This is a genomic window from Jannaschia sp. Os4 (assembly GCF_016820245.1).
GTDB lineage: Bacteria > Pseudomonadota > Alphaproteobacteria > Rhodobacterales > Rhodobacteraceae > Jannaschia.
The window spans coordinates 1-54951 of the sequence record NZ_JAFCAR010000004.1 but is presented as its reverse complement, the minus strand read 5'-3'; the positions used below and the strand labels follow the sequence as shown (position 1 = coordinate 54951).

The 54951-nt window shown below is 73.1% G+C and carries 56 protein-coding genes and 2 pseudogenes (1 of these 58 only partly in view); 38 read left to right on the top strand and 20 right to left on the bottom strand.

Annotation, left to right across the window (positions count from 1 at the left end):
- A protein-coding gene (locus JQC91_RS09170; protein WP_203286540.1) for a superoxide dismutase crosses the window boundary here: on the bottom strand, positions 1-100 show its start. Its footprint begins 500 nt before the window's first position; only the first 100 of its 600 coding nucleotides appear in the window; it begins with the start codon at positions 98-100; the stop codon falls past the left edge of the window.
- 81 nt (positions 101-181) lie between these two features.
- On the bottom strand, positions 182-1519 hold the full coding sequence (locus tag JQC91_RS09165; RefSeq protein WP_203286539.1) for a GSCFA domain-containing protein: 1338 nt from the start codon (positions 1517-1519) through the stop codon (positions 182-184).
- Between the two features lie 155 nt (positions 1520-1674).
- Between JQC91_RS09165 and JQC91_RS09160 the strand changes: the two genes are divergently transcribed.
- Positions 1675-2772 carry a glycosyltransferase 61 family protein gene (locus JQC91_RS09160; protein ID WP_203286538.1) on the top strand — a complete coding sequence of 366 codons (1098 nt, stop codon included), beginning with the start codon at positions 1675-1677 and terminating at the stop codon, positions 2770-2772.
- A gap of 4 nt (positions 2773-2776) precedes the next feature.
- Here the strand turns inward: JQC91_RS09160 and JQC91_RS09155 are convergent, their stop codons facing one another.
- The 6 genes from JQC91_RS09155 to JQC91_RS09130 form a co-directional block, all read right to left on the bottom strand.
- The gene (locus JQC91_RS09155) at positions 2777-3283 is read right to left on the bottom strand and encodes a sarcosine oxidase subunit gamma family protein (RefSeq protein WP_203286537.1); all 507 of its coding nucleotides are present in this window, start codon (positions 3281-3283) and stop codon (positions 2777-2779) included.
- Positions 3276-6254, bottom strand: a complete 2979-nt coding sequence (locus tag JQC91_RS09150) for a sarcosine oxidase subunit alpha family protein (RefSeq protein ID WP_203286536.1) — start codon at positions 6252-6254, stop codon at positions 3276-3278. Before JQC91_RS09150 ends, JQC91_RS09155 begins: the two co-directional genes overlap by 8 nt.
- Positions 6251-6556 (bottom strand): sarcosine oxidase subunit delta, encoded by a 306-nt coding sequence (locus JQC91_RS09145; RefSeq protein WP_203286535.1) that lies wholly within the window; start codon positions 6554-6556, stop codon positions 6251-6253. The genes JQC91_RS09150 and JQC91_RS09145 overlap by 4 nt, the downstream gene beginning before the upstream one ends.
- Positions 6557-6577: 21 nt before the next feature.
- Positions 6578-6724: a hypothetical protein gene (locus tag JQC91_RS09140; protein WP_203286534.1), complete on the bottom strand. Its 147-nt coding sequence runs from the start codon at positions 6722-6724 to the stop codon at positions 6578-6580.
- A gap of 126 nt (positions 6725-6850) precedes the next feature.
- Positions 6851-7003, bottom strand: a complete 153-nt coding sequence (locus tag JQC91_RS09135; protein ID WP_203286533.1) for a hypothetical protein — start codon at positions 7001-7003, stop codon at positions 6851-6853.
- A 157-nt stretch (positions 7004-7160) separates the two neighbouring features.
- Positions 7161-8408, bottom strand: coding sequence for a sarcosine oxidase subunit beta family protein (locus JQC91_RS09130; protein ID WP_203286532.1), 1248 nt, complete (start codon positions 8406-8408; stop codon positions 7161-7163).
- 134 nt (positions 8409-8542) lie between these two features.
- On the opposite strand from JQC91_RS09130, the gene ccmI reads away from it, so the two are divergent.
- From ccmI to JQC91_RS09115, 3 genes are read left to right on the top strand one after another with little or no spacing between them, the layout of a single operon-like run.
- Positions 8543-9727: a c-type cytochrome biogenesis protein CcmI gene (ccmI, locus tag JQC91_RS09125; RefSeq protein ID WP_203286531.1), complete on the top strand. Its 1185-nt coding sequence runs from the start codon at positions 8543-8545 to the stop codon at positions 9725-9727.
- Positions 9724-10194, top strand: a complete 471-nt coding sequence (gene ruvX, locus JQC91_RS09120) for a Holliday junction resolvase RuvX (protein WP_203286530.1) — start codon at positions 9724-9726, stop codon at positions 10192-10194. The genes ccmI and ruvX overlap by 4 nt, the downstream gene beginning before the upstream one ends.
- The gene (locus JQC91_RS09115) at positions 10191-10448 is read left to right on the top strand and encodes a DUF1289 domain-containing protein (RefSeq protein ID WP_203286529.1); all 258 of its coding nucleotides are present in this window, start codon (positions 10191-10193) and stop codon (positions 10446-10448) included. Before ruvX ends, JQC91_RS09115 begins: the two co-directional genes overlap by 4 nt.
- On the opposite strand, the gene JQC91_RS09110 is transcribed toward JQC91_RS09115, so the two are convergent.
- Both JQC91_RS09110 and dusA read right to left on the bottom strand, forming a co-directional pair.
- Positions 10404-11225: a sulfite exporter TauE/SafE family protein gene (locus tag JQC91_RS09110; protein ID WP_203286528.1), complete on the bottom strand. Its 822-nt coding sequence runs from the start codon at positions 11223-11225 to the stop codon at positions 10404-10406. The genes JQC91_RS09115 and JQC91_RS09110 overlap by 45 nt on opposite strands.
- Complete coding sequence (gene dusA / locus JQC91_RS09105) at positions 11222-12220, bottom strand: tRNA dihydrouridine(20/20a) synthase DusA (protein ID WP_343069978.1); 999 nt, start codon at positions 12218-12220, stop codon at positions 11222-11224. The genes JQC91_RS09110 and dusA overlap by 4 nt, the downstream gene beginning before the upstream one ends.
- Positions 12221-12436: 216 nt before the next feature.
- Between dusA and JQC91_RS09100 the strand changes: the two genes are divergently transcribed.
- A complete protein-coding gene (locus JQC91_RS09100) occupies positions 12437-13972 on the top strand; it encodes an ATP-binding protein (protein WP_203286526.1) in 1536 nt (511 codons plus the stop codon).
- Here the strand turns inward: JQC91_RS09100 and JQC91_RS09095 are convergent.
- Complete coding sequence (locus JQC91_RS09095; RefSeq protein ID WP_203286525.1) at positions 13969-14697, bottom strand: response regulator; 729 nt, start codon at positions 14695-14697, stop codon at positions 13969-13971. The genes JQC91_RS09100 and JQC91_RS09095 overlap by 4 nt on opposite strands.
- Positions 14698-14909: 212 nt before the next feature.
- Between JQC91_RS09095 and JQC91_RS09090 the strand changes: the two genes are divergently transcribed.
- The 11 genes from JQC91_RS09090 (at position 14910) to JQC91_RS09040 (ending at position 25041) form a co-directional block, all read left to right on the top strand.
- Positions 14910-15284, top strand: a complete 375-nt coding sequence (locus tag JQC91_RS09090; protein WP_203286524.1) for a cytochrome c — start codon at positions 14910-14912, stop codon at positions 15282-15284.
- 73 nt (positions 15285-15357) lie between these two features.
- Entirely contained in the window at positions 15358-16698 is a 1341-nt protein-coding gene (gene hemN / locus JQC91_RS09085; protein ID WP_203286523.1) for an oxygen-independent coproporphyrinogen III oxidase, read from the top strand.
- Positions 16699-16766: 68 nt separating this feature from the next.
- Positions 16767-18377: a cytochrome-c oxidase, cbb3-type subunit I gene (gene ccoN / locus JQC91_RS09080; protein WP_203286522.1), complete on the top strand. Its 1611-nt coding sequence runs from the start codon at positions 16767-16769 to the stop codon at positions 18375-18377.
- A gap of 5 nt (positions 18378-18382) precedes the next feature.
- Complete coding sequence (ccoO, locus tag JQC91_RS09075; RefSeq protein ID WP_203286521.1) at positions 18383-19225, top strand: cytochrome-c oxidase, cbb3-type subunit II; 843 nt, start codon at positions 18383-18385, stop codon at positions 19223-19225.
- A gap of 10 nt (positions 19226-19235) precedes the next feature.
- Positions 19236-19406 carry a cbb3-type cytochrome c oxidase subunit 3 gene (locus JQC91_RS09070; RefSeq protein ID WP_203286520.1) on the top strand — a complete coding sequence of 57 codons (171 nt, stop codon included), beginning with the start codon at positions 19236-19238 and terminating at the stop codon, positions 19404-19406.
- A gap of 131 nt (positions 19407-19537) precedes the next feature.
- Positions 19538-20422, top strand: coding sequence for a cytochrome-c oxidase, cbb3-type subunit III (gene ccoP / locus JQC91_RS09065; RefSeq protein WP_203286519.1), 885 nt, complete (start codon positions 19538-19540; stop codon positions 20420-20422).
- Between the two features lie 175 nt (positions 20423-20597).
- A complete protein-coding gene (ccoG, locus tag JQC91_RS09060) occupies positions 20598-22166 on the top strand; it encodes a cytochrome c oxidase accessory protein CcoG (RefSeq protein WP_203286518.1) in 1569 nt (522 codons plus the stop codon).
- Entirely contained in the window at positions 22141-22605 is a 465-nt protein-coding gene (locus tag JQC91_RS09055; protein WP_203286517.1) for a FixH family protein, read from the top strand. The genes ccoG and JQC91_RS09055 overlap by 26 nt, the downstream gene beginning before the upstream one ends.
- Complete coding sequence (locus JQC91_RS09050) at positions 22602-24704, top strand: heavy metal translocating P-type ATPase (protein ID WP_203287614.1); 2103 nt, start codon at positions 22602-22604, stop codon at positions 24702-24704. The genes JQC91_RS09055 and JQC91_RS09050 overlap by 4 nt, the downstream gene beginning before the upstream one ends.
- Positions 24701-24868 (top strand): cbb3-type cytochrome oxidase assembly protein CcoS, encoded by a 168-nt coding sequence (gene ccoS / locus JQC91_RS09045; RefSeq protein ID WP_203286516.1) that lies wholly within the window; start codon positions 24701-24703, stop codon positions 24866-24868. Before JQC91_RS09050 ends, ccoS begins: the two co-directional genes overlap by 4 nt.
- Positions 24850-25041 carry a hypothetical protein gene (locus tag JQC91_RS09040; RefSeq protein ID WP_203286515.1) on the top strand — a complete coding sequence of 64 codons (192 nt, stop codon included), beginning with the start codon at positions 24850-24852 and terminating at the stop codon, positions 25039-25041. Before ccoS ends, JQC91_RS09040 begins: the two co-directional genes overlap by 19 nt.
- A gap of 291 nt (positions 25042-25332) precedes the next feature.
- Here the strand turns inward: JQC91_RS09040 and JQC91_RS09035 are convergent, their stop codons facing one another.
- Entirely contained in the window at positions 25333-28056 is a 2724-nt protein-coding gene (locus tag JQC91_RS09035; protein ID WP_203286514.1) for a methyl-accepting chemotaxis protein, read from the bottom strand.
- 94 nt (positions 28057-28150) lie between these two features.
- Here JQC91_RS09035 and JQC91_RS09030 point away from each other — a divergent pair, with 94 nt between their 5' ends.
- Together JQC91_RS09030 and JQC91_RS09025 are read left to right on the top strand one after the other, a co-directional pair.
- Positions 28151-28600 (top strand): rhodanese-like domain-containing protein, encoded by a 450-nt coding sequence (locus JQC91_RS09030; protein WP_203286513.1) that lies wholly within the window; start codon positions 28151-28153, stop codon positions 28598-28600.
- Positions 28597-29406: a polyhydroxybutyrate depolymerase gene (locus JQC91_RS09025; protein ID WP_203286512.1), complete on the top strand. Its 810-nt coding sequence runs from the start codon at positions 28597-28599 to the stop codon at positions 29404-29406. The genes JQC91_RS09030 and JQC91_RS09025 overlap by 4 nt, the downstream gene beginning before the upstream one ends.
- 1 nt (position 29407) lies before the next feature.
- Here JQC91_RS09025 and JQC91_RS09020 read toward each other — a convergent pair whose 3' ends face one another.
- Positions 29408-29953 carry a lytic transglycosylase domain-containing protein gene (locus JQC91_RS09020; RefSeq protein ID WP_238941459.1) on the bottom strand — a complete coding sequence of 182 codons (546 nt, stop codon included), beginning with the start codon at positions 29951-29953 and terminating at the stop codon, positions 29408-29410.
- 263 nt (positions 29954-30216) lie between these two features.
- Here JQC91_RS09020 and ssb point away from each other — a divergent pair, with 263 nt between their 5' ends.
- From ssb to gluQRS, 6 genes are all read left to right on the top strand, one after another.
- Positions 30217-30726 (top strand): single-stranded DNA-binding protein, encoded by a 510-nt coding sequence (gene ssb, locus JQC91_RS09015; protein WP_203286510.1) that lies wholly within the window; start codon positions 30217-30219, stop codon positions 30724-30726.
- Between the two features lie 154 nt (positions 30727-30880).
- On the top strand, positions 30881-33646 hold the full coding sequence (gene gyrA, locus JQC91_RS09010) for a DNA gyrase subunit A (protein WP_203286509.1): 2766 nt from the start codon (positions 30881-30883) through the stop codon (positions 33644-33646).
- Between the two features lie 162 nt (positions 33647-33808).
- Positions 33809-34669 (top strand): LysR family transcriptional regulator, encoded by an 861-nt coding sequence (locus JQC91_RS09005; protein ID WP_203286508.1) that lies wholly within the window; start codon positions 33809-33811, stop codon positions 34667-34669.
- Between the two features lie 48 nt (positions 34670-34717).
- Entirely contained in the window at positions 34718-36082 is a 1365-nt protein-coding gene (trmFO, locus tag JQC91_RS09000; RefSeq protein WP_203286507.1) for a methylenetetrahydrofolate--tRNA-(uracil(54)-C(5))-methyltransferase (FADH(2)-oxidizing) TrmFO, read from the top strand.
- A gap of 46 nt (positions 36083-36128) precedes the next feature.
- The gene (locus JQC91_RS08995; RefSeq protein ID WP_203286506.1) at positions 36129-36737 is read left to right on the top strand and encodes a methyltransferase domain-containing protein; all 609 of its coding nucleotides are present in this window, start codon (positions 36129-36131) and stop codon (positions 36735-36737) included.
- Between the two features lie 10 nt (positions 36738-36747).
- Entirely contained in the window at positions 36748-37620 is an 873-nt protein-coding gene (gene gluQRS / locus JQC91_RS08990) for a tRNA glutamyl-Q(34) synthetase GluQRS (protein ID WP_203286505.1), read from the top strand.
- On the opposite strand, the gene JQC91_RS08985 is transcribed toward gluQRS, so the two are convergent.
- Positions 37586-38749 (bottom strand): M20 aminoacylase family protein, encoded by a 1164-nt coding sequence (locus tag JQC91_RS08985; protein ID WP_203286504.1) that lies wholly within the window; start codon positions 38747-38749, stop codon positions 37586-37588. The genes gluQRS and JQC91_RS08985 overlap by 35 nt on opposite strands.
- 49 nt (positions 38750-38798) lie before the next feature.
- Between JQC91_RS08985 and mazG the strand changes: the two genes are divergently transcribed.
- The 12 genes from mazG (at position 38799) to JQC91_RS18130 (ending at position 48703) form a co-directional block, all read left to right on the top strand.
- A complete protein-coding gene (gene mazG, locus JQC91_RS08980; protein ID WP_203286503.1) occupies positions 38799-39593 on the top strand; it encodes a nucleoside triphosphate pyrophosphohydrolase in 795 nt (264 codons plus the stop codon).
- Positions 39590-40516: a nucleoside hydrolase gene (locus JQC91_RS08975; protein ID WP_203286502.1), complete on the top strand. Its 927-nt coding sequence runs from the start codon at positions 39590-39592 to the stop codon at positions 40514-40516. Before mazG ends, JQC91_RS08975 begins: the two co-directional genes overlap by 4 nt.
- Before the next feature lie 43 nt (positions 40517-40559).
- On the top strand, positions 40560-41936 hold the full coding sequence (locus JQC91_RS08970) for a YdiU family protein (protein WP_203286501.1): 1377 nt from the start codon (positions 40560-40562) through the stop codon (positions 41934-41936).
- A 35-nt stretch (positions 41937-41971) separates the two neighbouring features.
- Positions 41972-42391, top strand: a complete 420-nt coding sequence (locus JQC91_RS08965; protein WP_203286500.1) for a Fur family transcriptional regulator — start codon at positions 41972-41974, stop codon at positions 42389-42391.
- 66 nt (positions 42392-42457) lie between these two features.
- Positions 42458-42784 carry a PilZ domain-containing protein gene (locus tag JQC91_RS08960; RefSeq protein WP_203286499.1) on the top strand — a complete coding sequence of 109 codons (327 nt, stop codon included), beginning with the start codon at positions 42458-42460 and terminating at the stop codon, positions 42782-42784.
- A gap of 7 nt (positions 42785-42791) precedes the next feature.
- A complete protein-coding gene (locus JQC91_RS08955) occupies positions 42792-43733 on the top strand; it encodes a DMT family transporter (protein ID WP_203286498.1) in 942 nt (313 codons plus the stop codon).
- Between the two features lie 46 nt (positions 43734-43779).
- Positions 43780-45051: a phosphopyruvate hydratase gene (eno, locus tag JQC91_RS08950; RefSeq protein WP_203286497.1), complete on the top strand. Its 1272-nt coding sequence runs from the start codon at positions 43780-43782 to the stop codon at positions 45049-45051.
- A gap of 61 nt (positions 45052-45112) precedes the next feature.
- Entirely contained in the window at positions 45113-45691 is a 579-nt protein-coding gene (locus JQC91_RS08945) for a GNAT family N-acetyltransferase (protein WP_203286496.1), read from the top strand.
- Positions 45688-46596 (top strand): DMT family transporter, encoded by a 909-nt coding sequence (locus tag JQC91_RS08940; RefSeq protein WP_343069936.1) that lies wholly within the window; start codon positions 45688-45690, stop codon positions 46594-46596. Before JQC91_RS08945 ends, JQC91_RS08940 begins: the two co-directional genes overlap by 4 nt.
- Positions 46593-47003 (top strand): cupin domain-containing protein, encoded by a 411-nt coding sequence (locus JQC91_RS08935; protein ID WP_203286495.1) that lies wholly within the window; start codon positions 46593-46595, stop codon positions 47001-47003. Before JQC91_RS08940 ends, JQC91_RS08935 begins: the two co-directional genes overlap by 4 nt.
- A gap of 1 nt (position 47004) precedes the next feature.
- Entirely contained in the window at positions 47005-48258 is a 1254-nt protein-coding gene (locus tag JQC91_RS08930) for a sodium:proton antiporter (RefSeq protein ID WP_203286494.1), read from the top strand.
- Positions 48259-48325: 67 nt separating this feature from the next.
- Complete coding sequence (locus tag JQC91_RS18130; RefSeq protein ID WP_203286493.1) at positions 48326-48703, top strand: STAS/SEC14 domain-containing protein; 378 nt, start codon at positions 48326-48328, stop codon at positions 48701-48703.
- On the opposite strand, the gene JQC91_RS08920 is transcribed toward JQC91_RS18130, so the two are convergent.
- The 6 genes from JQC91_RS08920 to JQC91_RS08895 form a co-directional block, all read right to left on the bottom strand.
- The gene (locus JQC91_RS08920) at positions 48700-49653 is read right to left on the bottom strand and encodes an agmatinase (RefSeq protein WP_203286492.1); all 954 of its coding nucleotides are present in this window, start codon (positions 49651-49653) and stop codon (positions 48700-48702) included. The two genes, JQC91_RS18130 and JQC91_RS08920, sit on opposite strands and share 4 nt — an antisense overlap.
- Positions 49654-49885: 232 nt before the next feature.
- Positions 49886-50497: an HNH endonuclease gene (locus tag JQC91_RS08915; protein WP_203286491.1), complete on the bottom strand. Its 612-nt coding sequence runs from the start codon at positions 50495-50497 to the stop codon at positions 49886-49888.
- A gap of 133 nt (positions 50498-50630) precedes the next feature.
- Positions 50631-51293 (bottom strand): prolyl oligopeptidase family serine peptidase, encoded by a 663-nt coding sequence (locus JQC91_RS08910; protein ID WP_203286490.1) that lies wholly within the window; start codon positions 51291-51293, stop codon positions 50631-50633.
- Positions 51290-51925, bottom strand: a complete 636-nt coding sequence (locus JQC91_RS08905) for a DNA-3-methyladenine glycosylase 2 family protein (protein ID WP_203286489.1) — start codon at positions 51923-51925, stop codon at positions 51290-51292. The genes JQC91_RS08910 and JQC91_RS08905 overlap by 4 nt, the downstream gene beginning before the upstream one ends.
- Positions 51909-52631 carry a precorrin-6A/cobalt-precorrin-6A reductase gene (locus JQC91_RS08900; protein WP_203286488.1) on the bottom strand — a complete coding sequence of 241 codons (723 nt, stop codon included), beginning with the start codon at positions 52629-52631 and terminating at the stop codon, positions 51909-51911. The genes JQC91_RS08905 and JQC91_RS08900 overlap by 17 nt, the downstream gene beginning before the upstream one ends.
- Positions 52632-52930: 299 nt before the next feature.
- Positions 52931-53953, bottom strand: a complete 1023-nt coding sequence (locus JQC91_RS08895) for a cobalt-precorrin-5B (C(1))-methyltransferase (protein ID WP_203286487.1) — start codon at positions 53951-53953, stop codon at positions 52931-52933.
- Positions 53954-54030: 77 nt separating this feature from the next.
- Between JQC91_RS08895 and cobA the strand changes: the two are divergent.
- Positions 54031-54825 (top strand): annotated as a pseudogene (gene cobA, locus JQC91_RS08890) (uroporphyrinogen-III C-methyltransferase); the annotation flags it as partial.
- Positions 54826-54827: 2 nt separating this feature from the next.
- A pseudogene (locus JQC91_RS17995) lies at positions 54828-54951 on the top strand (hypothetical protein); the annotation flags it as partial.

The following is a 54951-nucleotide window of genomic DNA, read 5'->3' as shown; positions in this document are numbered from 1 at the left end:
TGTGGTGGATGTCGTGGTGATACTCGAGCGTCTCCTGCGACATGCCCGCATCCGAGAGGGCGTCGTGGGCGTAGGGCAGGTCCGGCAGTTCGAAGGCCATGGGGCGGCTCCTGTGGTTGGGTCCGCCTTCCCATGTCGCCCCCCTCCCCTTCGGGTCAAGGGCGAGCGGCACAAGCGCGGGTCACGCGGCCCACGTGACCTTGTCGCGGAACTCGCCGCGGTCGGGGAAGCGGTTCGCGTGGGCCGAGAGGAGGTCGCGCGCGGCGTCGCGGCGCCGGAGCGGGCGGCACAGCATGATCATCCGCTCCAGGGCGTCCGGGCGCGCGGGCGCGATCTCGGTCACCTTGGACAGGATCTCGAAGCTGTCCTCCAGCCGCTCCAGCTTGCGGGCCGCAGTCGACTCGAGGATGAGCACCTCCGGGCTCGCGTCGGCGAGATCGCGGTTGGCCTCGCAGGTGGCCAACGCCTCCTCGTAGTCCTCCAGCTTCAGCAGCATCCGCACGGAGGCGAGCAGCCCGTCCGCCGTCATCTCCTCCGCCGCGTCGCCGTCGACGTACTTCGTCAGCACCTCGGACATGATGCGCTGCACGATCTCGCCCGAGACGTGACGGTAGTCGTTGCGCGCCCACGCGACGGTCGGGTTCGACAGCGTGACGAACTCGTAGGAGGGGAAGTAGTCGACCCCCTCGAGGCCAAGCGTGAACTCGTCGAGCGCGGCGCGCTGCACCGACTTGGAGTAGGCGTTGGCGACCAGCACGTCCATGTCGCGGAACGTGGCCAGCAGCGGGACGGGCGAGACCGTGATGAGCATCTTCAGCGGCTTGCTGCGGTGCTTCGTCAGCAGCGCGTGCAGCTCGCGCAGCCCCTCCATCACGTCGGCGTAGGAGAGGACGCGGAACTCGAACCGCTCGGGCTCGGCCCGGATGGCCTGCATCGGCGGCGAGACGTTGAGGTAGAGACCGAGCTTCGTGTCGTACCACGTCTCGACGTAGCCCAGCGTCACGATCACCACGTCCGCCTCGGCGACCTGAGCCATCGCGTCGAGGTAGCGGTGGCGGAACGCCATGATCGTATCGACGTCGAAGTCGAGCCGCGCCATCCCCAGCTGCGCGTCCATGTAGCGGTCCTCGCCCATGCGGTAGAGGACGTCCGCGCCGGGGAACGTGTCGCGCTCCAGCGCCCAACGCAGCTCGTTCACGACCGAGTGGATGGAGTACTTGTTGTAGAAGTTGGCGGCGTCGCCGATGCTCTCGCCGATCTCGCCTAGGTCGAACTCTTGGCTAAGCACGCGCTTGCCCGCCGAGGCCAGCGCCTTCTCCACGTTGCGCGCGAAGCAGGAGCCGATGGCGAAGATCGTGTCGTCGGGGCCGATGGCGAAGGTCGGCGACGCGACCGGCGAGGCGAGGGGATAGAGGCGGTCGCCGTCCCGGTCCGGGGCCGGGTACCGCCGCTGCCCGTTGCCCTTGGCCCGCACGAAGGCGTCGGCCGCGCTGATCCGCTCGATATGTCCGTCGCTCATCGGTCGCTCTCCGGGGTCGGGATGCGGGCCGATTCAAGCCCGTCTTCGACGATCCATCAAGCGGGCGGATTCGGACAAGGAAATGTCCGAATGGGCATGTTATCGGGGCGGGACCCCCGAGAGGGCTCCCACCGTCTCCCGCCGAAGGCCAATCCATGACCGACCTCGCCCCGCCCGACCTGTCGAAGCCGCTGCGGATCGCGGAGGTCGAGGGCGGATACGTCGTGCCTCCCGCCAAGGGGCTGGGAAACCAGTCGGTTCAGAAGTCGGGCGTGCTGGACGCGGATGGGAGGCTCGTGCCGGAATCGGTGACGTGGCGCGGGCGCACGCAGGTCACCACCGCCCCGGCGCTGCCCGACGAGGCGGAGGCGCTGGAGGGCACGTGGCTCTTCCTTGGACCGCTCTTCGGGCATTTCGGGCATTTCCTGGTCGAGAGCATCGCGCGCATCTGGGCGCTCGATGCCGTGCGCGATCGGATCGCGGGGGCCCTCTACGTCCCGAAGTTCCAGAACCGGCCGCAATACGTGATGGACACCTACCGTCCGTTCCTGAGGGCGCTCGGCGTCGACGTGGAGGTGCGCAACGTCGAGGATCCGACGCGGGTCGAGCGCGTCCTCGTCCCCGAGCAGGGATTCGGCATGTTCCAGATGATCGAGGGCTCGCGCGAGTTCCGGGACTTCATCGGCAGGCATGCGGGCAAGGACGTGGAGCCGGCGGGCGACGAGCGCATCTACGTCAGCCGCTCGGCCCTGCCACCGCAGCGCGGCTCGGTGGTGGGCGAGGACGTCCTCGAAGCGCGGCTGCGGGCCGAGGGCTACACGGTCTATCATCCGCAGCAGCACGACCATCTCGAGCAGATCGCGGCCTACAAGGCGGCGAAGGACGTCATCGGGGTGGACTGCTCGCCGCTTCACCTCCTCGCGCTCGTGGGGAACGCGGAGCAGAACGTCGGCATCATCGCCCGCCGCGCGGGCGAGCTGGACAAGATCTTCGAGCGGCAGATCGCCGCCTTCACCGGAGCCAAGGCCACGGGCATCGACCACCTCCGGCGCAACTGGATCGAGGAGAGCGGGAACCGCCCCTCGCGCACCAGCCGGGGCGAGGTGGACTTCGCCGCGCTGGGACGCTCGCTTTCCGAGGCGGGGCTGATCTCGGACGGCGACTGGGACGACCTCACCCCCGAGGAGATCGAGGCCGACATCGCCCGCACCGCCGAGGCGGCGGGACAGGGATACAAGCCCTACGAGGGCTGACCCGTCAGGCCGGGGCCAGCGGCCCGCCCGCGACGGCGTTATCCAGAAGGTCGTGGACGTAGGTTCCGACCGAGCGGAAGCACACGATCCGCCAGCCCCCCTCCTCGCGCCAGAACGCGCCGGCCACCTGGGCGAGCCGGGAGCGGCGCATCTCGTCCTCCTCGACCGCCGCGAGGTCGGCCGGCGTGAGCTTGGCCAGCGCCTCGTCCGCCCACGGGCCGCGCAGGTCGAACACCGCCCGCGCGTCCGACACGTCGGCCACGGTCACGAACGCATCACCCGCCGCCTCGGTCATCCGCGCGGCGACGTCCCGCGCCTCATCCGCCGGGCAGAGCACCAGCGCCTCGTCCGGCGACATCCACGCCACCGCACGGCCGCCGCCCCGCCCGATCCGCCGCGGCTCCGGCACCGGCAGGCCGACCGCGCCGAGGACGCCGTCCAGCGCCGTGATCTCGCCCCGGAGGAGGACCATCCCCTGGTCCCCGACCCGCGCCACCGTCACCTCAGACATCCTGCCGCTCCCCCTCCGGGTCGTAGAAGACCGGGCTGACGACCCGCGCCTCGACCGGCTCCTTGCCGATCCGCGTCAGCTTCACCACCTCGCCCATCCGCTTCGGCCCGTGGCGGAGCAACCCCATGGCGATCCCCTTGCCCAAGGTCGGCGAATGGTAGGTCGACGTGACCCGCCCCTGCACGTTCCACTGCCCGTTGGCGTTGCGGCCCGCGTCGGGGATGTAGGCGCCGTCCTCGATGACCGAGCCGTCGAGCGTCTCGAGCCCCACCAGCTTCCAGCGATCCGGGTCCGACAGATGCGTCCTCTCCTGCCCCCGCTTCCCGAGGAAGTCGTCCTTCTTCTTCGAGATCGCCCAGTCGAGGCCGAGGTCCTGCGGCACGACCGTGCCGTCGGTCTCGTCCCCGATCATGATGAACCCCTTCTCGGCGCGCATCACGTGCAGGCATTCCGTCCCGTAGGCCGTGGCCCCGAGGTCCGCGCCCTCCCGGTGCAGCGCCTCCCACAGCTCCAGCCCCCGCGATGCGGGCACCGCCACCTCGTAGGACAGCTCGCCCGAGAAGGAGATGCGGAACACGCGCGCGGGGATGCCCGCGATCTCGCCCTCGGCCCACCGCATGAACGGCAGCGCCTCCTTCGAGACGTCCATCTCGCCCAGCCGCTCCAGCACGGTGCGGGCGTGGGGGCCGACCACGGCGATCTGCGCGAATTGCTCCGTCAGGTTCACCGCGTGGACCTTCCAGTCCCACCACTCGCATTGCAGCCAGTCCTCCATCCACCCGTGGATGCGGTCGGCGCCGCCGGTGGTCGTGTGGCAGAGGAAGGTCTGCTCGTCGATCCGCGCGGCCACGCCGTCGTCGATTAGGAAGCCGTTCTCGTCGCACATCAGCCCGTAGCGGCAGGCGCCCGGCTTCAGCGTCGACACCTTGTTCGTGTAGAGCATGTCGACGAACCGCTCCGCGTCCGGCCCGCGCACGAGGATCTTGCCCAGCGTCGACGCGTCCAGCAGCCCGAGCCCGTTCCGCGTCGCCAGCACCTCGCGGTGGACCGCCTGCTCCGGCGTCTCGCCGTCGCGGAGGTAGCAGTACGGGCGGCGCCACTGGCCCACGGGCTCCCAATGCGCGCCGTGCGCCTCGTGCCAGTCGTGCAGCGGCGTGCGGCGCAGCGGCTGGAACAGGTCGCCCCGCGCCTCCCCGGCCAGCGTTCCGATGGTCACGGGGGTCCACGGCGGGCGGAAGGTGGTGGTGCCGACCTGCGGGATCGGCTCGCCCAAGCTGTCCGCTAGGATCGCCAGACCGTTGATGTTGCTGAGCTTCCCTTGGTCGGTCGCCATGCCGAGCGTGGTGTAGCGCTTGGTGTGCTCGACGCTCTCGAACCCCTCCTGCGCGGCAAGGCGGACGTCCGACACCTTCACGTCGTTCTGGTAGTCGAGCCACGCCTTCGACCGCAGCTTGTGCGGCGCGCCGCGCGGCATCTGCCACACCGGCTCGAGGTCGAACGCCTCGTCCTCGGCCTGCGGCGCCTCGCCCTCCCCGCCCGCGGCGGCATGCGCGTCCCGCAGCGCCGCGCCGGTGGTCATCGCGCCCGACGCGGCCCCCGCGCAGGCCACGAAGCCCACGCCGTCGGCCCCGAGCGGCGGACGATCGAGGTCCGGCACGAACATCGCGCGGTCCGCGTCCCACGTGAGCTTGCCCCCGCAATGGGACCAGAGATGCACGACCGGCGACCAGCCGCCCGACATCGCCACGCAGTCGCACTTGATCTCCTGCAGGACCGCGCCCTCGCCGTCGATCAGGCAGATGGCCACGCCCGCCACCTTGTCCCGGCCCAGAACCTTGGCGATCCCGCGTCCCGCGTGAACCGCGACCCCCAGAGCCTTCACCTCCCTGACGACCGCGGAGTCGGGTGCTGGGCGCGCGTCGATGATCGCGGGCACCGACAGCCCCGCCCGCACCAGCACCTTGGCGGTGAGGTAGGCGTCGTCGTTGTTCGTCACGATCACGGTCCGGTCGCCCGGCGACACGCCCCAGAGATCGACGTAGTCCCGCACGGCCGAGGCCAGCATCACGCCCGGCACGTCGTTGCCCGCGAAGGACAGAGGCCGCTCAAGCGCGCCCGTGGCGGCGACGACCTTCTTCGTCCGGATGCGCCAAAGACGCTCCCGCGGTCCCGCCTTGTCCGCCCTGTGATCCGTCAGGCCCTCGTTCGCGAGCACGTAGCCGTGGTCGTAAACGCCCGCGACCTGGCACCGGAGGCGGAGAGTGACGGAGTCCATGCCCCCGAGCCGCGCGACCGCGTCCTCGACCCAAGCGTCGGGCGCCATCCCGTCGATCTCGCCGGCATCCGTGGGCGCCCGGCCGCCCCAGTGGGCCGACTGCTCCATGACGATCACGCGCTCGCCCCGCGCCCCCGCCGCCAGCGCGGCGGCGAGCCCGGCGATCCCGCCGCCCGCGACCAGCAGGTCGCAATGCGCGTAGGCCTGCTCGTACCGGTCGCCGTCCGCGCCCTCGGGCGCGGCGCCGAGGCCGGCGGCCTTGCGGATCACCGGCTCGAACAGGTGCTTCCACGCCACCCGGGGCGCGAGGAAGGTCTTGTAGTAGAAGCCGGCGGGGAAGAGCGGCGACACCCAGTCGTTCACCCGGCCCACGTCGAACCCGAGCGACGGCCACGCGTTCTGCGACCGCGCCTCCAGCCCGTCGTAGAGTTCCTGCACCGTGGCGCGGCGGTTCGGCTCGAACCGCGCGCCCGTGCCGATCCCCATCAGCGCGTTCGGCTCCTCCGGCCCGGCGGCGACGACCGAGCGGGGGCGGTGATACTTGAACGACCGTCCCATCACCTGCTGGCCCCGTCCGAGCAGCGCAGAGGCGAGCGTATCGCCCACGAAGCCGCGCATCGGCTTGCCGTCGAACGAGAACTCGACGCTGCGCGAGCGGTCGATGCGGCGTCCGCCGCGCGGAAGGCGGGCGGTCATCGGGACGCCTCCTCGATCTTCGACTGGATGTCGGCGGGCGGCGCCTCGGTCTGGGCGCCGTAGGTCCCGAGCACCTCCATCGTCGCGGTGTCGCGCGCGGCGAGGAACCACTTCCCGCAGCCCATCGCGTGGCGCCACCGTTCGAGATGGACGCCCTTCGGGTTGGCGCGGACGAACAGGTAGCCCTCGAACGCCTCGTCGGACGAGCCGGGGCCGAAGCGCTCCAGATGGGCCTCGCCGCCCGGGGCCAGCTCGGTCTCGCAGGCATCGACGCCGCAGACGGGGCACCGCAGGATCAGCATGGCGCGCCTCCCGTCGGGCGGTCAGCGCATGTCGATCCGGACCGTCGGCGCGGTGGTCCCGAACGCGCTCTCGCTGGCGAACACGCCGCCGAGGACGAGGAGCGCGAGGATCGCGCCGGCGGTGACGAAGTCGCGGGCCGTGCGGGGCCGACGGGGCTGATGGTCCATAGCGTAGACCCTTTTGAGACGGTCGTCCCTGACGAGATCTCAACTCGCATTCCCGCGCGGGGTTGCGAACTGCGGAATCCCGCAGGGCGTGCACCCGCCCTTGCACGGGCGGGCGCCCCGCGTCCGTCAGCCCATGGAAGCCATGAGGACCACGACCGGGGAGCCAGGCCCGCCGACGCCGAGGTCGGCAGCATGGATCCCCCCGAGGAGGAGGACGGAGAGGACGGCGCCGAGGCCGAGGCCGAGCGCGTAGGTCGGAAGATGATCGTGACGGGACATGACGGTCTCCTGTTCGGGTTGCTTGCCCCCGACCTGCGGCCTGCCGCCGCACCCGTCCAGCCGCCTCGCGGCCCCGTGTCCCCCCGTGACCGGCCCCGTGCCGTCCCCGTGATCATCGCTCGCGCCCCCGTGTTGCGACGCCCCGTTCCTGTCACCATCAGTGCGCCACCCCCGCGGCGACCGACTCGTCGATGAAGCGCCCCTCCCGGAACCGCTCCATCCCGAACGCCTCCGTCAGGGGCGAATGCCCCTTGGCCATCAGCTCCGCCATGCCCCAGCCCGAGCCGGGGATCGCCTTGAACCCGCCGGTCCCCCAGCCGCAGTTCACGAACACGCCGTCGACCGGGGTCTTGGACAGGATGGGCGAGCGGTCGCCCGTCACGTCCACGATCCCACCCCACTGCCGCAGCATCTTGAGGCGGGAAATCATCGGGAACGTCTCGACCAAGGCGCGCAGCGTCTCCTCGATGTGCTGGAAGCTGCCCCTCTGGGTGTAGCCGTTGTAGCCGTCCGTGCCGCCACCGATCACCATCTCGCCCTTGTCGGACTGGCTCATGTAGCCGTGCACGGTGTTCGCCATCACGACGACGTCCATGCAGGGCTTGATCGGCTCGGACACGAGCGCCTGCAGCGGCACCGACTCCAGCGGCAGCCGGAAGCCCGCCTGCTCGGCCAGCACGGACGAATGCCCCGCGACCACGATCCCGAGCCTGTCGCAGCCGATCGCCCCCTGCGTGGTATCGACGCCCACGACCTTGCCGCCCTCGGTCCGGACCCCCGTGACCTCGCACTTCTGCACGATGTCCATGCCCATCTCGGTGCAGGCCCGCGCGTAGCCCCACGCCACCGCGTCGTGCCGCGCCGTGCCGCCGCGCGCCTGCCACAGCGCGCCCAGCACCGGATAGCGCGGCCCGTGGATGTTCATGATCGGACAGAGTTCCTTGACCCGTTCCGGCCCGATCCACTCGGTCCGTACGCCCTGCAGGGCGTTCGCATGCGCCGTCCGCTGGTAGCCGCGCACCTCGTGATGGGTCTGCGCCAGCATCATCACGCCGCGCGGCGAGAACATGACGTTGTAGTTCAGGTCCTGCGACAGCGTCTCGTAGAGGCTCCGCGCCTTCTCGTAGATCGCCGCCGACGGGTCCTGGAGGTAGTTCGAGCGGATGATCGTCGTGTTCCGGCCCGTGTTGCCCCCGCCGAGCCACCCCTTCTCGACGATCGCGACGTTCGTGATGCCGAAATTCTTGCCGAGGTAGTAGGCCGTCGCCAGACCATGCCCGCCCGCGCCCACGATTACCACGTCGTAGCGGTCCTTCGGCGGACGCTTCGCCCACGCCCGGCCCCAGCCCGTGTGCTCGCGCAGCGCCTCGCGCGCGATGGCGAAGGCGGAATAGCGGCGTGTCATCGGCGGTCCCTCCTGCGCCCGCCCTTGCCATGGGTGCCCAGCCCCGGACGGCGCGGTTGCGACGCTTCGCGCGCCGCTCACGTCCGCGCAAGGGGGGGTGTCGAATCCGCGCGCCCCGTGCCTATGTGCCGCGCATGATCTGGATCGCCGCCGCCGCGCTGGTCGCCGTCGTGGTGGCCGCCTTCGTCCCCGCCGCCCTGCGCGCCGCGCGCGTCGACGCCACGCCGGAGGCGGACGTGTACCGCGCGCAGCTGCGCGAGCTCGAACGCGACCGAGACCGCGGCACCGTCGCGCCCGAGGACTACGACGCCGCCCGCGCCGAGATCGCCCGGCGGCTGCTCGCGGTGGCGCCCGACGAGACTCCCGCCACCCGTGGCCCCGGGCGGGTCGCGATCGCGCTCGCCGCAGCCGTGGTCGCTGCGGTGGGGCTGGGCACCTATGCCCGGATCGGGGCACCCGGCTACGCCGACCTCCCCCTTGCCGCGCGGATCGACGCCGTCGAGGCCGCCCGGGCCGCCCGCCCCCGGCAGGCGGAGGCGGAGGCGGGCGTCCAAGACCGCATCGACGCCGGGGCCGAGACGGCCCCCTTGGTCGAGCAGCTGAAGGACGTGCTCCGCGCCCGCCCCGACGACGAGCGCGGGCACGAGCTGCTCGCCCGTCACGCCGCCGCCATCGGCGACTTCGAGGCCGCGTGGCGCGCGCAGGACCGCCTCCTCGCCATCCGCGACGGGGGATCGGCGCAGGACTTCGCCACCTTGGCCGAGATGATGATCCTCGCGGCGGGCGGCTACGTCTCGCCCGAGGCCGAGCGCGCCTTGGTCGAGGCGGGGCGCCTCGACCGCTCGAACGGGCTCGCGCGCTACTATGCGGGGCTGATGTACGCGCAGCAGGGGCGCCCGGACCTCGCGTGGCCCATCTGGCGCCGCCTCCTCGCCGAGAGCCCGCCCGGCGCCCCGTGGTCCGAGCCGATCCGCCTCCAGATCGAGGACGTCTCCGCGCGCGCGGGCGATCCGACCCCCTTGTCGGAACTGGTCGTCGGCGTCGGACCCACCGACGCGCAGATCGCCGACGCCGCCGGGATGTCGCCCGAGGCGCGGATGGAGATGATCGCGGGGATGGTGGACGGGCTGGCCTCGCGCCTCGCGACCGATGGCGGCCCGCCCTCGGACTGGGCGCGGCTCATCACGGCGTTCGGCGTCCTCGGGCGCTCCGACGCGGCGGCATCGGTCTATGCCGAGGCGCGCGGCGTCTTCGGCGACGACCCGGCCGCCTTGGACGCGCTGGCGCGCGCGGCGGAGACGGCGGGGCTGGCCCCGTGACCGACGTCCACGCCGACTTCGCGGCCTTCGCCGCCGCCCTGCCCGCCTTCGGCGCCCTCGCCGGGCTCGACGTGGGCGACAAGACCGTGGGCGTCGCGGTCTCCGACGGGATGCGCACCGTCGCGACGCCCCTCCAGACGGTGCGCCGCAGGAAGTTCACGCTCGACGCCGAGGCGATCGAGGCGATGCTCGCCGACCGCGCCGTCTGCGGCGTGGTCATCGGGCTGCCGCTCAACATGGACGGCAGCGACGGCCCCCGCGTGCAGTCCACCCGCGCGTTCGCCCGCAACCTCGCGCGCCGGGGCGGCCCGCCGATCGGGTTCTGGGACGAGCGCCTGTCGACGGTGGCCGCCGAGCGCGCGCTCTTGGAGGCGGATACGTCGCGCAAGCGTCGCGCGGAGGTCATCGATTCCGTGGCGGCCGGCTACATCCTGCAGGGCGCGCTCGACCGGCTGAGGAACATATGACCGTCTGGACCCGCGACGAGATCGACAGCCCCTGCATCCGCGTGTGCGTCGTGCACCCGGCGTCGCGCCTGTGCACCGGCTGCCTGCGGACCATGGACGAGATCGCGGCATGGACCCGGATGACGCCCGACGCGCGGCGCGCGGTGATGGCCCAGCTGCCGGGCCGCGGCGCCGCGCACAAGGTCCGGCGCGGGGGGCGGGCCGCCCGGCTAGAGCAGCGCGCGGCGCAGCATGTTGAGGGCGACCAGGAGTAGGAAGACGGCGAAGGCCTTCTTCAACGGCCCGGGATCCATCGCGTGGGCCAGCTTGGCCCCCAGCGGCGCGGTCAGGACCGTCATCGCCACGATGATCCCGAAGGCGGGCAGGTTCACGAGGCCCACGGTCCCCGGCGGTCGCCCGTCCCCCGCCGGCAGGAGCAGGAACATCACCACCGACGGAACGGCGATCAGCAGGCCGAACCCCGCCGCCGTCGCCACGGCGCGGTGTATCGGCATCCCGTGCAGCGTCATCAGCGGCACGCCGAAGCTGCCGCCTCCGATGCCCATCAGGACCGACAGGAACCCGACCGACGGGGCGTAGGCCTGCCGCCGGAGGCCCGTCGGCATCTCGTCCGCGACGCGCCACGTGGCCTTGGAGACCAGCATGTAGAGCGCGACCGTCAGCGCCAGCCCCGCGAAGATGGCCGTCAGCACGTCCGAGCGCAGCCGCGTCGCCACGAGCGCGCCGACGAGGGCGCCCGCCGCGATCCCCGGCGCGAAGCCGCGCAGCACGTCGCGGTCGACCGCGCCCCGCTTCGCGTGCGCGGCGACCGAGCGCCACGACGTCACGACGATCGTCGCCAGCGAGGTCGCCACGCAGACCTGCATGATCGACGGCCCGTCATACCCGAGGGCCGCGAAGACGTAGTAGAACGCGGGCACCAGCACGATGCCGCCGCCCACGCCGAGCAGCCCCGCGAGGACGCCCGCGAAGGCCCCCACCGCCAGCATGAAGCCGACGAGCGGGACGAGCGACCCCCAGTCGAGGCTCATGCCGCCGCCCGCGTGACGTGGGCCAGCGCGGCCTCCAGCACGCCGATGCCCGCGTCCGGGTCCGTCGCCCGCTCGGACAGGTAGCGCCGCCACGCCCGCGCGCCGGGCCGCCCGGCGAAGAGGCCCAGCATGTGCCGCGTCACTTGGTGGAGGCGACCGCCGCCGGCTAGGTGCTGCTCGATGTGGGGGATCATCGCCACCGCCGCGTCCTCCGGGGCCGCGCAGGGGTTCGCGGCCCCGTGCATCCGCCGGTCGGCGTCCAGCAGCACGGCCGCCGGGTCGTGATAGGCCGCCCGCCCCACCATCGCGCCGTCGAGCCCCCGCTCCACCTCGGCCGCCGCGGCGTCGAGCGTGGCGAGGCCGCCGTTTATCGAGACGTGGAGGTCCGGGAAGGCCGCCTTCATCTCGTGGACGAGGCCGTAGTCGAGCGGCGGGATGTCGCGGTTCTCCTTCGGGCTGAGCCCGTCGAGCCAAGCCTTGCGCGCGTGGATCGTCACCCTCTCGACCCCGACGGCGCGCACGGCCTCCAGCAGCGTGGGAAGCGCCTCGCGCGGCTCCTGCTCGTCCACGCCGATCCGGCACTTCACCGTGACCGGCACGTCCACGGCCTCGCGCATCGCCGCGCAGAGGCGGGCGACGTGCGCGGGCTCGCGCATGAGGACGGCGCCGAAGCGTCCCGACTGCACCCGGTCGGAGGGACAGCCGACGTTGAGGTTGACCTCGTCGTAGCCCCGCTCGGCCCCCATCCGCGCCGCCACCGCGAGATCCTCCGCCTCCGAGCCGCCAAGTTGCAGGGCGACCGGGTGCTCGACGGCGTCGAACGCGAGCAGGTGCACCGCGCCGCCCCGCGCCAAGGCGGCGGCCGCCACCATCTCCGTGTAGAGCAAGGTGGTGAGCGACACGCACCGGTGGAACGCGCGGCAGTGGCGGTCCGTCCAGTCCATCATGGGGGCTACGGACAGGCGGGCGGACCGCGTCAAGTCGAGGGGCGGCACGTCGGTCACGCCGGCCTCACGCGCGTCGCGGGTGCATCGATCGGAGAATGAGTGCGGGGCATGGGCGCGGCGGGGGGTCTCGGGCGGTGTCCTGAAGGTCCGCCATGTAGTCCGGAACGGCGGGCGACGGAAGCGGCCCCGTCCCGCTCGAAGACGATGCGCGCCGCTCGCGCCTCCGCTCTGGCGGGCGGGCCGCCGCGCGGCCATGATGGCGGCATGGACGGCATCCCCGCGACCTCCTCGGACGGCCTGCTGCTCGACGCGCTGCTCGACGCGGCCGTGGACGCCATCGTCGTGTCCGACGCGAAGGGTCGGATCCTGCGGGTGAACGCGGCGGCGGCGCGCCTCTTCCGCCGCCCCGAGGCCGAGATGGTCGGGGCCGACCTCGGGCTGCTCATGGACGAGGACATGGCCGCCCGGCACGGCGGCTTCATGGATCATCACCTGACCACCGGGGAGAGGCGTATCATTGGGATCGGGCGCGACCTCACAGGGCGACGGGGCGACGGGACGACGTTCCCGCTGCACCTGTCCGTGGGCCGCGCGGAGGCGGGCGACGAGACGATCTTCGTCGGCATCCTCCACGACCAGACCCGCCGCCGGGAGGCCGAGGCCGCGCTGACCCGCGCCCAGCGCATGGACGCGATCGGCCAGATGACCGGGGGCATCGCGCACGACTTCAACAACCTGCTGACGATCATCGTGGGCAACCTCGAGCTGCTCGAGATGGGCGGCCCCGCGCCGCGCGACCGCGAGCTGATCGCCGATGCCCTGCAGGCGGCCGAGATGGGGGCGGACCTCACCTCGCGCCTCCTCCTGTTCTCCCGCAAGGGCGAGCTGCGGCCGGAGGCGCTCGACCTCGGGGCGGCCATCGACGACGCGATGCGGATGCTGCGGCGGACGCTGTCCGCCCGCGTGCGGATCGAGCGGGTCGAGGGCGACGCCCCGTGGCCGGTCCGCCTCGATCCGACGCAGTTGCAGACGGCGATCATCAACCTCGCCCTCAACGCGCAGGACGCGATGCCGGACGGAGGGCGGCTGCGGTTCGAGACGGAGAACGTGGTCGTGGACGACGACTACCTCGCGCAGGACGTCGACATCGCGCCCGGGCGCTACGTGCGCCTGTCGGTTATGGACGACGGCGTCGGCATGTCCGCCGAGCAGCGCGCCCGCGCGCTGGAGCCGTTCTTCACGACGAAGCCGCCCGGCAAGGGCACCGGTCTCGGCCTGTCAATGGTCTACGGCTACGTGCGCCAGTCAGGGGGCCACGTCGCGATCTACTCCGAGCCGGGGCGGGGCACCAACGTCGCGCTCTACTTCCCGGTCACGGGGGGCGGCGCGGCGGCGGAGGAGGACGCCCCGCGGCGGACGGACGCGGTCGGACGGGGCGAGGTGGCGCTCGTGGTCGAGGACGACCCGTCGGTGCGCAGGCTCTCGGAAGGGCGCGTCGCCGCGCTCGGCTTCGCCGTGATCGGGGCCGGCGACGCGCAGGAGGCGTGGGAGGTGCTGGAGGCGCGGGACGACGTCGCGCTGGTGTTCTCGGACCTCGTCATGCCGGGCGCGATGACCGGCGAGGACCTCGCGCGACGCATCCGCGACGAACGGCCCGGCGTGGCGGTCCTCCTGACCTCGGGTTTCTCGGGCGGGATGGCGAACCTCGAGGGCGTGGACGGGCACCCCCGGCTCCTGCGCAAGCCCTACCGGCAGGCCGACCTCGCGGACGCGATCCGAGAGGTGCTGGCCCGGCGCTAGCGCTCCGGGCGGGCGGGACGCTCCGTGAGCATGTAGCCCACCCCGCGCACGGTACGGATCAGCTGCGGATCGGCGGGATCGCGCTCGATCTTCTTGCGCAGTCGCGCGACCTGGTTGTCGATGGCGCGGTCGAGGGGCGACCAGCCCGCCCCCTGCGTCAGGTCCATCAGACGGTCGCGCGACAGGGCCCGCAGCGGGTTCTCGGCGAAGGCGCGGAGCAGGCGGACGTCCGCGGTGGTCACCTCGCAGGGCGTCCCGTCACGCGCCGTCACCTCCATCCTGTCGAGATCGAGGCGGAGCCCGTCGAGGTGCAGCACGTCCCCTCCCGTCGGCGTGGCGCCAGGCGCGGGGGAGGCGTTGCGCCGCAGCACCGTCTTCACCCGCGCCAGCACCTCCCGCACGTGGAACGGCTTCGCGATGTAGTCGTCCGCGCCGAGCTCCAGCCCCACCACCCGGTCGATCACGTCGCCCTTGCCGGTGATCATGATGATCGGAACCGCGCTCTCGGCCCGCACCGCGCGCGCCACGTCCAGCCCGTCCGTGTCGCCGAGGTCGAGATCCAGCGTCACGAGGTCGGCGCCCCGCTCGCGCAGGAGCCGGAGCGCCGCGCCCCCGTCGCCCGCCTCCAGCACGGAGGCCCCCTCGGTCTCCAAGGTGCGCCGGAGGAGCGTCCGGATCTTCGGATCGTCGTCGATGACGAGGATCGTGCTGGTGTTGAGCGGCATCGGACCCCTTCCCTCGCGCTCGCGCTTACCGCGACCGCGCGGGACGGTCGAGGGAGCGCGGGCTTCGCCTTCCCGGCCATGCACCGTGTCCCGCGCGTGGCGAGTGACGCCTCCGCTGCCGAGGCCGCCACCCGCGGTGCCGTTGACATGGCTCAAGTACGGGGCGCCCGCCCCCGGCTACGTCATCACTAGCCACGCATGGAGGACATAGCTTGCCCCGCACCGCATACGCCGCGCCCGCCGCGCTTCTCGGAACCCTCGCCGCCTGCGTCGCCGGCTCGGAGCAGAGCGCGTCCCAGGCGGGCGCGCGGCTCTTCGCGGACAACTGCGCGGGGTGCCACGGGACGGACGCGCGCGGTCGTGGCGACGCGCCGGACCTGACGCGCCTCGCCGCGGGGGCGGGCGGCACGTTCCCCACGGTGGACGTGCTGAACCAGATCCACGGGGGCGGCGGACGGATGCCCGCCTTCGACGGGCTCGATGCGGGCGACACCGTCGTTGTCGAGATCGAGGAGGGGGTCGGCACGCCGGTGCCCGCCGACCTGCTGGCGCTCTGGACCTATCTCGAGGCCGTGCAACGCCGGTGAGGATCGCGCCGGCCTCGGTGCGCGGCTTGACGCGGGTCAAGGACGGCCGCCGTCCCGCGCCATAGCTGGAGCCATGGACATCGACACGCTCACCCGACGCGCGCTTTCGGCCCGCGCCCCCCGCTACACCTCCTACCCCCCCGCGACGCAGTTCACGGACGCGGTGCAGGCGCCCGACGCGGCCTGCTGGCTGGCCGGGATACGCGAAGGCGCGCGGGTGTCCCTCTACGTCCACATCCCCTTCTGTCGCCGCCTGTGCCACTTCTGCGCGTGCCGCACCCAAGGCACGACCACGGGCGCGCCGCTCGCCGCCTACGTCGAGGACCTCGAGCGCGAGATGGACCTCGTGGCGGCGGCCCTGCCGCCGGGCGTGCGGATCGGGCACCTGCACCTCGGAGGGGGGACGCCGACGATCCTGCCGCCGGACCTGCTGCGGCGGGTCTTCGCGGCCGTCGACGCCCGGTGGCCCCGCGCCGAGCATGCCGAGATCTCCGCCGAGCTCGACCCGACGGAGATCGACGAGGCCCGGCTCGACGCGCTCGCGGGCGCGGGGCTGACGCGGGCGAGCCTCGGCGTCCAAGACTTCGCGCCCTTGGTGCAGGCCGCCATCGGGCGCGCGCAGTCGTACGAGCAGACCCGCGCCGCCGTGGTCGGGCTGCGCGCGCGGGGGGTGGCCGGGATCAACTTCGACCTCCTCTACGGGCTCCCGCTCCAGACGCAGGCGTCCCTCCGCCGGACGCTGCTCCGGATGGCCCGGCTGTCCCCCGACCGGATCGCCCTCTACGGCTATGCCCACGTCCCGTGGGTCGCGCGCCGCCAGCGCCTCATCCGAGAGGCCGACCTTCCCATCCCCGCGGAAAGGCTGGTCCTCCAGCGGATGGCCTCGCGCTGGCTCCGGACGCAGGGATGGCGCGCGGTGGGGATCGACCACTTCGCCAAGCCGGACGACGCGATGGCGCGCACGGCGGAAGACGGGGCGCTGCGCCGCAACTTCCAAGGCTACACCTGCGACCCGGAGGAGGTGCTGATCGGGATCGGCGCCTCGTCCGTGTCGCGCCTGCCGGGCGGCTACACGCAGAACGCGGCGCATACGGGCCAGTGGGCCGCGCGCGTGCGCGGGGGCCTCCTCCCGACCGTGCGCGGCCACGCGTTCCGCGGCGAGGACGCCCTGCGGGGCGCGCTGATCGAGCGCCTTCTCTGCGACTTCGCGCTGGACCCCGCCCGGAGCGCCGACCCCGTGCGGGCCCGCGCCCTGATCGCGCCGCTGCGGGCGGCGTGGGCCGAGGCGCTGGAGCCCGATGCGCCCGAGGGCGGCCTCCGGCTGCGGCGGGGGTTCGGCCACCTCGCCCGGCTGATGGCCCAGGACCTCGATGCCTACGCCACCCCGGAGGGGCGCCACAGCGCCGCCGTTTGACCCCGATCAAAGCGTCCGGGCCGCTCCGCTGGCACCCGGATCGCGGAGACCGACCGGAAGGACCGCCGATGACCGACATCCTGAAGCTCGTGGCGCTCGCCCTCGTGGCGATCTTCGCCGCCATCGCCGCGAACTGGGCGCGGGACGCCGCATACATGATCCACGCGCTCCTGATCATGGGGATCGCCGGGGGGCTCTTCCTGTGGCAGCTGCGCACGATGCCCGTTCCGGGCGACCCCGTCCCCGCCCCCGCCGCCCCCAGCGGCTACATGGACGGCCCGATCCGTGCGGGCGTCATCGCCACCGCCTTCTGGGGCCTCGCCGGCTTCGTCGTGGGCACCTACATCGCCTTCCAGCTGGCCTTCCCCGCCCTGAACTTCGAATGGGGCCAGCCCTTCACCAACTTCGGGCGCCTGCGCCCCCTGCACACCAGCGCGGTGATCTTCGCCTTCGGCGGCAACGCCCTGATCGCCACGTCCTTCTACATCGTGCAGCGCACCACCGGCGCGCGCCTCTGGGGGGGCAACGCCGCGTGGTACGTGTTCTGGGGCTACAACCTCTTCATCGTGATCGCGGCCACGGGCTACCTGCTCGGGGTCACGCAGTCGAAGGAGTACGCCGAGCCCGAATGGTATGCCGACATCTGGCTGACGATCGTCTGGGTGACCTACCTCGCGGTGTTCCTCGGCACGCTCCTGAACCGGCGCGAGAAGCACATCTACGTCGCCAACTGGTTCCTCCTGGCCTTCATCGTCACGGTCGCGATGCTGCACGTCGTCAACAACCTCGCCGTCCCCGTCTCCCTCTTCGGATCCCGCTCCGTCCACGTCTTCGCGGGCGTGCAGGACGCGATGGTCCAATGGTGGTACGGCCACAACGCCGTGGGGTTCTTCCTCACCGCCGGCTTCCTTGGGATGATGTATTACTTCGTCCCGAAGCAGGCGGGGCGCCCGGTTTACAGCTATAAGCTGAGTATCATCCACTTCTGGGCGCTCATTTTTCTCTACATCTGGGCGGGCCCGCACCACCTGCACTACACCGCGCTCCCCGACTGGGCCGCGACGCTGGGCATGGTGTTCTCGGTGATCCTCTGGATGCCGTCGTGGGGCGGCATGATCAACGGCCTGATGACGCTGCAAGGCGCGTGGGACAAGATCCGCACCGACCCGATCATCCGGATGTTCGTGGCCTCGCTCGCCTTCTACGGCATGTCGACCTTCGAGGGCCCGATGATGTCGATCCGCGCGGTGAACTCCCTGTCGCACTACACCGACTGGACCATCGGTCACGTCCATTCCGGGGCGCTCGGCTGGAACGGCCTCATCACCTTCGGCTGCCTCTACTTCCTGACCCCGAAGCTCTGGGGCCGCGCGCAGATGCACTCCGTGCCGGCGATCAACCTCCACTTCTGGCTCGCGACGGTGGGGATCGTCCTCTACGCGGCGTCCATGTGGGTCACGGGGATCATGGAAGGTCTCATGTGGCGCGAGGTCGACGCCAACGGCTTCCTCGTCAACTCCTTCGCCGACACCGTCGACGCCAAGTTCCCGATGTATGTGGTCCGCGCCGTGGGCGGCGTCCTCTACGCGGCGGGCGCGGTGGTGATGGCGTGGAACATGTGGATGACGATCCGCGCCCCCGAGGCCCGCCCCGTCACCGTCGCCATCCCCGCGGAGTGAACCCGATGACCAAGAACCCGCAAGCCCCGGGCTACGACCCCGCCGACGACCCCAAGGTCGTCACCGCCACCGAGGCCGCCGCCACCGGCGACATCCCCAACGAGCTGCCCCCCGAGACCCGGACCATCACGTTCCACCAGCGGCTCGAGCGGAACGCGACCCTCCTGCTGGTGGCCTCGCTCGCGGTGGTCACCGTCGGCGGCGCAGTCGAGATCGCGCCCCTCTTCTGGCTCGAGAATACGATCGAGGAGGTGGAGGGCATGCGCCCCTACTCGCCGCTCGAGCTCGCGGGGCGCGACATCTACATCCGGGAGGGCTGCCACGTCTGCCACTCCCAGATGATCCGCCCGATGCGGGACGAGGTCGAGCGCTACGGCCACTACAGCCTCGCGGCCGAATCCATGTACGACCACCCCTTCCAATGGGGCTCGAAGCGGACGGGCCCCGACCTCGCGCGGGTCGGCGGGCGATACTCCGACGAATGGCACGTCGACCACCTCGTCGATCCCCAGTCCGTCGTCCCCGAGAGCGTGATGCCGCCCTACGCCTTCCTCGCGGACGCGAGGGTCGACCCCAACCACGTCGCCGACCTCGTGGCGACCCACGCCTTCGTCGGCGTGCCCTACACCGACGAGATGATCGACGTGGCCGCCGCCGACGTGCGGGCGCAGGTCGACCCGTGGGGCGAGGGCGTCGAGGACCTGCTCGCCCGCTACCCCGGCGCGCAGGTCCGGGACTTCGACGGACGGGGATCCGTCGTCACCGAGATGGATGCCCTCATCGCCTATCTCCAGATGCTCGGCACGCTCGTCGACTTCTCCACCTTCACCCCCGACGCCAGCCGCTGAGGAGACGCCCATGGACACCTATTCCTTCCTTCGCGAACTCGCCGACAGCTGGGTCCTCCTGATGCTCTTCGCGTTCTTCGTCGGCGCGGCGGCGTGGGCATTCCGGCCGGGCGCGCGCGGGATGCACGACGAGGCCGCGCGCGTCCCCTTCCGCCACGACGACCCCGACGGGGAGGCGTGAGATGACGGAGCGCACCTCCCCCCGTCCGCCGGCCGCCGCGACGCGCCCGCCCCCGCCGCGGCCGGGCTGCGCGAACGCCTGCCCCGGCTGCGCCTGCCGGGCCGCGCCGGATTTCATCACGGAGGCCCGAGATGGCTGACAAGCGACCGATCGACGACGTCACCGGGATCGAGACGACCGGCCATGCGTGGGACGGCATCGAGGAGCTGAACACGCCCCTGCCCCGCTGGTGGCTCTGGACGTTCTACGCGACCTGCGTGTGGGGCTTGGTCTACGTGGTGCTCTACCCGGCATGGCCCATGGTGTCCGGCGCGACGGCCGGCGTGCTCGGCTACTCGACCCGTGCCGAGGTCGCCGCCGAGATCGAGCGCGTCGACCTGTCCAACGCGGCCCTGACCGAGAGCCTCGCCACCGTGGACCTCGCGGTGCTCGATCGCAACGAGGAGCTCCACCGCTTCGCCGTGCAGGCGGGCCGGTCCGTCTTCGCCGCGAACTGCTCGCAGTGCCACGGCGCGGGCGCGGCGGGCGTGCGCCAGTCGGGCTATCCGAACCTCCTCGACGACGACTGGCTCTGGGGCGGCACGATGGAGGAGATCGCCCACACCGTCCGCCACGGCGTCCGCAACGAGGACGACCCCGACGCGCGCTACTCCGAGATGCCCCCCTTCGACTGGCTGGAGGAGCAGGATCTCGTCGCCACCGCCGAATACGTTCGCAGCCTGTCGGGCCTTGATCACGACGCGGCCGCCGCGGCCGAGGGCGCGGGCCTGTTCGCGGAGAACTGCACCTCCTGCCACGGCGAGGCGGGGCTGGGGATGCGCGAGGTCGGCGCGCCCAACCTCGCCGACGCGATCTGGCTGCGCGGGGGCTCGTCGGAGGAGATCGTGGCCCAGCTCGTCGCCCCGCGGCACGGCGTGATGCCCCCTTGGGGCGGACGCCTCGGCGAGGCGGAGGTGCGCGCCGTCTCCGCCTACGTGCACGGCCTCGGCGGCGGCGAGCGCCAGGTGGGCGAGTAAGACCCGCGCGCCGACCGCCCGCCGCCCCCGCGCGCCCGGGAGGGGATGCGCGCGGGGGGGGCCGCCCCGCGCCGGACGGGCGCGGGGCGGCGACCATTCCCGGACGCCGCCCTCGACGACCGCGTTTGATCCCCGTCAAGGCGCGCCCGGCGCCCACGCGCGATGAGCCGAACAGATGACCGACGCCCCCGCCCTCTTCGCCGCGCGCGAGCCGATCTTCCCCCGCCGCGTGGCGGGCCGCTTCCGCACGCTCAAGTGGGCGATCCTGTGGGTGACGCTCGGGATATACTACGTCACGCCGTGGCTGCGCTGGGACCGCGGGCCGAACCTGCCGGACCAAGCCGTGCTCGTGGACCTCGCCCGCCGGCGCTTCTACTTCTTCTGGATCGAGATCTGGCCGCACGAGTTCTGGCTCGTGGCGGGCCTCCTCATCATGGCCGGCCTCGGGCTGTTCCTCTTCACCTCCGCCCTCGGTCGCGTCTGGTGCGGCTACGCCTGCCCGCAGACCGTGTGGACCGACCTCTTCCTCTGGGTGGAGCGCCGGGTCGAAGGCGACCGCAACGCCCAGATCCGGCTCCACCACGCCCCGTGGAACGCGCGCAAGGCGCGCCTGCGGGCGACCAAGTGGACCCTCTGGCTGCTGATCTCCGCCGCGACCGGCGGTGCGTGGGTGTTCTACTTCGCCGACGCCCCCACGCTGCTCCGCGACCTCGCCACCGGCCGGGCCGCCCCCGTGGCCTACGCCACCATCGCGCTGCTGACCGCCACGACCTTCGTCCTCGGCGGGTTCATGCGGGAGCAGGTCTGCATCTACATGTGCCCGTGGCCGCGCATCCAAGGCGCGATGATGGACCCCGGCACCCTGACGGTGGGCTACCGCGATTGGCGCGGCGAGCCCCGCGGGCGGGGCGGCGTCCGCCGCCAAGCCGTGGCCGAGGACGTGGGAAGCGCCGCGACCGCGCGCTACGGGGCGGCCGCCTCGAAGGAGGTCGCCGCCCCCCGCACGGCCCGCGACGGCGCCGTCCTCGGCGACTGCGTCGACTGCAACGCCTGCGTCGCGGTCTGCCCGATGGGCATCGACATCCGCGAGGGCCAGCAGATGGAGTGCATCACCTGCGCGCTCTGCATCGACGCCTGCGACGACGTGATGGCCAAGCTGGATCGTCCGCGCGGTCTGATCGACTACCTCGCCCTCGACGACCGGCCGCCGGTGGAGCCGGGCGAGACCGCCGACGTGCGCCCCTACGCGGGCGGATGGTCCCCCGCCCCCGCGTGGCGCCACGTGCTGCGCCCGCGCACGCTGATCTACACCGCCGCTTGGGCGGCCATCGGGGTCGCGCTGCTCGTCGCGCTGTTCGTCCGGCCCGAGATCGCGATGACCGTCTCGCCGGTCCGCAACCCCACCTTCGTCACGCTGTCGGACGGCTCGGTGCGCAACGCCTACGACATCCGCCTGCGCAACAAGCACGGCGAGGCGCGGACCTTCCACCTCGCCCTCACGGCCCCGGACACGTTGCGCATCGCCTTGGAGGGCACCGACGCGCTCACGGTCGAGGTTCCTCCGACGGCGACCCATCTCCAGCGCGTCTACGTCACCGCGCGCCCGCAGGATCCCGCCGCGGGCCGGGAGCGGACGGGCTTCCGCTTCTGGGTCGAGGATCTCGCCGACGGCGAGCGAGCCCACCGCGACACCATCTTCAACGGACGGGAGAGCTTCGATGAGCGAACCGGCAACGCAGGCTAGACTGACGGGCCGCCACGTCGCGGCGATGTTCGTCGGCGGGTTCACCGTCATCGTCGGTGTCAACGTGGCGCTGGCGGTCAACGCGGTCCGCACCTTCCCCGGCACCGAGGTCGCGAGCAGCTACGTCGCCTCGCAGACTTTCGACGCCGACCGCGCCGCACAGGACGCGCTCGGCTGGGAGGTGGGCCTGACCCATGCGGACGGCACCCTCCGCCTCTCCGTCCTCGGCCCCGACGGCCCCGTCCGCCCCACCGTCGTCGCCGCCACGCTGGGCCGCGCGACCACCGTCGCCGACGACACGTCGCCCGCTCTCGGATGGGACGGCGCGGCCCTCGCCGCGCCCGTCGCCCTCGGGCCGGGCAACTGGAACCTGCGGGTGGAGCTGGAGGCGCCCGACGGCACGCCCTTCCGCCGCCGCATTCCTCTGAGGATCCCGTGACCGCCGCCTGCCCCGCCTGCCCCCCGGGGCTCGAGGCCGTGGCGGCGCGACCGGCCGAGGGCGAGACGGTCCACCTCTCGCTCCCCGGCATCCACTGCGCGGGCTGCATCTCGGGCGTCGAGCGGACCCTCCGCGCCGTCCCCGGCATCCGCGCCGCGCGGGTCAACCTCGGACGCCGCCGCGTGCGCGTGACGAGCGTGCCCGGCCTCGGCGCCGCGCCCGCCCTCGCCGCCCTGCGCGACGCGGGCTACGAGGCGCACGAGCTCGACGAGGCGGCCCTCGCCCCCGCCGACGCGACAGGCCGCCTGCTGCTCGCCCGCGTGGCCGTCGCCGGCTTCGCGATGATGAACGTCATGGTCCTCTCGGTCGCGGTCTGGTCGGGCGCCACGGAGGTCACGCGGGCCCTCTTCCACTGGGTGTCCGCCGCCGTCGCGCTGCCCGCCCTCGCCTTCGCCGCCCAGCCGTTCTTCACCGACGCGTGGGCCGGGCTCCGGCACGGCCGCATGACGATGGACCTCCCCATCGCCGTGGCCATCGCGCTCGCGGCGGGCTCGTCCCTCCACGAGACGCTGACCCGCGCGGGGACGCATGCGTGGTTCGATGCCGCGCTCTCGTTGACCTTCTTCCTGCTCGCCGGACGCTACCTCGACCACCGCGCGCGCGCCGCCGCCCGCTCCGCGGCCGCCGCACTCGCGGCGCTGGAGCTGCCGCGGGCGGTCCTGATCGACGGGGACGCGCGTCGCCCGGTCGCCGTGGCCGACCTGCGCCCCGGCGACCGCATCGCGCTGACGCCCGGCGCCCGCGCGCCCGTCGACGGGGTGGCCGAGGACGCCGCCACGCTCGACCGCTCCGCCCTGACCGGGGAGGCCGTGCCCGCGACCGTGCCCGCCGGGGCCGCCGTCGCTGCTGGCGAGGTCGTGCTCGCCGCGCCCCTGACGCTGCGGGTCACCGCGCGCGCCGAGGACAGCGCCCTGCGCCGCCTCGCCGCGCTGGTCGAGGTTGCCGAGACCGCGCGCCATCGCCATTCCGGCATGGCCGAGCGGGCCGCCCGCGCCTACGCGCCCCTCGTCCACGGCCTCGCCGCCGCCGCCTTCCTCGGCTGGTGGCTCGCCACGGGCTCGGCGGCGCAGGGCATCGCGGTCGCGACCGCGACGCTCATCATCTCCTGCCCCTGCGCACTCGGCCTCGCCGTGCCCGCCGTGACGGCCGCCGTGACCGGCCGCCTCTTCCGGGCCGGGCTCCTGCTGAAGTCCGCGACCGCCTTGGAGCGGCTGGCCGAGATCGACACGGTGCTGCTCGACAAGACCGGCACGCTCACCGAGGGGACCGCGACCCTGCCGGACCTGCCGCCCGCGGCGGCGGGCGTGGCGCTCTCGCTCGCCCGCGCCTCCGCCCACCCCGCGGCGCAGGCTGTGGCGGCGGCGCTGGAGGGGGCGGTGCCCGCGCCGCTCGCCGACCTGCGCGAGGTGCCGGGCGAAGGCGTGTCCGGCCTCTGGGACGGCGCCCCCGTGTTCCTCGGTCGGGGCGGCGGGGGGACGGAACTGCGCCTGCCCGGCGCGACGCATCCGCTCCCTCTAGAAGAGCGCCTGCGCCCCGGTGCCGCGGCCGCCGTCCGCGCCCTCCGGGACGCCGGCCACGACGTCCGCCTCGTGACGGGCGACGCGCCCGCCCGCGCCCACGCCCTGGCCCGGCGCCTCGGCATCGACGCCGTGCATGCCGGGGTCCGCCCCGAGGCCAAGGCGGCCTTGGTCACGGACCTCGCGCGCGCGGGGCGCCGCGTCCTCATGGTCGGGGACGGGCTGAACGACACGGGCGCGCTGGCGGCCGCCCACGCCTCCATGGCGCCCGCCACGGCGCTGGACGCCGCGCGGGTGGCCTCGGACGCCGTGATCCTCCGCCCGGACCTGACGCTGATCCCTAAGACGCTCGCGGCGGCCCGGAGCGCGATGCGGCGCGTCGCCCAGAACCTCTGGATCGCCACCGCCTACAACGCCGTCGCGATCCCCGTCGCCCTCGCCGGCCTCGCCACGCCGCTCGCGGCGGCCATCGCCATGTCGACCTCGTCCGTCACGGTCGTGCTGAACGCGGTGCGCCGATGAACGTGCTCGTCCTCCTGATCCCCGTGTCGCTGACGCTCGGCGGGCTGGGGCTGTGGGCCTGCATCTGGACCCTGCGCGCGGGGCAGTACGACGACCTCGAAGGCGACGCCGCCCGCATCCTGATCGACGACCCGGAGGACGACCCATGCGACCCAGCTACCTGACCCGCTCCCGCCTCGCGTGGGCCGGCATCGCCCTCATCGCGGCGGGCTTCGCCCTGAAGGCGGTGGCCGGGGCGCTCGGCCTCGCGGCATGGACCGTGCCGGTCGCCTACTTCGTCGCGCTCGCGGGGGCGGGCGTGCTCTTCGTCGGCTGGGTCCGCTGGCGATCCGTCTAGCGATGCGGGCCGCGGTTGAGGCACCCGCGGCGGCTGCGTCCTCCGGCCGGGCAACGCCGTGGTCCGTGCCGCCCTCGTCCCGCCCGATGAGGCCAAAGGGCGGCGCGAGGCGCGTCTCGTGCCTTCGCCGGGTTCGGCCGTCGAGCTGCCGGGCCGTGGCTGGCCCGGCGCCGGAGAAGGCGTCCTGGCCTCGCGCGGGCGACCGGTGCGTCGGGACACTGCACCGCGATCCCTCGGCACCCTATGCGACCCGAATGCCGGGACGGAGTGCGGACGGGTGGGGACCGCGGCCTAGGCGGCCGCCTCGTCCGGCCCGGCGCGGTGGGACAGGGCGAAGCGGTCCACCTCGGACAGCAGCGCCGCCGCCTCCTGCGCGAGCATGGTGCTGTCCTGCACGCCGTCCTCGAGGAGGCCGGTGGTGACGCGGGTCGCGCGGTCGAGGGTGCTCATCGTCTCGCTCAGCGCCCCGACCGACGCGCTCTGCGCCCGGGCCGTGTCCACGAAGGACGCCATCGCCGAGGCGATGCTCTCGACCTGCCCGCCCACCTCCGTCAGGGCCGCGCCGGCCTCCGCGACGGCATCCACGCCGCCCGCAACGTGCGCGCCGGCCTCGCTGACGACGTCGCCGATCTCGCCCGCGGCGGTCGCCGCGCGCCGCGCGAGCGCGCGGATCTCGTCCGCGACCGCGGCGAAGCCCCGGCCCGCCGGCCCGGCGCGCGCCGCCGCGATGCCAGCGTTGAGGGCGAGGAGATCGGTCTGGAGGGCGATCTCGCCGAGGACGTCGAGGACGGAGGAGATGCGGGTCGAGGATCCGGAGATCTGGTCCATCGCGACGGCGGTGCGCGCCACGACCTCGCGGGTGCGGCGCGCGGCGGCGCGGGCGCGCTCGACGCTCCCGTCCGTGCGCTCCGCCAGCAGCGCGACGTTCCGGAGGTCCCGCGCGAGCCGTTCCAGCGACGCGGCGCTGCCCTCGAGGTCATCCGTCTGGTGCGCGGTGCGCCGCGCCAGCTCGCGTCCCTCCTCCGCGACGTCGCCGACGGCCGAGCGGATGCCGTCCGCCTTGTGCCGGATCGTGGAGAGCGCGTCGCGCAGGTTGGAGCGCGCGTGCTCGAAGTCGTGGTGGAGATCCGCGTGGCGCGCCCCCGCGAGGGGGCGGAGCGGGCGCGACAGGTCGCCCCGCGCGAGGGCCGAGAGCGCCGCACGCAGGCGCTCGACCACCTCGGCCTGCTCGGTCTGCAGCGCTTCGCGGTCTGCCTCGGCCCGCTCCGCGGCGAGGGTCTGCACGGTGACGTCGACGAACAGGCCCAGCACCCGATAGGCGGACCCGTCCGTGCCGCGCAGGGAGGCGAAGCTGCCCACGAGGCGCAGCGGATCGCCCCCGGCGTCCGCGAGGGCGACGCGCGCGGAGGAATGCCCGGCCTCGCCGGCGCGCTGGATCGGCGCCGCGACCGCGTCGAGGAGGACCGCCGGCGCCTGCAGGCGCGCCAGCATGTCCCGCGCGAGCGCGTTCACCGGGACGATGCCGCCGTCGCGGTCGAACTCCATCATCGGCATCGCGGTGTCGATCGCCCCCACGGTGGCGGCGAGGCGGCGGGTCTCGGTGACGTCGGTGAACTCGACCACCGTGCCGCGCCGCAGCATTCCGGCGTCGAGCACAGGAGAGGCCCGGACCTGGAGGCGGCCGGTCGCGGTGGGGACGTCCGTCGCGACGGGGGCCGCGCTGCGGGCGAGGTCGGACTGATCCGCGATGGCGAGGCGGCGCCCCTCCTCCACCCCCGCGCCGATCGGGGGGTTCTGGGCGAGGAGAGCCTCGGCGGCGGGCGAGACGTAGCGCACGATCCCCTCGCCATCGGCGATGGCGATGGCGGCCGAGCCGGCGTCGAGCGCGGCGCTCCGCATCAGCGCGGTCTCCGTCGCCGCGCGCCCGTCCCGGAGATGCGACGCGAGCAGCGCGAGGGCGCGCGCGATCTCGCCGACCTCGTCGCGCTGGCCCACGGGGAGGTCGAGCCCCTCGAGATCGCCCTCGCCCATCCGGCGCGCCGCGGCGAGGAGCCGGACGGCGGAGCGCGACGCGAGGTAGCCCGCCCCGACGAGGACCGCGACGATCAGGGCGAGCAGGACGGCCGCGTCGCGGATCATCCCGCCGCGCACGGAGGCCAAGGGCGCCTCGACGAAGGAGGCGGGGGCGCGGGCGCGCACCGCGAGATCGAGCCCGGCGAAGTCGACGGGCACGACCGCGCCTAGCCCATCCGCGATTCGCGCGTCCCGACCCGTCGGGACGAGGTCCAGCCTGATCCCGTCGCCGATGTCGGAAAGGTTCAGCGCCCCCGTGCCCAAAGTCGCGACGACATGGGGCCGGGGCCCGCCGCGACCGTCGCCGAGGGGCGCGGCGGCGACGACCATCCATTCCTCCGCCCCGCCATGCGCCGCGTGGGTGCCCCCGCCGTCATGGTGGTGGTGGCCATGCGCGTCCTCGACCGCGACCCTGGCCATGCTCAGGCCGGGCGAGCCGGTGGCCACGAGCGTCCTTGCCGCGGCGAGGTGCGACGGGGTCAGCCACGCATCGGGATCGGGACCGACCCGGAGCGGGCGCCCGTCGGGATCGAGGACGTCGATAGCCGCGAGGTGGAGGGCCACCCGGAGCAGTGCCAGCCCCTCCGCCGCGGTGTCCGCCGCCGACGCGCGGAGCGCCGCGGCGACCGGCCCGCCCAGCGCGGGCCCGACCCGGTGCGCGGTCACGAGGTCGCGGACCGCCGCGCGTGTCGCCGGACGGGCGGCGTGATCGGCCAGCGCATCGCGCATCTCGGCGAGCCGATTCTCGATCAGTCCCGCTTGGAGGGTGGCGAGGTCGCGCAGCCGACCCTCCTGCTGGCGGGTCAGCCCCTCCTCCATCCCGGTGAGCGCGTCGCGCGCGACGACGGCGCCCAACGCGAGGACGCAGGCCAGCGCGAGGACGGGGATCCACACCCGCAGGGGAAGCTTCAGTCGGGGCTCTGGATGGATCGACTCGGCCATCCGCCCCTCCTCGCCCATCGTTCGTGAAGATCGCCCTAACGGGATCGCGCCTTCGTGAGTTTCCGTCCGCCCCCGCGGGACGTTAGGCGGGGGCATGGACAGACGGACCCTCCTTCGCGGATTCCTCGGCGGCTCGGTCGCGCTGGCGGCGGGCGGGCTCGCGGCGGGCTACGCCCTCACGCGGGACCGGTTCGAAGGGGACGCGGCGACGCCGCCCGAGGCCTTGGCGGCCGCGACGTCCGGGGATCTGGTCCTCGTCGACATCCGGCGGCCCGACGAGTGGGCCCGGACGGGCCTGCCGGCGCCGGCGCACGGGATCGACATGCGGCGCGACGACTTCGTGGACGCGCTGCTGGAGCTGACGGGCGGCGCGCGCGACCGGCCCGTCGCGCTGATCTGCGCGCGGGGCGTGCGGTCGGACCGGATGAGCGCGCGCTTGGCGGAGGCGGGGTTCACGCGGATCGTGGACGTGCCGGAAGGAATGCTCGGATCGCGGGCCGGTCCGGGCTGGCTCGAGCGCGGGCTTCCGGTGCGGCGGCCGTGAACCGCCTCCGCGCCGCCCTTATCCTCGCGCTGTCGATCGCGGGGGTCGCTCCCGGCGCCGCCTGCGACGCGGACGCGCCCTGTACGATCGGAGAGCGGACCTACCAGGTCGCCCTGCCGGAGGGCGAGGGCCCGCACCCGGCGGTGATGCTGCTGCACGGGTTCGGGGGGTCGGGGGCGGGCATCCTGCGGATGCGCGGGACCGTCGAGGCGTTCCGGGCCGCCGGCTGGGCCGTGGTCGCGCCGGACGGGCTGCCCCGCGAAGGCGGCAATGGGCGGCGCTGGTCCTTCCGGGACGAGGCGGGGCTCGCGGACGACGACTTCCTGCGCGCGGTGCGCGACGATCTCGGGCGGCATGGGATCGACGAGGCGCGCATCGTCCTGTCGGGCTTCTCCAACGGCGCGTTCCAAGTAGCCTACCTCGCGTGCCGCGACCCGGGCGCCTTCGCCTTCTACGCGCCCGTCGCCGGCGGGTTCTGGCGCCCCCATCCCGACGCGTGCGCGGGGCCCGTCCGCCTGCTGCAGACCCATGGGTGGGCCGATTCCACCGTGCCGCTGGAAGGGCGCCCGCTGCGGGGCGGCACGTGGGTGCAGGGCGACGTCTTCGAGGGGCTCGCGCTGTTCCGCCGCGCCAACGGCTGCACGTGGGACGCGCCCAGCAGCTACGGCACCGAAGGGCGGTATCAGCTCCGGCGCTGGGACTGCGACGAGGGCGCGGCGCTGGAGATGGCGCTGCATCCCGGCGGGCACGGCATCCCCGCGGGCTGGGCGGACCTGCTCCTCGGGTGGGTCGCGCGGACCGAGTAGGTCAGCCCGTGCCGAGGATGCGGCGAACGTAGTTTCGCGTCTCGCGGTAGGGCGGGACGCCGCCGTGCCGCTCCACCGCGCCGGGCCCGGCGTTGTAGGCCGCCAGCGCGAGGCGCCAGTTGCCGAACTTTCGGAACTGCTGCGCGAGGTAGCGGGCGCCGCCGTCGAGGTTCTGGGACGGGTCGCGGGGATTCACGCCGAGCAATCGGGCCGTCCCCGGCATCAGCTGCGCCAGCCCGATGGCACCTTTGTTGGACCGCGCGTTCGGGTTCCAGCCCGATTCCTGCCGCACGAGCCGGAGGAAGAGATCCTCGGGGACGCCGTGCCGTCGGGCCGCGGCGCGGGCCTCCGGGATCCACGGGGAGTTGCGGCCCGAGTAGCTGGGGATGACGGCGCGGGTGGACAGGCTGCGCGGCGCGCTCTCGGGCTGCAGGCGGGCGCTCGACGCGTACTGGCCCGCGAGCTTGCCGTCGAGGAGGCGGGCCTTGCGGTCGAACCCGTCGCCCCCGCCGAAGAGCTGCGCGGTGGCCGGCGTGGCGATGAGCATGGCGAGAATCGCAAGGCGCGCGCGCATGATGTCCGTCCCGATCTGTCCCTGCGGCCTCTGCTGGGCCGTCGCGCAAGGGTCTAGCGCGAAACGGCCGGCGGACCAACCTGCCGGTCGCCCAGAGCCTTGTTCCTCTTTCGTTCACCCTGTAGTAACGCCTGCCGGGCAGGACCGGGCGGCGACACCCCGCGCCATTCGCGGCCGGGGGCGTTTCACACGATCCCCCGGTCGGATAGGCCGGGGCAAACGACTCGGAGGGGCAGATGGCCGGCAGCGTGAACAAGGTGATCCTGATCGGGAACCTCGGGCGGGACCCCGAAACCCGGAACTTCTCGAACGGGGGCAAGGTCTGCAACCTGCGGATCGCGACCTCCGAGACGTGGCGGGACAAGAACTCCGGCGAGCGCAAGGAGCGGACCGAGTGGCACTCGGTCGCGATCTTCTCCGAGCCGCTGGTGCGTGTGGCGGAGCAGTACCTGCGCAAGGGGTCCAAGGTCTACATCGAGGGCCAGCTCGAGACCCGGAAGTGGCAGGACCAGTCTGGTCAGGACCGCTACTCGACGGAGGTCGTCCTCCGGCCCTACCGCTCGGAGCTGACGATGCTCGACGGGCGCAACTCCGAGGGTGGTGGCGGCGGCGGCGGCTCCTACGGCGGCGGTGGCGGCGGCTACGGCGACGACCGGGGCGGCGGCGGCATGGGCGGCGGCGGCGGGTCGAACCAGGGCGGCGGCTACGGCGGCGGCTCGGACCTCGACGACGAGATCCCGTTCTGACCCCTGCGCGCGCCCTGCCCCGGCGGCCCAGAAGGGCGCGGAAAGACGCGGACGGGCGCTCGATTCCGGGCGCCCGTTTCCCTATATGTAGCGGTGACGGCGCGACTCCCCCGCGAGGGGTAGCAGGATGCGCGGCTGTGACAGGACTAAGAGCATGAGCGACGACACGACGCCCCCCGAGGACCAGGAGATCGAGCGCATGCCCCACGAGGGGCCGCAGGTCTCGATCGTGGACGAGATGCGGACCTCGTTCATCGACTACGCGATGTCGGTCATCATCTCCCGCGCGATCCCCGACCTGCGCGACGGGCTGAAGCCGGTGCACCGCCGCATCCTCTACGCGATGCACGAGACGGGGAACACGTTCGACAAGGCCTACCGCAAGTCGGCGCGCCCCGTGGGCGACGTGATGGGCAAGTACCACCCGCACGGCGACTCCGCGATCTACGACGCGCTCGTGCGGATGGCGCAGGACTTCTCGATGTCGCTGCCGCTGCTCGACGGGCAGGGCAACTTCGGCTCGATGGACGGGGACAACCCCGCGGCCATGCGCTACACCGAGGTGCGGATGGACAAGCCCGCCGGCTCGCTGCTGGCGGACATCGACAAGGACACAGTCGACTTCGTCCCCAACTACGACGGCAAGGACCTCGAGCCCTCGGTCCTGCCCGCGCGCTTCCCCAACATGCTGGTCAACGGCGCGGGCGGGATCGCGGTGGGCATGGCGACCAACATCCCGCCCCACAACCTCGGCGAGGTGATCGACGCGACGCTCGCGCTGATCGAGCAGCCGGACCTGTCGTCGGAGGAGCTGAACGAGCACATCCTCGGCCCGGACTTCCCGACGGGTGGAATCATCCTCGGGCGGACGGGCATCCGCAAGGCCTACACCGAAGGGCGCGGCTCCGTGATCGTGCGGGCGAGGACCCGCGTCGAGGAGGCCGGGGGCCGCGCGTCCATCATCGTCGACGAGGTGCCCTACCAGGTGAACAAGGCGATGATGGTCGAGAAGATCGCCGAGCTGTCCAAGGAGAAGAAGATCGAGGGCATCGCGGGCGTGTCGGACCAGTCCGACCGCACGGGCGTGCGCGTGGTCATCGACCTCAAGCGCGACGCCACGGCGGAGGTGGTGCTGAACCAGCTGTTCCGCTTCACCACGATGCAGACGTCCTTCCCCTGCAACATGCTCGCGCTGAACGGCGGGCGGCCCGAGCAGCTGACCCTGCGCGCGATGCTGACGGCGTTCGTCGCGTTCCGCGAGGAGGTCGTCGCGCGGCGCACGGCCTTCGAGCTGGGCAAGGCGCGGGAGCGGGCGCACATCCTCTGCGGCTACGCCGTGGCCGTCTCGAACGTGGACGAGGTGGTCGCCACCATCCGCGCGTCGGCCGACGCGGCCGCCGCGCGCGAGGCGCTCATGGCGCGGCGCTGGCCCGCCGGGGAGATCGCCGACTACATCCGCCTGATCGACGACCCGACCCACACGGTGAACGAGGACGGCACCTACTCGCTGTCCGAGGTGCAGGTGCGCGCGATCCTCGACCTCCGGCTCCAGCGCTTGACCCAGCTGGGCGTGCGCGAGGTGACGGACGAGCTGGAGGAGCTCGCGGCCAAGATCACCGACTACCTCGACATCCTCGGCTCCCGCGCGCGGATCATGTCGATCATCTCCGACGAGCTGCGCGAGGTGCGCGGCCAGTTCGCCGTCGAGCGCCGCACCGAGATCACCGAGTGGTCCGGCGACATGGACGACGAGGACCTGATCGAGCGCGAGGACATGGTCGTGACGATCACGGCCTCGGGCTACGCGAAACGCACGCCACTGTCGGAGTTCCGCACCCAGCGGCGCGGCGGCAAGGGATTGTCGGGCATGGCGACCAAGGACGAGGACGCGGTGACGACGCTGTTCGTGGCGAACACGCACACGCCGCTCCTGTTCTTCACGGTCACGGGCATGGTCTACAAGCTCAAGACGTGGCGACTGCCCTCCGGCGGGCGCACTGCGCGGGGCAAGCCGCTCACGCAACTGCTGCCGATCGACCACGGGACGGGCATCGCCGCCGTGATGCCGGTGGACCGCGACGAGGAGGAGTGGGCCGACCTGCAGGTCGTCTTCGCCACCTCGGCGGGCGACGTGCGGCGCAACCGGCTGTCGGACTTCGCCAACGTCATGCGCAACGGCAAGATCGCCATGCGCCTGCCCGAGGACGGGAGCGTCCGCCTCATCAACGCGCGCATCGCCTCGGAGGAGGACGACGTCCTTCTCGTGACCGCCAAGGGCCGCGCGATCCGGTTCCGGACGACGGACGTGCGGGTGTTCAACTCGCGGGAGTCCACCGGCGTGCGCGGCATCCGCCTGGCCGAGGGCGACGAGGTCGTCTCGATGGCCGTGATCCGCCACTTCGAGGCCGATCCGGCCGAACGCGCCGCCTACCTCAAGATGCGGCGCGCGATGGCGGGCGTGGCGGACGAGGACGGGGCCGAGGACGACGAGGAGCCGGTCGAGGCGAGCGGCGACTTCACGACCGAGCGCTACGCCGAGATGTCGGCGGCCGAGGACCTGATCGTGACATTGACCAAGATGGGCGCGGGCAAGCTGTCGTCGTCCCACGACTACCCCGTGCGCGGGCGCGGCGGCATGGGCGTGACGGCCATCAAGAAGGGCCTCGCGACCGGAGAGATCGTCGCGGCCTTCCCCGTGGAGGGAGGCGACCAGATCATGCTCGCCACCTCGCGCGGCCAGTCGATCCGGGTTCCAATCGACGGCATCTCGTTCCGCTCCCGCGGCGCGGGCGGCGTCCGGGTGATCCAGCCGCGGGACGGCGAGGTCGTCGTTTCGGTGGCGCGAGTCGCGGACGACGGGTCGGAGGTGGACGAAGACGTGGCGATCGACACGGAGGGCGGTCCGGCACCTGAGGCGTGACCGCGAACACGTTGCCGCGACGCGGAACTTTTTCTTGACGTCGCGGAACTGGAACCTAGCGCGGGACTTTGCGTTAATGTGAATAGCGGGGTTGCATGGGCGGCTGCTTCCGCGCCTGCGCGCCCCGGCGCGGCTTCGCATGAACGAGACTGGATCCCCGCGATGGATAATTGGGACGACCTCAAATACGTGCTGGCGATGATCCGGCACGGGACGATGTCGGCGGCGGCCCGCTACCTCGGCTCGAACGTCGCGACCGTGTCGCGCCGGATCGAGCGTCTCAGCCAGGATCTCGACTCCGCCCTGTTCGAGAAGCGGGGCCAGCAATGGGTCGCCACGGACGCGGCGCTGAGCCTCGCGCGGCTCGCGGAAGGGTTCGACCAGTCGCTCCGCACGACCCTGTCGGACCTCCACGCCGACGACGGCGCCCAGCCGGTCGCCTTCGAGATCGCCGCCCCGCCGGCGGTCCACACGCATTTCATCGCGCCTCGGATCGCGGAGATCACCGCGCTGCATCCGCATCTGAGGCTGAACCTGACCGACAAGGTCTACGCGCAGGGTCTGGGCGAGGCCGACCTCCAGATCCGCCTCGGACGTCCCGAGGGAGGGCGGCTGCGGGCGAAGAAGTACCTCGACTTCGAACTGGCCGTCTATCACGGGCGGGACCACACGCCCGACGGACGGTGGATCGGCATCTCCAACAAGTATCCCGACGCGGACGACCTGCGCGCGATCTACCCGGACGCGCAGCCGATGCCGACCTACCGGGTCGAGGAGATGCCGTCCGTGCTCGGCCTCTGCGTCGCGAGCGGGCTGCCCGCGCTGCTGCCGGACTTCCTCGCGGAGGAGCATCCGCGCCTCGTGCGCGCGGACCTGCCGGACAACGGGCGGCCCTTCGAGCTGTGGATCGCGTATCACGAGACGCGGCATGGCGACGCGACGCTCAAGGCGGTGATGGACTGGTGCTGCGCGCAGGCCGGACGCCCCCCGCCCCGCCCCGCGCTGCAGACCGCCGCCGAATAGCCGCCTCCCCGCTGGCCCCGCGCCGCGCGTCGGTCTAGGACGCGCGGCATGACCGATCCCATCCATATAGTCGGCGGCGGCATGGCCGGCGCCGAGGCCGCGTGGCAGATCGCCCAAGGGGGCGGGCGGGCCGTGATCCATGAGATGCGACCGCATGTCGGAACCTTCGCGCACCGCACGGGCGACCTCGCCGAGATGGTGTGCTCGAATTCCTTCCGCTCGGACGACGACGAGCAGAACGCGGTGGGCCTCCTGCACTGGGAGATGCGCGCGGCGGGCGGCCTCGTCATGGAGATGGCGGACCGGCACCGTCTCCCGGCGGGCGGCGCGCTGGCCGTGGATCGCGACGGCTTTTCCGCGGCGGTGACGGAACGCCTGCACGCCCACCCCAACGTCGAGGTCGTGCCCGGCGAGGTCGATGCCCTGCCCGGGGACGGGCGGTGGATCGTGGCGACCGGCCCGCTGACCGGCTCCAAGCTGGCGGCGGCCATCGCGGCGGAGGCGGGGCAGGACTCGCTCGCCTTCTTCGACGCCATCGCGCCCATCGTCCACGCCGACAGCGTCGACATGGACGTGGCATGGCGGCAGTCGCGCTACGACAAGGGCGAGACCGAGGAGGAGCGGACCGCCTATCTCAACTGCCCTATGACCCGCGACGAGTACGAGGCGTTCATCGACGCCCTGCTCGCCGCCGAGACGACGCCGTTCAAGGAGGGCGAGACGGCGGGCTACTTCGACGGCTGCCTGCCGATCGAGGTGATGGCGGAGCGCGGTCGCGAAACCCTGCGCTTCGGGCCGATGAAGCCCGTGGGCCTAACGAACCCGCACGACCCGACGACCAAGCCGCATGCGGTGGTCCAGCTGCGCCGCGACAACGCGCTCGGCACGCTCTACAACATCGTCGGCTTCCAGACGAAGATGAAGTACGGCGCCCAGAAGGAGGTGCTGTCGATGATCCCCGGGCTGCATGGGGCCCGCTTCGCCCGGCTGGGCGGCATCCACCGCAACACCTTCATCAACTCGCCGACCCTCCTCGACGCCGAGATGCGCCTGCGGTCGAGGCCCCACATCCGCTTCGCGGGCCAGATCACGGGCGTCGAGGGCTACGTCGAGTCGGCGGCGATGGGGATGCTGGCGGGCCGCCTCGCGCTGGCCGAGGCGGAGGGGCGCGCCCTGCCCCCGGTCCCGCCGACCACGGCGACCGGCGCGCTCATGACCCACATCACCGGCGGCGCGGAGGCCAAGACGTTCCAGCCGATGAACGTCAACTTCGGGCTCTTCCCCCCGGTCGAGGTCCGGGGCGGGCGCCGCAACCGTCCCGCGCGCTACAAGGCCTACACGGACCGCGCCAAGGCGGACTGGGCCGCATGGCTCACGGCGGGCGGCGGCGCCCCGGCGCTCGCGGCGCAGTGAAGGCGCGTGGGGTGACGGAACGTCCGGGCCGTCCTACCCTGCACCCATGATCGATCTGCCGCAGAACCTCTGGTCCGCCGGGCGCACGCCCGAGGACACCCGCCGGATGTATGCCGAATGGGCCTCGCGCTACGAGGCCGACATGGCCGAGAGCGGCTATCTCGGCGCGGCCCGCACTGCCGGGGCGCTGGCGCGGCTGGTCGGCACGGACGTGGCGGTGCATGACTTCGGCTGCGGCACGGGGCTGGCGGGGCTCTCGCTGCGCGAAGCGGGCTTCGCGCGGATCGACGGCAGCGACCTCACCCCCGAGATGATCGCCATCGCCGAGGGCAAGGGCGTCTACCGCAGCCTCGCTGTGTCCGACCCGGACGCCCCGATCCGCTTCGCCGACGACGTGGGCGCGGTCTGCGCGGCGGGCGTGATCAGCGTGGGCGCCGGTCCCGCCGCTCTCCTAGGCGCGATCGTCGATGCGATGCGTCCGGGCATGGCGCTCGCCCTGACGATGAACCAGGACACCATCGTCGAGCGCGACTACCTGCAGGCCGTGGCCGACGTCCAGATCGACGGGCGCGCGCGTCTGGAGCACGCGGAGCATGTCCGCCAGTTCGAGAAGCTGGACCGCCACGCGACCATCATGGCCTTCCGCCGCCTGTGATCCGCCGCCCATGATCACCCGCTTCGCGCCCTCGCCCACGGGGCCGCTCCATCTGGGCCATGCGTGGGCGGCGATGGTCGCCGCCGACCATGGCGAGATGCGGCTGCGGATCGAGGACATCGACCCCGAGCGGTCCAAGCCCCGCTGGGAGGCGGCGATCCGCGCGGACCTCGAATGGCTGGGCCTCCCGCCCGCAGGCCCGGTGATGCGCCAGTCGGAGCGGACGGCGGCCTACGCGGGCGCGCTGGACCGGCTGTGGGCGGAGGGCCTGCTCTACCCCTGCACCTGCTCGCGCCGCGACGTCTGGGAGGCGGCGGCCCCGCAGGAGGGCGCGCCGCTGCACGGCCCCGACGGCGTGGTCTATCCGGGCACCTGCCGATCGGCGCCGCGGACCGGCCCGCGCCCCGAGGGGGCCGCGCTCCGCCTCGACGCCGCTGCGGTCACGGAACCGCTCTCATGGGAGGACGACCGGCTCGGCCCCGGACGGATGGAGCCCGCCGCCTACGCGGCAATGGTCGGCGACGTGGTCGTGGCCCGCCGGGGGTGGGACACGTCCTACCACCTCGCGGTGGTGGTGGACGACGCGGCGCAGGAGGTCGGCCTCGTCACGCGGGGCGAGGACCTCGCCGACGCCACGCCGATCCACGTGACCTTGCAACGGCTGCTCGGCCTGCCGACGCCCGGCTACCTCCACCACGACCTCGTGCGGGACGGCGACGGACGGCGGCTGGCAAAGCGGGACGACGCGCGGTCCCTCGCCTCCTACCGCGAGGCGGGGTGGTCGGCCGAGGCGCTGAAGGCACGCCTGCGACAGGACCGCACCGTCCCGGCGGTCGAGGACCGACGGCCTAGCGCAGCGGCTGCGCCGTCTCGACGAGCTTGACGAAGAACGACGCCCCGACCGGCGAGACCGCGTCGTTGTAGTCGTAGTCCGGGTGGTGCAGCGGCGCGCCCTCCCCGATGCCGAGGAAGACGTAGGCGCCGGGCCGCGCCTCCAGCATGTAGGAGAAGTCCTCCGCGCCCATCTGGCGCGTGGTGTCCGGCTCGACCTTGTCGGCCCCCACGACCTCGCGCGCCACGTCCACGGCGAAGCCCGCCTTGTCGGGGTCGTTGATCGTCGCCGGATAGCCCCGGTCGTAGAACAGGTCGACCTCCACGTCGTAGGTCGCCGCGATGCCCGCGCCGATGGCCCGAATACGCGCCTCGGCCATGTCGCGCACCTCCGCGGCGAAGGTCCGCACCGTGCCCGACAGCTTGGCTTCGCCCGGGATGACGTTGTTCGCCGTGCCCGCGTGGATCTGCGTCACCGACAGCACGAGGTCGTCGGTCGCCTTGTGGTTCCGGCTGACCACCGTCTGCAGCGCGGTCGCCAGCCCCACGGCGGCGACCACGGGATCCTTGGTCTCGTGCGGCATGGCCCCGTGCCCGCCGACGCCGCGGATGGTGAAGTTGAACTCGTCCACCGCGGCCAGCAGCGCGCCGGGGTTCGTCTGGATCACGCCCTCCGCGACGCCCGGAACGTTGTGGATGCCGAAGACCTGCCCGATGCCGAACCGGTCCATGATCCCCTCGCGGACCATGACGTCGCCGCCGCCGCCACCCTCCTCGGCGGGCTGGAAGATCAGCGCCACCCGCCCCGCGAAGTTGCGCGTCTCGGCGAGGTGCTTGGCCGCGCCCAGCAGCATCGTCGTGTGCCCGTCATGCCCGCAGGCATGCATCTTGCCGTCCGTCTCCGAGGAATGCGCGACGCCCGAAGTCTCATGGATGGGCAGCGCGTCCATGTCGGCGCGCAGCCCGATCGTCGGGCCGTCCCCCTGCCCCTCGATGATCGCGACGATGCCGGTCTCGGCGATCCCCTCGTGCACCTCGTCCACGCCGAAGGACCGCAGCTTGTCGGCGACGAACCCGCTAGTCTTGGGCAGGTCGAACTGCAGCTCGGGGTTGCGGTGCAGCCAGCGGCGCCATTCGCGCATCTCCGGCTCGAGGGCGGCGAGGGAATTGATGACGGGCATGGGCGGGCCTCCTTCGCGCTGATAGTGGACCCGCAAGGGAGGCCCCGCAATGGACGACGCGCTCACCACCACCGGCATCGACCGCCTACTCGCGGTAATGGCCCGCCTCCGCGACCCCGCGCGCGGCTGTCCGTGGGACATCGAGCAGACCTTCGAGACGATCGCCCCCTACACGATCGAGGAGGCCTACGAGGTCGACGACGCGATCCGGCGCGGGGCGTGGGACGAACTGGAGGGCGAGCTGGGCGACCTGCTGCTCCAGACGGTCTATCACGCGCGCATGGCCGAGGAGCGGGGCCTGTTCGACTTCGACCGCGTGGCCGAGGGCGTGGCGCTCAAGATGATCGCGCGCCACCCGCACATCTGGGGCGACGAGAGCCGCGAGAAGTCCGCCGACGACCAAGTGTCCGACTGGGAGCGGGTCAAGGCCGCCGAGCGCGCGGGCCGCGGCGAGGGCGGCGCGCTGGACGGCGTGGCGCGGGGCCTCCCCGCGCTGATGCGGGCCGAGAAGCTGGGCAAGCGCGCGGCGCGGGTGGGCTTCGACTGGGACGACGCCGAGGGGGTCCTCGCCAAGGTCGCCGAGGAGGCGCGCGAGGTGGCCGAGGCCTCGCCGGACGCGCGCGCGGAGGAGGTGGGCGATCTGCTCTTCACCGTGGCCCAGCTTGCCCGCCACCTCGGCGTGGACGCGGAGACGGCCCTGCGCGACGCGAACGCGAAGTTCGAGCGCCGGTTCAACGCGATGGAGGCCGACCTTCGGGCGGACGGGACCGCGCTCCCCGACCTCGGCATGGACGCGAAGGAGACGGCGTGGTCGCGCGCCAAGGCGGCGGAGGCCACGCGATGACCACCCCCATCATCATCGACACCGATCCCGGCCAGGACGACGCCGTCGCCATCCTCCTGGCCCTCGCCTCGCCGGAACTCGACGTGCTCGGGATCACCACGGTCGCCGGCAACGTGCCGCTCGCCACCACCACCCGCAACGCCCTCACGACGGTGGAGCTGGCGGGCGTCCCCTGCCCCGTCCGCGCGGGCTGCGACCGGCCGATGGCCCGTCCCCTGCGCACCGCCGAGCACGTCCACGGCGAGACCGGCCTCGACGGCTACGACCTGCCCGCGCCGACGACCGCGCCCGCCGAGGGCCACGCCGTCGACTGGATGATCGAGACCCTGCGCGCCGCGCCCGCGCCGGTCACGATCTGCCCCCTCGGCCCCCTGACCAACGTCGGCACGCTCCTCGACCGCGCGCCCGACGTCGCCGCGAGGATCGCCCGCATCGTCCTGATGGGCGGGGCCTATTTCGAGGTGGGCAACATCACCCCGGCTGCCGAGTTCAACATCTACGTCGACCCCGAGGCGGCCGAGATCGTGTTCCGCTCCGGCATCCCGCTCACGGTCGTCCCGCTCGACGTGACCCACGAGGTGCTGACGACGACCGCCCGCACCGACGCCATCGAGGCGGCGGGACGCGTCGGCCCCGCCGTGGCGGGCTGGCTGCGCTTCTTCGACCGCTTCGACCGCGAGAAGTACGGCTCCGAGGGCGGCCCGCTCCACGACCCCTGCACGATCGCGTGGCTGCTGCGTCCGGACCTGTTCACGGGGCGCGAGATCAACGTCGAGATCGAGACCCGCAGCGACCTCACCCGCGGCATGACGGTCGCGGACTGGTGGCGCGTGACGGACCGGGCGCCGAACGCGCTGTTCCTCGGGGACGTCGATGCGGACGGCGTCTTCGCCCTGCTGACCGAGCGCCTCGCCCGCCTGTGATACGCGGGCTTCTCCCCGCCGCCCGCGCGCCTACCTGACACCCATGTTCGCCTTCGACACCAGCTACGCCGCCCTGCCCGAGCGCCTCTACACCCGGATGGCGCCCACGCCCGTGGCGGCCCCCGGATTAATCGCGCTGAACGACGCGCTCGCCCGCGACCTCGGCCTCGACCCCGAGGCCCTGCGCGCCGCCCCGGAGGTCTTCGCCGGCAACGCCGTCCCCGAGGGCGCGACCCCCCTCGCCCAGCTCTACGGCGGGCACCAGTTCGGCGGCTGGTCCGGCCAGCTGGGCGACGGGCGCGCCCTCCTGCTGGGCGAGCACGTCACCCCCGACGGCGCCCGCGTCGACATCCAGCTCAAGGGCTCCGGCCCCACCCCCTACTCGCGCGGGGGCGACGGGCGGGCGGCGATCGGCCCCGTCATCCGCGAGTACCTCGTCTCCGAGGCGATGCACGCCCTCGGCGTCCCCACCACCCGCGCGCTGACCGCCGTCACCACCGGCGAGACGGTGCAGCGCCAGGAAGGCCCCCTTCCGGGCGCCGTCCTCACCCGCGTCGCCGCCAGCCACGTCCGCGTCGGCACCTTCCAGATCCTCGCCGCCCGCGACGACGTGGACGGCCTGCGCGCCCTCTTCGACCACGCCCGCGCCCGCCACGCCCCCGCGGCGGACACGCCGCTCGACCTCCTCCGCCACGTGATGGCGGCGCAGGCCCGTACCGTGGCCGCGTGGATGGGCCTCGGCTTCGTCCACGGGGTCATGAACACCGACAACATGACGATCAGCGGCGAGACCATCGATTACGGCCCCTGCGCCTTCATCGAGGCCTACCATCCCCAGACGGTGTTCTCCTCCATCGACCAGTTCGGGCGCTACGCGTGGGCCAACCAGCCCGACATCGCGCTGTGGAACCTCGCGCAGCTGGCCACCGCGCTGCTGCCGCTGATGGGCGAGCGGGAGCAGGCCGTCGCCGCCGCGACCGAGGCGCTCGAGGGGTTCGCCGCCCTCTACGACGCCGAATGGCGCGCCGTCCTCGGGGCGAAGATCGGCGTGGACGACCGCGACCTCGGGCACGAACTGCTCGACGTCATGGCCGAGGACGGGCGCGACTTCACCTCGACGTTCCGCGCGCTCGTCCATGACGACGTCCCCGACCCGTCGCCGCGCCTCGCCGACTGGACGGCCCGCTGGCGCGCGCGGGGTCCCGACCGCGCCGCCATGCGCCGGGCCAATCCCGCCGTGATCCCGCGCAACCACCAAGTGCAGCGGGCCATCACGGCCGCCGAACGCGGCGACCTCGAACCGTTCCACGCGCTCCACGCCGTCCTCGCCGCGCCGTGGGAGGAGACCGGGGCCAACGCGCCCTACCGCGCGCCGGCGCCGGAGGCCGAGCGCGTCACCCGCACCTTCTGCGGCACGTGATTGCCCCCCCGTGCCCCCCGCGCTAGGCGCGGGCCATGGACTCGACCCTCCTGTCCCGCGCCGAGGCCGCCGGCCTGCGCATGACCGGCCAGCGCCGGACCGTCGCGACCGTGCTGGAGGAGGCGTCGGACCACCCGGACGTCGAGGCGATCCACGCTCGCGCCGCCGCGCTCGACCCCGGCATCTCGATCGCCACGGTCTACCGTGCCGTGAAGCTGTTCGAGGAAGCCGGGCTTCTGGAGCGGCGGGAGTTCGGCGACGGGCGCGCCCGCTACGAGGACGCGGAGCGCGACCACCACGACCACCTCATCGACCTCCAGACCGGCGAGGTGATCGAGTTCGTCGACCCCGAGATCGAGGCCCTGCAGGAACGGATCGCCGCGCGGCTGGGCTACGACCTCCGGGCGCACCGGCTGGAGCTCTTCGGCGTCCGGCGCGGATCGGGGCGGGGGTGAGGAAAGCGCCTCGTGTTCGAGTGATCCGCAACCGTCCGGTAAGCCTCCCCGTGCGACGTCCGGGACATGTCGCGCCCGCTCGTCCACCGCGCCCGCCGGTATCCGGCCTGCCGCCCCGTCTCGGTCCGCGTCGAGGGGGCGGAGGGCGACGCCCACCTCATGGACGTCTCCGAGGGCGGGGCGAAGCTGATTGTGGACGGGGTCCGTGCCGGCGAATGGATCGAGCTGTCCGTCGGGCGCCTCCACCTGCGCGGCACGGTCCGGTGGACGGCGGACGGGTTCGCCGGGGTGCGGTTCGACGCGACGCTCGGGCCGGCGGCCCTCGCCGACATCCTCGGGCGCCCGCCGCCCCGCGGGGCGGCGCGGCGCGCGTCCCGCTGGCTCCCGCCCTGAGGGGCGCATGACCGCGCGCCCCGGCGCGCCCCTGCCGGGCACCGCGCCGACCCCCCTCCCCGAGGGCGACGCGGACCGCCGCACGACGCTGCGCGGCTGCGCGCTGATGGTGGGCGCGATGGCCTGCTTCGCGCTGGAGGACGCGCTCATCAAGACGCTGCAGGGCGCGATCCCGGCAGCGCAGATCCTCTGGGTGCTGGGCGGCGGAGGCGCGCTGGTGCTCGCCGCATGGCTCCGGGCGACCGGCCGACCGCTCTGGCTGCCGGGCCTCGCGCACCGCCGCGTCGTGCTGCGCACGGTGGCGGACGGGATCGGCGGCGCGATGTTCGTGCCCGCCCTGCTCCTCGCCCCTCTGGCGACGGTCTCGGCGGTGATCCAAGCCACGCCGCTCGTCGTCGCCATGGGCGCCGCGCTGTTCCTCGGGATGCGGGTCGGGCCGCGCCGCTGGGCGGCGATCCTCGTGGGCTTCGCGGGCGTGCTGCTGATCCTCCGGCCGGGCGGCGACAGCTTCGACCCCTACGTCCTCCTCGCGGTGGGGGGGATGCTGATGCTCTCCGTCCGCGACCTCGCCACGAAGGGGCTCCCGCCGGACCTGTCGGGCGCGCATCTCTCGATGCTGGCCTTCGCCGCGTTCGTCCCTGCGGGCGTGGCGCTGCACCTCGCCCTCGGGGTCGCGCCCGTCCGCCCGAGCGGGGGAGAGGCGGCCACCCTCGCCGCCTGCCTCGCCATCGGGCTCTTGGGCTACGTCACCATCGTGGCGGCCACGCGGGAGGGCGACATCGCCGTCATCTCCTCGTTCCGCTACAGCCGGATGCTCTTCGCGCTCGTGCTCGCGGCCCTCATGTTCGGCGAGCGGCCCGACCGCTGGACGCTGGCCGGCGTGGGGATCGTCATCGCCGCGGGGCTCTACACCCTGATCCGGGAAGCTCGCCTTCGCGCTTCACCCTGAGGCACCCGCGCGGTAGGGGGCGGACGGACCGGAACCGGAGGCCCCCATGCTCATCGCCGACATCCACGCCCGCGAGATCCTCGACAGCCGCGGCAACCCCACCGTCGAGGTCGACGTCACGCTGGAGGACGGCACGCTGGGCCGCGCCGCCGTCCCCTCGGGCGCGTCGACGGGCGCCTACGAGGCGGTGGAGCTGCGCGACGGCGAGGACCGCTACAAGGGCAAGGGCGTGCGCCAAGCGGTGGCCGCGGTGAACGGCGAGATCGCCGAGGGGCTCGTGGGCTTCGACCCGGCCGAGCAGGAAGCCATCGACGCCGCGATGATCGAGATGGACGGCACCGACAACAAGGGCCGTCTGGGGGCCAACGCGATCCTCGGGGTGTCGCTCGCGGTGGCCAAGGCGGCGGCGGAGGCGGCGGCGCTGCCGCTGTACCGCTACGTCGGCGGGACGTCGGCGCGGACCCTGCCGGTGCCGATGATGAACATCGTCAACGGCGGCGAGCACGCGGACAACCCGATCGACATCCAAGAGTTCATGGTGATGCCGGTCGGCGCGGAGTCCCTGTCGGAGGCGGTGCGCTGGGGGTCGGAGATCTTCCACACGCTGAAGAAGGAGCTGTCGGCGGCGGGCCTGTCGACCGGCATCGGGGACGAGGGGGGCTTCGCGCCGAACCTGTCGTCGACGCGGGACGCGCTCGATTTCGTGCTGAAGGCGGTCGAGAAGGCGGGCTACCAGCCGGGCGACGACGTGTGGCTGGCGCTGGACTGCGCGGCGACCGAGTACTTCAAGGACGACGCGTATCACCTTGCCGGAGAAGGAAAGACGCTCTCCTCGAACGAGAACGTGGACTACCTCGCCGCCCTCGTCCGCGACTACCCGATCCTGTCCATCGAGGACGGGATGGGCGAGGACGACTGGGAGGGCTGGGTCGCGCTGACCGAGGCCTTGGGCGGCAAGGTGCAACTGGTGGGCGACGACCTCTTCGTGACGAACCCCAAGCGCTTGGCGGACGGGATCGAGAAGGGGGCGGCGAACTCGCTGCTGGTGAAGGTCAACCAGATCGGGACGCTGTCGGAGACGCTGGAGGCGGTGGACCTCGCGCATCGCAACCGCATGACCTGCGTGATGTCCCACCGCTCGGGCGAGACGGAGGACGCGACGATCGCGGACCTCGCGGTGGCGACGAACTGCGGGCAAATCAAGACCGGCAGCCTCGCGCGGTCGGACCGGCTGGCGAAGTACAACCAGTTGATCCGCATCGAGGAGATGCTGGGCGAGCAGGCGCGCTATGCGGGGCGGTCCGTCCTGCGCGGCTGAGCGGCCGGGGGCGCCGCCCCCGGACCCCCGGAGTATTTCCGGACCATCGAAGGGGGCGCGGATGTTGACGGAAGGCTACCACGCGGTGCCGTCCGGGCATGTCGCCGCGGTCGTGACCCATCTGGAGATGGCGGCGCCCGCCGCACTGCCGGAGGTGCCCGCGAGCGAGGCCGAGGTGGTCGCGTGGGCCCCCTCGGTGGAGGCGTACCTGGACCTGTTCCGGGCCGTCGGCGGGCCGTGGCTCTGGGCGTCGGCGTTGTTCAGGGACGCCTCGGAAATATCTGACATCATTGATGATTCCCGGTACGAGACCTTCATGCTGCGCTGCGGCGAAGGGCGGGGGATCCTCGATCTCGACTTCCGGACGGAGGGGGCGTGCGAGCTGGCCTATTTCGGGCTGACGCCCGACCTCGCGGGGCGCGGCTTGGGCAAGGTGCTGATGGCGCATGCGGTCCGGCGGGCGTTCCGGGACGGGCCGCTCCGGTTCCACGTCCACACCTGCACGCTTGATGGGCCGAACGCTCTGCAATTCTATCGGCGCATGGGATTCGTCGCGACCAAGCGGGAGGTTGAGATCATGCGCGATCCGCGCGGCACGGTGCTGCCCGAGGACGCGGCGCCGCAGGTGCCGCGCCTGTGACCGCGCCGGACGCCCAGCCCGACCGTCCGGTGCTGGGCCTGTCGCTGATCGTGCTGTTCTGCCTCGCGATCCCGTTCTCGGACGCGCTGTCGAAGCTGATGGCCGAGGCGGGGCTGGCCGTGGTGGCGATCATCGCGGTCCGCTTCCTCGTGCAGGGCGGCGTGCTCGTGCCGGCGGCGTGGGCCATGGGCCAGTCGTTCCGGTTCTCGGCGACGGGGTGGTGGCTGACGGCGGCGCGGACGGCCCTGCAGGTCGCGGGGCTCTGGACCATCGTCACCGCCCTGCGGTTCATGCCGCTGGCCGACACGATGGCCATCGTCTTCGTCATGCCGCTGATCCTGCTGCTGTTCGGGCACCTGTTCGCCGGGGAGCACGTGGGGCCGCACCGCTTGGCGGCCTGCGTGGCGGGGTTCGGCGGCACGCTGATGGTGATCCAGCCGGCCTTCGCGGAGGTGGGGTGGATCGTGCTGCTGCCCTTGGCGACGGCGGTGATCTTCGCAGCCTTCATGATGATCACGCGGCGCCTGTCGCGCGAGGTGGGCGCGGTCGCCATGCAGGGCGCGTCGGGGGCGATGGGGGCGGCGGGGCTGGCGGCGTGGCTGGCCGCGTTCGGGGTGCCGGAGGCGCCCCCCGCCCCGTTCCCCGGCGGGTGGTGGCCGATCCTCCTGCTCGCGGGGCTGGTGGGGACGCTGGCCCACCTGCTGATGACCGCGTCCCTGCGCTACGCGCCGTCGTCGACGCTCGCGCCGATGCAGTATCTGGAGATCCCGATGGCGACCTTGGTGGGCTGGGCGGTCTTCGGCGAGCTGCCCAACGGGCTGGCCGCCGTGGGGATCGTGGTGACGATCGCGGTGGGCCTCTACGTGATCGCGCGCGAGCGGCGCGCGGCGCAGGTGCCGGCATGACGGCCGACGAGGTGATCGCGGCGCTCGGGCTCGAGGCGCATCCCGAGGGCGGGTTCTACCGGCAGACGTTCCGGTCCGGCGGCGAGGGGCGGGGCGCGGCGACGCTGATCCACTTCCTGCTGCGCGACGGCGGGGCCTCGCACTGGCACCGAGTGGACGCCGACGAGCTGTGGCTGTGGCACGCGGGTGCGCCGCTGGTGCTGTCGGTCGCGGCGACCGAGGCGGGGCCGGCCCGCGACGTGACCTTGGGCACGGGCCTGTCGTTCCAAGGGATCGTGCCCGCCGGGCAGTGGCAGGCGGCGCGCACGACGGGCGACTGGTCGCTGGTGTCCTGCGCGGTGGCGCCGGGCTTCGTGTTCGAGGGGTTCGAGCTGGCCCCGCCGGGCTTCGACATACCGAAAGGCTGACATGGACCTCCTGACGCTCACCTCGCTGCTGCTGGTGGCGGCCGCCGGCTTCGGCGCGGTCAACTACCTGTTCCTGAAGGCCCCGCCCGCGATCGGCATCCTGATCGTGTCGCTCGCGGCCTCGCTCGTGCTGCTGGGCCTCGATGCGCTGTTCCCCGCGTGGGAGATCAAGGCGCCGATCCGGGCCGTGGTGCTGGACATCGAGTTCTCGGACGCGCTGCTGGAGGGGATGCTGGGGCTGCTGCTGTTCGCGGGCGCGCTGCACGTGAAGGTCGACGACCTGCGGCGGGAATGGGTGCTCGTGCTGCTGATGGCGTCCTTGGGGGTGGGCCTGTCGACGGTGATCGCCGGGGTCGGCTTCTCGTGGATCACGGGGATGCCCCTGATGATCGCGCTGGTGTTCGGGGCGCTGATCTCGCCCACGGACCCGGTGGCGGTGCTGGGCGTGCTGCGGGCGGCGAACCTGCCCAAGTCGCTGGAAACGAAGATCGCGGGCGAGTCGCTGTTCAACGACGGCGTGGCCTACGTGGTGTTCCTCGTGCTGGTGGGGCTGGCCTTCCCGGCGGACGGGCACGCGAGCGGGCTGTCGGGGGCGGCGGTCCTGTTCGTGCAGGAGGCGTTCGGGGGCGCGCTCTTGGGCGCGGTGCTGGGGTGGCTGGCGTTCCGGGTGATGCGGCGGATCGACGATCCGCCCTTGGAGGTGCTGATCACGCTGGCCTTGGCGTTCGGGGGCTACCAGCTGTCGCTCTGGCTGCACGTCTCGGCGCCGATCATGGCGGTGATCGCGGGCCTGCTGATCGGGGACGTGGGCACGCGGGACGGCATGTCGGTCGAGACGAAGCGGCACGTCGACACGTTCTGGACGCTGATCGACGAGATCCTCAACGCGGTGCTGTTCCTGCTGATCGGGATCGAGGTCTTCGCGATCGCCTTCGACGGCGCCTACCTCCTCGCCGGGGTCGCGGCGATCGGGCTGCACCTCGTGGCGCGGTTCGCCGCCGTGGCGGTGCCGGTGGCGCTGCTGCGCCCGTTCTCGGACACGCTGGAGGAGGGCGTGACGCGGATCATGACGTGGGGCGGGCTGAAGGGCGGGATCAGCGTCGCGCTGGTGCTGTCGCTGCCGGAGACGGAGTGGAAGCCGCTGATGCTGACGGCGTGCTACGTCGTGGTCCTGTTCTCGATCATCGTGCAGGGGCTGACGGTCGCGCGGGTGGCGCGGCGGGTCGGGCCGGGGGCGGCTGCGGCGGCGGATTGACGGGGGTCAACGCGCGCGGGGCGCGGGCGTGGTCCCGTGCGGGCGACGCCGCCGGAGGAGAGCCGCCATGCTGACCGTGACCAAGCCCGCGCCCCACCGCCTCGACGTGACCCTGCGCGGCGCGCTGGACGCCGAGGGGATGCGCGCGGGGCTCGACGACCTGCTGGAGATGGCCGAGGGCATCGTCGGGGGGCGGATGCTCTACCGCATCCCGGAGTTCGCGGTGCCGAGCCTCGGGGCGCTGGGGGTGGAGCTGTCGCGTCTGCCGAGGCTCTTGCGGCTCTTGGACCGGTTCGAGCGCTGCGCGGTGCTGAGCGATTCGGCGTGGCTGCGGCGGGTGGCGGAGGTGGAGGGGGCGCTGGTGCCGGGTCTGGAGATCGCGGCCTTTCCGCTGGAGGCCGAGGCCGAGGCAGTGGCGTGGCTGGACCGGCGGGCGGCGGCCTAGGAGCGCGGGACCATCAGGCAGAGCAGTTCGAACAGGACGGAGGCGCCGAGCCATGCGGTGATGCCACCGGTGTCGAAGGGGGGCGAGACCTCGACGAGGTCGGCGCCGATCAGGTCGACGCCGTGGAGGGCACGGGTGATGCGCAGCGCCTCGTTCGAGGTGGGGCCGCCGACCTCGGGGGTTCCGGTGCCGGGGGCGAAGGCGGGGTCGATGAAGTCGATGTCGAAGGACAGGTAGGCGGGGCCGCCGTCCATGCGGTCGCGGGCCAGCGCGGCGGTGGCGGCGAGGCCGCGGTCGAGCATGGCGTCGGTGGTGACGATCTCGATGCCGAGGTCGGCGGCGTGGTCGAAGTCCTCCGTGTCGTAGGCCGTCCCGCGCATCCCGATCATGGTGGAGCGATGCGGGTCGATCAGCCCCTCGGCGGCGGCCTGCCGGAAGGGGTTGCCATGGGTGAGGGTCCGGCCGCCGAAATAGGGCGGGTAGAGGTCCGTGTGGCTGTCGAGGAGGACGAGGCCGGGGGTGGGGGCGCCCGCGCGCGCGAGGCCGCGCAGCATGGCGAGGGTGCAGAGGTGGTCGCCGCCGACGGAGAGGGGGCGGATGCCCTGCCCCGTGGCGGTGGCGACGGTGGCAGCGAGGGCGTCGAGCGCCTCGTCTTGGTCGACGGGGGACATGGGGGCGTCGCCGAGGTCGGCGATGGCCGCGTGGTCGTAGGGGACCTGGCCCGTGGCGCGGTTCATCTCGCGCACCATGGTGGAGGCGTCGCGCAGGCTCCGCGGGCCGTGGCGGGCGCCGGGGCGGTTGGAGGTGCCGCCGTCCCACGGCATGCCGATCAGGCCGATGTCCACCTCGGCGCGGCGGGGGTCGTCCGCGGGCACGTGCGGGAGGCGCATGAAGGTGGGGATGCCGGCGAAGCGGGCGAGGTCCATGCCGGAGACGGGGCGGTAGGTCATGGGTGGAGGTTAGGGCAGCCGAGGAGCTGTGTCAGCGTGCTTCGGCGGTCGGGCGACACGCCCGCGCGGAACGCGAGGCGCAGCCGAGCCGCGCATCGCCGGGCCGCCCCACGGCACGGCGATACTGAGCCGACGGTGCTTCGCCGGAGCGTCGTGCGGGGGTGGGGGATAAAGCGCGTTGCGGACGGGACGGATCGCCATGCCACGGCCCTCCGATGCGCTTGCGTCGCTCTTACGGCTCCAGCTCGGCGTCCCAGTAGAGGAAGTCCATCCAGCTCTCGTGCAGGTGGCCCGGCGGGAACTTGCGGCCGAGGTTCATGAGCTGGCCGGTGGAGGGCTGCACCGGGGGCTTGCGGAGCGTGTAGCCGACCTGCTTGAGCGACTTGGAGCCCTTGTGCAGGTTGCAGCGCCCGCAGGCGGCGACGACGTTCTGCCACGAGGTGACGCCGCCCGCCGCGCGCGGGATCACGTGGTCGAAGGTTAGGTCGCCCGTGGCGCCGCAATACTGGCAGGCGAACTCGTCGCGCAGGAAGAGGTTGAAGCGCGTGAAGGCCACGGTCTTCTGCGGCGCGACGTAGTCCTTGAGGACGACGACCGAGGGGATGCGGATCTCTGTCGAGGGGGAGCGGACGACCTCCTCGTACTCGGAGACGATGGTCACGCGGTCGAGGAAGGCGGCCTTGATCGCCTCCTGCCACGGCCAGAGCGAGAGCGGGTAGTAGCTCAGCGGGCGGTAGTCGGCGTTGAGGACGAGGGCCGGGAAGTGGCGCAGCCCCGCGGACTGGCGGACGAAGTCGGAGCGAAAGCTTCGACTGTCGGGCTCCGATGATGTGGTCTGCGGCATTGGCATCGTGGTCGCTCTCCCCGAGGAGCGGCGCGTCCGGTCGCCGGGCGCGCGGCCCTCCGTGGGGGGACCATATATGGGGAGCGCGGTTCGGCAAGGGGGTAGATGTGGCGGTCCCCGGGCCGGCGGCGCCCTAGTCCGCGTCGATCCCCAGGACGTCGCGCATGAAGGCCAGCGCGACGGACAGGCCGTCGGGCGCGATGCCGTGGCCGGTGCCCTTCATGACGTGGGCGTAGAGCTTGTCCCAGCCTGCCGCCTCCAATGCCTCCATCGCCTCGGGGAGATGCTGGACGGGGACGACCTCGTCAGCGTCGCCGTGGACGAGCAGGACGGGCGGCTTGGTCACGGCCTCGTCGGCGAGGCGCTCGGGGGCCAGCAGGCGGCCGGAGAAGCCAACGATGCCGCCGAATGGCTCGGCGCGGCGGGGGCCGACATGCAGCGACATCATCGTGCCCTGCGAGAAGCCGAAGAGGATGGTGTCGCGGGGGGCCACGCCCTCGCGCGCGAGGGCCTCGTCGAGGAAGGCGTCGAGGTCGGCGACGGCCCGCTCCATGCCCTCGGTCGCGGCCTCCTCGGACGAGCCGTCGAGCCACGGGATCGGGAACCACTGGAAGCCCATCGGGTTCATCGCGCTGCGCTCGGGCGCGTCGGGCGAGAGGAACGCGGTGCCGGGCATGTGCTCCATCAGCGGGTCGGCGAGGCCGATCAGGTCCGCGCCGTTGGCGCCGTAGCCGTGGACGAAGATGACGAGGCGGTCGGGGTTCTCCGGCCCGCGGCGTTCGAAGTCGAGGCTCATATTCCGTCCCTGTCCTTGGCCACGCGGTAGTAGGCCCAGAGCAGCCGGGCGGCAACGCCGCGCCACGGGGACCATTGTTCGGCGATCTCGCGCATCTCGCGCTCCTTCGGGCGGTGCGGAAGGTCGAGCAGCAGGCGCGCCGCCTCCTGCAGGGCGAGGTCGCCGGGGGCGAAGACGTCGGCGCGCCCGAGGTTGAACATCGCGTAGATCTCGGCGGTCCACGTGCCGATGCCGGGGATGGCGGTGAGGGTCCGCACCACCTCGTCGGTGGGCATGGCGCGAAGGGCGGGCCAGTCGAGGTCGGCCTCGGCCAAGGCGCGGATGTAGCGGATCTTCTGGCGGGAGAGGCCGGCTGCGCGCATGTCGTCGTCGCTGGCGGCGCGGACGCGCGCCGGGTCGGTGAGGCCCGCCTCCACGCAGCGGGCCTCGATGGCGCGGGCGGAGGCGACCGAGACCTGCTGGCCGAGGATCGCGCGCTGGAGCGCGGCGAAGCCGTCGCCCGCGCGGCGCAGCGGGAGGTCGGGGCATTCGGCCAGCGCGGCGGCGAGGCGGGGGTCGCGCGCGGCGAGCCACGCGGCGCCCTCGGCGACGTCGTCGAGGGAGTGGATGACGCGCTCAGCGGGGGGCGGCATGGGCGCGGAGGAAGGCGAGGGCTTCGGCTTGGTCATGGGTCTCCTCGCCGGGGGGCGGCGGGGGGCGGTCGATGACGTGGGTCTCGATGCCGAGCGTGCGCGCGGCGTCGAGCTTGCCGCGCCGCGCGCCGCCCGCGTTCTTGGTGACGAGATGGGTGATCCGCTCGGTCCGCATCAGCGCGGTCTCCTCCGCCGCGTCGCCGGGACCGCCGATTCGCCACGTGACGCCTTCGCGTGGGGGCGCGGGGTCGACGCGGCGGACGAGGAGGTGGAGGCCCCCGTCTTCGATCCGGTCCTCGAACGGCGCGAGGCTCCCCGGCCCGGTGGCGAGGAGGACGCGGGCGCCGGGCGGGAGCGCGGCGGCGCAGGCTGTGGCGTCGGGGTGGCGGTGCCAGTGGGGCTCGAACGGCCACGGGGGGCGGGTGTAGCGGAGGTGAGGGGTTCCGGTCTCGCGGGCGATGCGGGCGGCGCGCTCGGACATGGTGGCGGCGAAGGGGTGGGTGGCGTCGAGGACGCCGGCGGCGTCACGCAAGGCGGCGCGGAAGCCGTCCTCGCCGCCGAAGCCGCCGACGCGGGTCGGGTGGTGGAGGTCGCGGGGCCTGCGGGTGGTGCCGGCGAGGGAGGCGAGGAGGCGGAGGTCGCGGGCGGCGTGGAGGATGTGGCGGGCCTCCTCGGTGCCGGCGAGGACGAGGACGGGGCGGGTCATCGTGTCATCCCCCCCTTCTGACGTCGCCCGGAGCCTCGGTCGCGGCTCGCGCCCCGCTCCGGGTCGGCGACGAATGGTGACGGGAAAGGCCCCGGCTCGGGGGCCGGGGCGCGGATCGGAAGCGCATCGCGGGGCCGTGGCGCGGCGATGCGCCCTCTCCGCGAGGCGCTTTATCCCTCACCCCCGCACGACGCTCGAACGTCGCGGTACCGGTGATGGATCGCCGTGCCGTGGGGACGGCCCGGCGATGCGCGGCTCGGCTGCGCCTCGCGTCCCGCGCGGGCGCATCGCTCGGAGGTTCACCCGGCATGGGCCAGCACCGTCCCCGCGCGGTCGATCACGACCACGTCGACCTCCGCCTCCACGACCTCCCGCACCCGCGCCCGCGCCCGGCCCGCCACCGCCTCGGCCAAGGCGGGCGCGCGCGTGACCGCCTCCAGCGCGGTGTTGCAGCCCGTCAGGTCCGTCCCGGCCCAGTCCGACAGCATCGTGAGATCGACTTGGCTCCGCTTCGAGTGCAGGTCCATCGCGCCCTGCGCCAGCTTGGCCATCTTGCCGATCCCGCCGCCGACGGTGACGCGGGGGACGGGATGCTTGGCGAGGTACTTCAGCATCCCGCCCGCGAAGTCGCCCATGTCCAGCATCGCGTGGTCCGGGAGGCCGTGGAGCGCCTGCACCACCCGCTCGGACGTGGCCCCGGTGCAGCCCGCGACATGGGTCAGGCCCGAGGCGCGGGCGACGTCCACGCCGCGGTGGATCGACGCGATCCACGCGGCGCAGGAAAACGGGCGAACGACGCCGGTGGTGCCGAGGATCGAGAGGCCGCCCGCGATGCCGAGGCGGGGGTTCCACGTCTTCTCCGCCAAGGCGCGCCCGCCGGGGACGGAGACCGTGACCGTGACGTGGGGCGTGGCGCCATGGCGGGCGGCGACCGCGGCGACCTCCTCCTCGATCATGGCGCGGGGGACGGGGTTGATGGCGGGCTCGCCCACGGGGATGGGGAGGCCCGGCTTGGTGACGGTGCCGACGCCTTCGCCTGCGGCAAAGGCGAACCGGTCCGAGAGGGCCAGCCGCACCCGCACCTCCGCCCCGTGGGTCACGTCGGGGTCGTCGCCCGCGTCCTTGACCACGCCCGCCTCGACCCAGCCGTCGCCCGTGCGCGCGCCGACGATGGCGAAGGTGGGCGTCTCGCCCTTGGGCAGGACGAGCGACGCGGTCGGCGGCACCCGCCCGCCCCACAGCCCCTCGGCCGCCGCTTGTGCGGCGGCGGCGGCGCAGGCGCCGGTGGTCCAGCCCCGGCGGAGCTTGGGCGCGTCCGTCATGGAAAGGGTCGTGCCATGGCCACACCGGGTCGCCAACCGCCTTCCCCTTCCCCGCCCCTTGGGGCACCGTCGGCGGCATGATCGACCTGCCCGCCTTCGCGCCCGGCTCGGTCTGGCTCTGCGGCGCGGGGCCGGGCGACCCGGGGCTGCTCACGCTGCACGCGGCCAACGCGCTGCGGCAGGCGGACGTCGTGGTCTACGACGCGCTGGTGGACGAGCGCATCCTGTCGCTCGCTGAGGGCGCCGCGCACGAATACGCGGGGAAGCGGGGCGGCAAGCCGTCGGCCAAGCAGCGCGACATCTCGCTGCGGCTCGTGGACCTCGCGCGGGCGGGCAAGCGGGTGCTTCGCCTCAAGGGCGGGGACCCGTTCGTCTTCGGGCGGGGCGGCGAGGAGGCGCAGACGCTGGTGCAGCACGGCGTCCCCATCCGGGTGATCCCCGGCGTGACGGCGGGGATCGCGGGGCTGGCCTATGCGGGCATCCCGGTGACGCACCGGGACGTGAACCAGTCGGTGACCTTCGTGACGGGGCACGACGCGCGGGGGCTGGCGCCAACCTCTCTCGACTGGGACGCGCTGGGGCGGGGGAGCCAAGTGCTCGTTATCTACATGGGGATGAAGCATCTCGCGGAGATCGCGGCCAAGCTGGTGGCCGCGGGGCGGTCGCCGTCCGAGCCCGTGGCCATCACGACGACGGCCACGCTGGACGGGCAGCGCACGATCGAGACGACGCTGGCGACTTGCGCCGCCGACGCCGAAGCCGCCGCGCTGGAGCCGCCCGCGATCATCTGCGTAGGCCATGCGGTCAGCCTGCGGCAGGTGCTGGACTGGCGCGCGATGGCCGAGGGGCACCCGCCCCGGAACCTCGACCCCGCAACACCAACCGGCGCCTGCTCGACGCCTATCGCGGCGCCGACGGCATCAAGACCGGCTACACCCGCGCCGCCGGGTTCAACCTCGTGGCCTCCGCCGAGCGCGACGGGACGCGGATCATCGCCA

Coding starts and splice junctions, on each gene's coding strand:
- JQC91_RS09005 (WP_203286508.1), top strand. CDS start 33,809: ATGGATAATTGGGACGACCTCAAATACGTGCTGGCGATGATCCGGCAC.
- JQC91_RS09115 (WP_203286529.1), top strand. CDS start 10,191: ATGACCGTCTGGACCCGCGACGAGATCGACAGCCCCTGCATCCGCGTG.
- JQC91_RS08955 (WP_203286498.1), top strand. CDS start 42,792: ATGACCGCGCGCCCCGGCGCGCCCCTGCCGGGCACCGCGCCGACCCCC.
- JQC91_RS09040 (WP_203286515.1), top strand. CDS start 24,850: ATGCGACCCAGCTACCTGACCCGCTCCCGCCTCGCGTGGGCCGGCATC.
- JQC91_RS08960 (WP_203286499.1), top strand. CDS start 42,458: ATGTCGCGCCCGCTCGTCCACCGCGCCCGCCGGTATCCGGCCTGCCGC.
- JQC91_RS08970 (WP_203286501.1), top strand. CDS start 40,560: ATGTTCGCCTTCGACACCAGCTACGCCGCCCTGCCCGAGCGCCTCTAC.
- JQC91_RS08900 (WP_203286488.1), bottom strand. CDS start 52,631: ATGACCCGCCCCGTCCTCGTCCTCGCCGGCACCGAGGAGGCCCGCCAC.
- JQC91_RS09070 (WP_203286520.1), top strand. CDS start 19,236: ATGGACACCTATTCCTTCCTTCGCGAACTCGCCGACAGCTGGGTCCTC.
- JQC91_RS18130 (WP_203286493.1), top strand. CDS start 48,326: ATGCTGACCGTGACCAAGCCCGCGCCCCACCGCCTCGACGTGACCCTG.
- JQC91_RS09160 (WP_203286538.1), top strand. CDS start 1,675: ATGACCGACCTCGCCCCGCCCGACCTGTCGAAGCCGCTGCGGATCGCG.
- JQC91_RS09150 (WP_203286536.1), bottom strand. CDS start 6,254: ATGACCGCCCGCCTTCCGCGCGGCGGACGCCGCATCGACCGCTCGCGC.
- JQC91_RS08995 (WP_203286506.1), top strand. CDS start 36,129: ATGATCGATCTGCCGCAGAACCTCTGGTCCGCCGGGCGCACGCCCGAG.
- JQC91_RS09110 (WP_203286528.1), bottom strand. CDS start 11,225: ATGAGCCTCGACTGGGGGTCGCTCGTCCCGCTCGTCGGCTTCATGCTG.
- hemN (WP_203286523.1), top strand. CDS start 15,358: ATGGACATCGACACGCTCACCCGACGCGCGCTTTCGGCCCGCGCCCCC.
- JQC91_RS09140 (WP_203286534.1), bottom strand. CDS start 6,724: ATGGACCATCAGCCCCGTCGGCCCCGCACGGCCCGCGACTTCGTCACC.
- gluQRS (WP_203286505.1), top strand. CDS start 36,748: ATGATCACCCGCTTCGCGCCCTCGCCCACGGGGCCGCTCCATCTGGGC.
- JQC91_RS08965 (WP_203286500.1), top strand. CDS start 41,972: ATGGACTCGACCCTCCTGTCCCGCGCCGAGGCCGCCGGCCTGCGCATG.
- JQC91_RS08935 (WP_203286495.1), top strand. CDS start 46,593: ATGACGGCCGACGAGGTGATCGCGGCGCTCGGGCTCGAGGCGCATCCC.
- JQC91_RS09165 (WP_203286539.1), bottom strand. CDS start 1,519: ATGAGCGACGGACATATCGAGCGGATCAGCGCGGCCGACGCCTTCGTG.
- JQC91_RS09130 (WP_203286532.1), bottom strand. CDS start 8,408: ATGACACGCCGCTATTCCGCCTTCGCCATCGCGCGCGAGGCGCTGCGC.
- mazG (WP_203286503.1), top strand. CDS start 38,799: ATGGACGACGCGCTCACCACCACCGGCATCGACCGCCTACTCGCGGTA.
- JQC91_RS09145 (WP_203286535.1), bottom strand. CDS start 6,556: ATGCTGATCCTGCGGTGCCCCGTCTGCGGCGTCGATGCCTGCGAGACC.
- JQC91_RS08920 (WP_203286492.1), bottom strand. CDS start 49,653: ATGACCTACCGCCCCGTCTCCGGCATGGACCTCGCCCGCTTCGCCGGC.
- eno (WP_203286497.1), top strand. CDS start 43,780: ATGCTCATCGCCGACATCCACGCCCGCGAGATCCTCGACAGCCGCGGC.
- JQC91_RS09135 (WP_203286533.1), bottom strand. CDS start 7,003: ATGTCCCGTCACGATCATCTTCCGACCTACGCGCTCGGCCTCGGCCTC.
- ccoP (WP_203286519.1), top strand. CDS start 19,538: ATGGCTGACAAGCGACCGATCGACGACGTCACCGGGATCGAGACGACC.
- JQC91_RS08905 (WP_203286489.1), bottom strand. CDS start 51,925: ATGCCGCCCCCCGCTGAGCGCGTCATCCACTCCCTCGACGACGTCGCC.
- JQC91_RS09030 (WP_203286513.1), top strand. CDS start 28,151: ATGGACAGACGGACCCTCCTTCGCGGATTCCTCGGCGGCTCGGTCGCG.
- JQC91_RS08930 (WP_203286494.1), top strand. CDS start 47,005: ATGGACCTCCTGACGCTCACCTCGCTGCTGCTGGTGGCGGCCGCCGGC.
- JQC91_RS08895 (WP_203286487.1), bottom strand. CDS start 53,953: ATGACGGACGCGCCCAAGCTCCGCCGGGGCTGGACCACCGGCGCCTGC.
- JQC91_RS09100 (WP_203286526.1), top strand. CDS start 12,437: ATGGACGGCATCCCCGCGACCTCCTCGGACGGCCTGCTGCTCGACGCG.
- JQC91_RS08975 (WP_203286502.1), top strand. CDS start 39,590: ATGACCACCCCCATCATCATCGACACCGATCCCGGCCAGGACGACGCC.
- ccoN (WP_203286522.1), top strand. CDS start 16,767: ATGACCGACATCCTGAAGCTCGTGGCGCTCGCCCTCGTGGCGATCTTC.
- JQC91_RS08915 (WP_203286491.1), bottom strand. CDS start 50,497: ATGCCGCAGACCACATCATCGGAGCCCGACAGTCGAAGCTTTCGCTCC.
- JQC91_RS09020 (WP_238941459.1), bottom strand. CDS start 29,953: ATGCTCATCGCCACGCCGGCCACCGCGCAGCTCTTCGGCGGGGGCGAC.
- ccoS (WP_203286516.1), top strand. CDS start 24,701: ATGAACGTGCTCGTCCTCCTGATCCCCGTGTCGCTGACGCTCGGCGGG.
- JQC91_RS09155 (WP_203286537.1), bottom strand. CDS start 3,283: ATGTCTGAGGTGACGGTGGCGCGGGTCGGGGACCAGGGGATGGTCCTC.
- trmFO (WP_203286507.1), top strand. CDS start 34,718: ATGACCGATCCCATCCATATAGTCGGCGGCGGCATGGCCGGCGCCGAG.
- ccmI (WP_203286531.1), top strand. CDS start 8,543: ATGATCTGGATCGCCGCCGCCGCGCTGGTCGCCGTCGTGGTGGCCGCC.
- gyrA (WP_203286509.1), top strand. CDS start 30,881: ATGAGCGACGACACGACGCCCCCCGAGGACCAGGAGATCGAGCGCATG.
- ssb (WP_203286510.1), top strand. CDS start 30,217: ATGGCCGGCAGCGTGAACAAGGTGATCCTGATCGGGAACCTCGGGCGG.
- ccoO (WP_203286521.1), top strand. CDS start 18,383: ATGACCAAGAACCCGCAAGCCCCGGGCTACGACCCCGCCGACGACCCC.
- JQC91_RS09055 (WP_203286517.1), top strand. CDS start 22,141: ATGAGCGAACCGGCAACGCAGGCTAGACTGACGGGCCGCCACGTCGCG.
- JQC91_RS08945 (WP_203286496.1), top strand. CDS start 45,113: ATGTTGACGGAAGGCTACCACGCGGTGCCGTCCGGGCATGTCGCCGCG.
- JQC91_RS09095 (WP_203286525.1), bottom strand. CDS start 14,697: ATGCCGCTCAACACCAGCACGATCCTCGTCATCGACGACGATCCGAAG.
- JQC91_RS08985 (WP_203286504.1), bottom strand. CDS start 38,749: ATGCCCGTCATCAATTCCCTCGCCGCCCTCGAGCCGGAGATGCGCGAA.
- JQC91_RS08910 (WP_203286490.1), bottom strand. CDS start 51,293: ATGAGCCTCGACTTCGAACGCCGCGGGCCGGAGAACCCCGACCGCCTC.
- JQC91_RS09035 (WP_203286514.1), bottom strand. CDS start 28,056: ATGGCCGAGTCGATCCATCCAGAGCCCCGACTGAAGCTTCCCCTGCGG.
- ccoG (WP_203286518.1), top strand. CDS start 20,598: ATGACCGACGCCCCCGCCCTCTTCGCCGCGCGCGAGCCGATCTTCCCC.